Source organism: Pseudomonas gebzensis (assembly GCF_034427815.1).
Taxonomy (GTDB): domain Bacteria; phylum Pseudomonadota; class Gammaproteobacteria; order Pseudomonadales; family Pseudomonadaceae; genus Aquipseudomonas.
This window is the reverse complement of the sequence record NZ_JAXQNS010000005.1, coordinates 286192-343323: the sequence shown is the minus strand read 5'-3', so window position 1 is coordinate 343323 and position 57132 is coordinate 286192. Positions and strand designations below refer to the sequence as shown.

Genomic DNA, 57132 nt, shown 5'->3' with positions numbered 1-57132 from the left:
CAATGCGCTTCGTGCTGCCGCACCGTCCGCACCTGCGTCCGGCCTGGATGATCCGTGCCGGCTTGTTTCTCTACGATCACCTGGGCAAGCGCAAACGCCTTGGCGCCTCGCGTAGCCTGCGCTTTGGCCCGGGCTACCCGCTCAAGCCGGCAATCACACGCGGTTTCGAATATGCCGACTGCTGGGTCGATGACGCCCGCCTGGTCGCGCTCAATGCCATGGCCGCACGCGAACAGGGCGCAGACATTCGCACCCGCACCCGGTGCCTGAGCGCCAAGCGCGTCGACGGGCTGTGGCAGGTCGAGTTGCAGCAGGCTGACGGCAGCCGTGTGTCGATCAAGGCACGCGCACTGGTCAACGCGGCCGGCCCTTGGGTCGCCAGCTTCATCAAGGACGACCTGCAGCTCAGCGCACCGTACGGCATCCGCCTGATCCAGGGCAGCCACCTGATCGTGCCGCGCCTTTACGAAGGGGAGCAGGCCTACATCCTGCAGAACGAAGACCAGCGCATCGTGTTCTGCATTCCCTACCTGGATCGCTTCACCCTGGTCGGCACCACCGACCGTGAATACAGCGGCGATCCGGCCAAGGTGGCGATCACCGAGGCCGAGACCGACTATCTGCTGAACGTGGTCAATGCGCATTTCAATCATCAATTGAGCCGCGACGATATCAAGCACACGTTCTCGGGTGTGCGACCACTGTGCAACGACGAGTCCGACAACCCGTCGGCGGTGACCCGGGACTACACGCTGGCACTCTCGGCAGAGGCCGGAAAAGCGCCGCTGCTGTCGGTGTTCGGCGGCAAGCTGACCACTTACCGCAAGCTGGCCGAATCGGCCATGGGCCAGCTCAAGCCGTTCTTCGCGCAGATGCGTGGCAGCTGGACGGCCACCGCGCCCCTGCCAGGTGGCGAACAGATGAGCACCGTTCAAGCGCTGGTGGATCAGGTGCTGGCCACGCACACCTGGTTGTCTGCCGATATCGCCCGCCGCTGGGTGCTGACCTACGGCAGCCGCGTGTGGCAACTGCTCGAGGGCGTCAACGGCCCCGACGAACTTGGCCAGCGCATCGGCGCCGGCTTGTTCGCCAGGGAAGTCGACTACCTGTGCGACCACGAATGGGCGGTGGACGCTGAAGACATTCTCTGGCGCCGCACCAAGCTTGGCCTGCTGACTACGCCTGCCGAGCAGCAGGTGCTGCGCGAGTACCTGGCGCGCCGGAGTGCCTTGTCAGTCAGCGGTCACGCCGCCTGATCATTGCGCAACGGCTGGCAGGTCAGCCGCCGCACGCGCATACGCTTCATCTGCCAAGGTACGGACCAGCGCTTGCTCGGCATGTTCGAGCTCTGCTTTGAGCTGGTTACTGGCTTCCACCAGCTGGCCCGAGGTCACGGTGTCCGACTCCAGGGCCTCGAGGCGTTCGTAGAAGGGCTCGGCAAGCGCTTCGAAGCGCTGACGGTCACGCGTGCGCACGTAGCTCTGCCAGAACGGACGTTGCGCAAGCGATGCGGCAAGGGCCTGTGGGTTTTCCGCTGCCAGTATCGTCTGCGCCGCATGGCGCAGATCCGCTTCAGTGACCTGTGCGAACAATTCGTAATGCATGGTATCTGGCGTGGCAGGCAAGCCAAGCACTTGCTTGAGCTTGACCCGGTAGTAGAGCCGGATCTCGATTTCATCGATGCCCAGCAAGTCGGCCTCGCGCATGCGCGCGATATGCTCGGAGGCAATGCCATCGAGTATGTCGATCCTGAACAGCGAGCGTTCCAGCCCAAGCAGGCGTGCCTCCACGTATTGCGCAGGGCCGTCGATCATGGCCCGCTCGACCAGAACACTCAGCTCCAGTTGGCCCATGATCAGCAGCAGACGATCCTCACAGGTTCTCGGCCCGCCAGCGGTCTCGAACAGCCGAGTGCGCAGGGCTTCATGCCCATGCGCAGCTTCGAGCATGGACCAGACGCGGCGCTCATAGTGTTCTGGGTTGAGCTCGAAATCCTCGGTTTCGGCGAAATCCGCCAGGAACCGGAAAAGATCGCTTGAGCCTTCTTGTTCGCGCAGTGCATCCCACCACTGAGTGCGCTGCACACGCTCAGCCTCGGTCGCGGCGCCCATCCAGTGCTCGCGCGACGCATCGTCCGACGCGCCCTGCGCATGCGCCTCAGCGAATCTGGAGCCCGAGGCGCCTGCGCCGGTCAGCCTGTGGAGAGCCTGGGCGCTCTGCGCCTCCAGCGGGTTGTCGTGCAGCCTTACGCGCTGCAGGTCATGCCACAGGCCGAGGGCATCCTCACGCAGTTGCCTGATACGGTTTTGGCGCAGGTCCAGCTGGGCGCGCCATGGCAGTGTCTGGGCCAGATCGGGCAGAGATTCCAACCCGGTATCACGCAAGTTCACATGCAGCAGGCGATCCAGACCGCCGAGCGCTGGTGCTTGGCCCAGCGGGTTGTGGCTGAGGTCGATCAACAGCAAGTGCGACAGCCTGGACAGTTGCCGGCTGCCCTCAGCCGACATGACAATCTGGTTGTTTGCCAGCTGAAGCTGACGCAATCGAGTGAGGTGCCTGAGACCATCAGGTAGGCGAGTGAGTCGATTGCCACGTAGATCCAGTTCCGTGATCTGGCTGAAACGACTGAGGAAATCTTCGTCGATACTCGGCAGGCCCATGTTGCGCAGCACCAGTCGTTTGACGTGCGAAAAATCCACGCGGGGCGGCAATTGCGGCAGGCTGGCGACTCGCTCGCCATCGATTGCCAAGACATAGTCGCCTGCGTAGTCCATCAACTTTCGCCGCCAGCAGCGGCGCAGTTGCGTGGCGACCCGCCTGCGCCGCAAGCTGCTGATCAGATCCACCTCACCTCGCCACTGCTCAAGCGCCTGGTTCAGGCTGAGCAAGGTTTGGTTCAAGTCGTGATAGTGCTCCCAGATGTCCACGTGACGATCGAGCAGGTCGAGGACGTAGGCATCCATCTGCGCGCTGTCGAGCATCGGATAGATACGGTGAATGCCGCTGCGGATCGCCTGGCGACCACCCGACAGCCTGCCGCTGAGCGGGTAGCCCAGCCGTCCATCGCTCAACCGCCTCGGCGGCCGCAGGCCCATGCCGACAGGTGCCATGCCGAGCACCTCGGCGCAGCGTTGGCGATCCATGCCAGCCTGTTCGGCCAGCCACTGGCGCAACTGCTCCTCAGTCAGCTCGGAACGGCCCAACCGGCTCTTTTGCGCAGGCTCCAGGTTCGCCAGCAGGGCCTCCCAGAGCGTGGTACTCGGGGCAGCCTGGGCTGCGGAGGGGGCACGCTCGGTCCGGTAGCCCTGCGCCGTGCGCACGATCACCCGCACCTGACTCATCTGCGTGCTGTCGGTCGCTGCGAGCAGCGGCCCCTGAGCCGTACCCTCGCGCAGTTCCAGGCGCAGATGAGTCGGCCAAGGCGCTGATCGTTGTACGAGCCCGATTGCCAGGCGTTCTGTGTCAGCGTTCACCGCTTGCGGCAATTGCAAGCCGAGGCAGGCCTGATCCAGACGTGCATCGCGTATCGCCCAGCGCGCCTGCTCGGCCATCGCCAGAGGAAGGCGGCCGGTCGTTCGCAGGTGCTCGAGCTGGTCACTGCTGGCGTGTTCGAGAATCTCGCCCGCTTGGCGGACCGACAGACGGGGAAAGACGCGCCTCAAACGCCGCTGATCTGCCGATTCGGCCAGCTGGCGGTGTGCAAACTCGCCCTCGAACGCACTACCGCGCAGGCTGGGCAACTGGTTGTGGAGTTCCAGGCGCTCATGAGCGTCGTGTAGCCGAGCCAGAGGGTGGGCGCCTTCCACGTGCAGCCGGCGCAGTCGATCGGCGGTCAGGCCCGTCGCCTGCTCGATCGCCTGGGCTTGCCAATCGGGCGTCTCGGCGAACGGCCCATCAAAGCGTCTGATCAGATCGCCCGTGTCGGCGACCGTTTGAATCGGGGCCCTGGCGTTACTCAGACGCAAGGAGCCACCAATGTCCGACACCGGGGTCAGGCCATCGACGAATGCGACCCGCTTCAAGCTGCTCACCGCCGCCGACCCAATGGCCCCTGCGGCCGCCCCCAACACCACCGTTTCGGCAACCCCGAACACGTGGTCAAGCGCCCCTTGCCGGTCGCCAAGGCTCCAGTCTTCGTAGCCTTCATACACCTGCTGGGCAATCTGCACGGCCGCCACCACAAGCATGATCTCACCCAGTACTGGCACAAACAGCGCAGCGAGGTTCAGCAGATCGAGCCCGCCAGCGATCGCCGCTTGCAAGCGCAGGTGGCGGCTGGTCAGGTCTTCGTCTGCAGTGGGCACCGCGAGCAGTCGCGCATCGTCCAGCATCTTGCGGGTTTGCCCTTGCCGCAGGTATTCGATCAGTGGGGCAGGCAAGGGAAAGTGTCGTCCATCGAGCTGCAGCGGTGTGCCCTCGGCTGTGGCGTGGCGCAGTCGACCCAACGCCGTGGCAAAGTCTGGCCGGTCACGGACACTGATGAAACGGCTGAAGAAATCCTCGTACCGTTCATCACGCAAACGCTCGCCGAACCAGTGGTACAGCGCCTCCCACGAGGCGTGCTCGGTGACTGCGGCTGACGGGTCCTGAGGAATCCAGACGGTGATCCCCTGCAGTGCGCCCTGGCGCGTCTGACGTTGCTCCAGCGTGACCACCCCTTGAACACATTTACCCAACAGATACAGCTGCTGCGGCGTTGCGCTGCCTGGCACGGGGTCAACGATCGGCGCACTCACCCAGAACGGCAACAGCCGATAGAAGGCAAACTCATCGAGTTGGCCTTTGAGCCGGGCGAGGCGCATGGCCACTTCCATCTGCGCGCGCAGGTTGCTCTCCAACATCCGCTCGACTGCTTTGGCGGGCGCGCTGGTGGGCGTGGTCGGGCGTGTCTTTGGCGACAACAGGCTGTTTAGCAGCTGCTGATATCGCCCCCCCAGATCAAGCTGCCTGCAACCGCTGGCGAAGGCTTCGAAACTCAACTCCAGCCGTTTCCCGTCGACCCCGACCAGCCAGGCATCGCGCTGCTCGGAGGGGCTGAGCTCTTCTGCGGAAAAATTATGCAGCGCCGCACTCAGCAGGCTGCGCCGCGACTGATAAGTCACGCGATTGGTCAGCAACAAGGGCGACATACTCGGCAGTTCGATGATCTGGTCGATCACTACCGCCATCTTGCGAACATCGGGTGAGACCACCCCCGCTGTACGCAGCGCCTGTTCGAGCAGCGCGGCAGCGAATGTGTCGAGCGACGGCAGCCCTTTGAAGTGGGCCGCCACTTGGGCGGCCATCTGCTGTTGGCGGCGCAGGGCCTGGTGCAGCGCGCGCAGCTGATCGACATCGGCAGAGGCCAGCCATGGCGGCAATTGGCGAGCGATCAAACGATCGATCGAATCACGGGGGGTGAACTCGGTAGGCATGAACGGGCTTCCTGTGGCAAAAGCACAGGAAAAACCGTTACGCCCTCGACTGGGCTTGACCCTGATACCGCTTTGACCGGCAAAAACCGGGATTCGAGCCCACTCCGTTCGGGATTCCGAATATTTACTGGTTCTGCATTCGGAATTTCGTACGAACGAGCGTCTCAGTGCGCGGCGGGTAGCGCATCAAATGCTCTGCCACAAAGGTTTCGACGCTACAGGTGCCCTTTGGCACGACTCATGCTCTACACTTGCCAACCGAATGCAGCGAGTTCATGTATTCGTTGAAACGAAAGAGTCCGCCAACGGCTCCATAAAAAAAACAAACATGTCGAGGAAAATTTGATGCGAATCGTTCGTCAATTGCTGGGCGCAGCCATCGCCGCTGCGGTAATCGCCTCTCCGGTCATGGCTGAAGAGCTGACCGGTACCCTGAAGAAGATCAAGGATTCCGGCACCATCACCCTGGGCCACCGTGACTCGTCCATCCCCTTTTCCTACCTGGCCGGCAAGCCTGAGCCTGTGGGCTACTCCCACGACATCCAGCTCGCCGTGGTTGATGCCCTGCAAAAGCAGCTGGGCACCGACATCAAGGTCAAGTACAACCTGGTGACCTCCCAGACCCGCATCCCTTTGGTGCAAAACGGCACCGTTGACCTGGAATGTGGCTCTACGACCAACAACGTCGAGCGCCAACAGCAAGTGGGCTTTACCGTCGGCATCTTCGAAGTGGGCACGCGCCTGCTGACCAAGGTCAAGGACGGTCTACCGGCCTACAAGGACTTCCCGGACCTGGCTGGCAAGAACGTGGTGACCACCGCCGGCACCACCTCCGAGCGCCTGCTAAAGGCCATGAACGCCGACAAGCAGATGAAGATGAACGTCATCTCGGCCAAAGACCACGGCGAAGCCTTCAACATGCTCGAAAGCGGTCGCGCCGTTGCGTTCATGATGGACGACGCCCTGCTGGCGGGCGAAATGGCCAAGGCCCGCAAACCGGCGGACTGGGTGATCACCGGCACTCCGCAATCCTACGAAATCTATGGCTGCATGGTCCGCAAGGAAGACGTCCAGTTCAAGAAAGCCGTGGATGAAGCGATCGTGGCCTACTTCAAATCGGGCGATGTCAACAAGAGCTACGACAAGTGGTTCCAGCAGCCCATCCCACCGAAAGGTCTGAACCTGCAGTTCAAGATGAGCGACGAGCTGAAAAAGCTGATCGCCGAGCCCACCGACAAAGCGGCTGACGACAAGCAATCCTGACCCCCACTCCAGGCCTGCAGTGCGTTACACACGCCAAATAACCCGGCAGGCCTTCCGTTAGTGTCTAACCTTTCATCCGAGGGCGCCCGCGCCCCCGGATGTTCAAAGGTGCCCGTGAAACAACCGTCTGAAGGGAAATCCCGATGAATTACAACTGGGACTGGGGCGTTTTCTTCAAGTCCACCGGCGTCGGTAGCGAAACCTACCTTGACTGGTACATCACAGGTCTGGGCTGGACCATCGCCATCGCCATTTCCGCCTGGATCATTGCCCTGCTTCTGGGTTCGGTGCTCGGCGTCATGCGCACCGTGCCGAATCGCCTGGTATCGGGAATCGCCACTGCCTACGTAGAGCTGTTCCGTAACGTGCCGCTGCTGGTGCAACTGTTCATCTGGTACTTCCTGGTGCCGGACCTGCTACCTGAAGGGCTGCAGGAGTGGTTCAAGCAAGACCTCAACCCGACCACCTCCGCACTGATCAGCGTGATCATCTGCCTGGGCCTGTTTACCGCCGCGCGCGTCTGCGAACAGGTGCGTACCGGCATCCAGGCGTTGCCGCGGGGTCAGGAATCGGCCGCGCGCGCCATGGGGTTCAGCCTGTCGCAGATCTACACTAACGTGCTGCTGCCGCAGGCCTACCGGATCATCATTCCGCCGCTTACCTCCGAGTTCCTCAACGTCTTCAAGAACTCCTCGGTGGCTTCGCTGATCGGCCTGATGGAACTGCTCGCGCAGACCAAACAAACCGCCGAGTTCTCCGCCAACCTCTTCGAAGCCTTCACCCTGGCGACGCTGATCTACTTCACCCTGAACATGGGCCTGATGCTGCTCATGCGCGTGGTCGAGAAGAAAGTGGCAGTACCGGGTCTGATTTCCGTAGGAGGCAAGTAAATGGAACTGGATTTCAGCGAAATCATTCCCGCCCTGCCCGCGCTGTGGGGCGGCATGCTGCTGACCCTGGAGCTGATGGTGATGGGCATCATCGGCGGCATTGCACTGGGTACGGTGCTGGCACTGATGCGCCTGTCGTCGAGCAAGCTGCTGTCGCGGTTGGCCGGCGCCTACGTCAACTACTTCCGCTCCATCCCGCTGCTGCTGGTGATCACCTGGTTCTACCTGGCGGTGCCGTTCGTGCTGCGCTGGATCACCGGTGAAGATACCCCCATCGGCGCGTTCACCTCGTGCGTCGTGGCCTTCATGATGTTCGAAGCGGCGTACTTCTGCGAAATCGTCCGGGCTGGCGTGCAGGCGATCTCCAAAGGCCAGATGGGCGCCGCTCAGGCACTGGGCATGACCTATGGCCAGACCATGCGCCTGATCATCCTGCCCCAGGCGTTTCGCAAGATGACCCCGCTGCTGCTGCAACAGAGCATCATCCTGTTCCAGGACACCTCGCTGGTGTACACCGTGGGCCTGGTGGACTTCCTCAACGCTTCGCGCGCCAACGGCGACATCATCGGACGCTCCCACGAGTTCCTGATCTTCGCCGGTGTCGTGTACTTCATCATCAGCTTCTCCGCTTCCTGGCTGGTCAAGCGTCTGCAAAAAAGGATCGCCGTATGATTTCCATCAAGAACGTCAACAAGTGGTACGGGGACTTCCAGGTACTGACCGACTGCAACACCGAGGTGAAGAAAGGTGAAGTGGTGGTGGTCTGCGGCCCCTCGGGCTCGGGCAAGTCGACCCTGATCAAGTGCGTGAACGCCCTGGAGCCGTTCCAGAAAGGCGACATCGTGGTCGACGGCACCTCGATCGCCGACGCCAAGACCAACCTGCCCAAGCTGCGCTCGCGGGTGGGCATGGTGTTCCAGCACTTCGAGCTGTTCCCGCACCTGACCATCACCGAAAACCTCACCATCGCCCAACGCAAGGTGCTTGGCCGCAGCGAAGCCGAGGCCACCAAGAAAGGCCTGGCGCTGCTCGACCGCGTGGGCCTCAGCGCACATGCCAAGAAGCACCCGGGGCAGTTGTCCGGCGGTCAGCAGCAGCGCGTGGCGATCGCCCGTGCCCTGTCGATGGACCCGATCGTCATGCTGTTCGACGAACCCACTTCGGCGCTGGACCCGGAGATGGTCAACGAAGTGCTCGATGTCATGGTCGAACTCGCCCACGAGGGCATGACCATGATGTGCGTGACTCACGAGATGGGCTTCGCCCGCAAAGTGGCCAACCGCGTGATCTTCATGGACAAGGGCCACATCATCGAGGACTGCCAGAAAGACGCCTTCTTCGGCGACCCGACTGCCCGTCACGAACGCACCCAGCACTTCCTCAGCAAGATCCTGCAGCACTGAGTGTCGTCGGCCTGCGCCGCTTCGGTGGCGCAGGCTGGCGATGACAAGGCCACTGTGATGAAATGCAACCCCGCGCTTCTTCGCCTCACCAAGCCTGCCGTGAAATCCCGCCTGCTCCGCCAACTGCTCATTCCACCCCTGATCATCCTGCTGATGCTCGGCTTTGGCGTGGTCGCCTATCTGATCAGCGAAAACAACGGTATCCGTACCCTCAGCGAAAACGGCGAGCGTCAGTTGGAGCTGCATGCGCGTACTGTCGAAAGCGAGATCAGCAAGTACACCTACCTGCCCAGCCTGCTGGAACTGGAAGGCTCGGTGTCGAAATTGCTGCTGCAGCCGGACGGCGCCGACCGGCAGTTCGTCAACGAATACCTCGAAGGCATGAAGCGGCGCAGCCGTAGCCGGGCGATCTACATTCTCGACACCAGCGGCCGTGTACAAGCCACCAGCAACTGGCGCGATGCCGATTCCTTCCTGGGCGAAGACCTGTCGTTCCGCCCCTATTTTCAGGATGCGGTGCGCGGCAAACCCGGGCGTTTCTACGGCATCGGCAGCACCACCGGCGAAGCGGGCTACTACTTGTCCCACGGCCTGGAAGAGCACGGCAAGATCATCGGCGTGGCCGTGATCAAGGTGCGTCTGGACACCCTGGAAGAGCGCTGGCAGCGCGCGCGCCTGGAGGCCTTCGTCAGTGACGAGAATGGCATCATCATTCTCTCCAGCGATCCCGAGCGCCGGCTCAAGTCGCTGCAGCCGCTGACGCCGCAGGTCAAGGAGCGGCTGGCCCGCAGCCTGCAGTATTACTGGTGGCCACTCAATGAGCTGCAGCCGCTGGCGCGCGAGCCGTTGGGCGATGGGGTAGAGAAGCTCACCTTTGCGGTCAACAGCGAAACCGAGCCGACCGAGCAGAAGGACGTGACCTACCTGTCGCAGACCCGTCGCCTGGCCGACACACCGTGGAACTTCACCCTGCTCACCCCGCTGCAGGACTTGCGCCGGGAGTCGATGGTACAGGGCGCTCTGGTCGCCTTCGCCTTTGCCCTGTTGACGATCCTTGGCATCGCCTGGAACGAACGGCGCAAGGTGCTCGCCACGCGCCTGGCTGCCCGTGAAGCCCTGGAAGAAGCCAACAGCCAGCTGGAACGGCGCATCACCGAACGCACGGTCGACCTGCGCGCCAGCAATGAACGCCTCAAGGGCCAGATCCGCGAGCGCCGGCACGCCGAACAAACCTTGCGCCAGGCCCAGGACGAGCTGGTTCAGGCCGGCAAGCTGGCGGCCATCGGCCAGATGTCCACCAGCATCGCCCATGAGCTGAACCAGCCGTTGGCCGCGCTGCGCACGCTGTCGGGCAACACCGTGCGGTTTCTCGAACGAGGCGCGATCGATGTCGCCTCGACCAACTTGCGCACCATGAACGAACTGATCGACCGCATGGGCCGCATCACCGCCAGTCTGCGTTCCTTTGCCCGGCGCGGCGACGACGGCGGCCAGGCCTCGCTGTGCAAGGCCGTCGACGCCTGTCAGCAGCTGCTCGCCGCGCGCCTGGCCAGCAGTGGTCTGCGCGTGCACCGCGACTTCGATGAACAGCGCCTGGCCATCGACCAGACCCGGCTCGAACAGATCCTCGCCAACCTGATCAGCAATGCCCTGGACGCCACCCGCGATCAGGAACGCCCTACGTTGTGGCTGGAGGGCGAACTGCTGGGCGACAAGTACCGCCTGCAAGTGCGTGACAACGGCCATGGCATCGACGACGAAACGCGCAAGCACCTGTTCGAGCCCTTCTTCACCACCAAACCCGGCGAGCAGGGCCTCGGCCTGGGCCTGACCCTCTCGGCCAGCCTCGCGGCGGCCGCCAAGGGCAGCCTCAACGTCGAGCACCCGGTCGCTGGCGGCAGTGCCTTCGTGCTGTTGCTGCCACTGGTCACACCTCCTACTGACACGGCCCCGCTACCATGACCCAAGCCCCCCTCACCGTCCTGATCGTCGAAGACGACCCCCATGTGCTGCTCGGCTGCCAGCAGGCCCTGGCCCTCGAGGACATTGCCTGCGAAGGCGTGGGCAGCGCCGAGCTGGCGCTCGAGCGCATCGGTGACGACTTCGCCGGCATCGTGGTCAGCGATATTCGCCTGCCAGGTATCGATGGCCTGGAGCTGCTGTCCAGGCTCAAGGCTCGCGACCGCAGCCTGCCCGTGGTGCTGATCACCGGGCATGGCGATATCGACATGGCGGTCGGCGCGATGCGCAACGGCGCCTACGACTTCATGGAAAAACCCTTTTCCCCCGAGCGCTTGGTGGACGTGGTACGCCGCGCGCTGGAACAGCGCGGCCTGTCGCGCGAGGTCAGCGCACTGCGCAAGCAACTGGCCGGGCACGGCTCACTGCAAGCGCGGATCATCGGGCGCTCGCCGGCGATGCACCACTTGCGTGAGTTGATCAGCAATGTCGGCGACACGTCAGCCAACGTGCTGATCGAAGGTGAAACCGGCAGCGGCAAGGAACTGGTTGCGCGGTGTCTGCACGAGTTCAGCCGTCGCCACAGCCAGCCATTCGTGGCCATCAACTGTGGCGGGCTGCCGGAAAACCTCTTCGAAAGCGAGATCTTCGGCCACGAGGCCAATGCCTTCACCGGCGCGGGCAAGCGGCGCATCGGCAAGATCGAGCATGCCAACGGCGGTACGTTGTTCCTCGATGAAGTGGAGAGCATGCCGATCAACCTGCAGATCAAGCTGCTGCGCGTGTTGCAGGAGCGGACCCTGGAGCGGCTCGGCTCGAACCAGAGCATCCCGGTGGACTGCCGGGTCATCGCGGCGACCAAGTCCGACCTGCAGGCTCTCGGCCAGCGCGGCGAATTCCGCAGCGACCTGTACTACCGCCTGAACGTGATCACTCTGGAATTGCCGCCGCTGCGCGAGCGGCGCGAAGACATCCTGCAATTGTTCGAGCACTTCCTGGAACAGGCCGCGTTGCGCTTTGACCGCGAACTGCCGCAAATCGACAGCCAGACCCTGTCTCAGATCATGGCCCATGAGTGGCTGGGCAACGTGCGCGAACTGCGCAACGTGGCCGAACGCTTCGCCCTCGGCCTGCCGGCCTTCAAGAAGAGCGCCGCCGGCGCCAGCCAGGGGCTGGGTTTTGCAGAGGCCGTCGAAGCCTTCGAGCGCAACCTGCTCAGCGAAGCGTTGCTGCGCACCGGCGGCAACCTCAGCCAGGCCAGCCAAGAGTTGGGCATGGCCAAGACCACGCTGTTCGACAAGGTGAAAAAATACGGGCTGGGCTGAGGCCGTTCACCGAATCACCTACAGCCCCGCCAAGCGCGCCGTTTCCTGCTGCGCTCGCAAGTAAGGCAGGATGGCGCCCAGCAATGCCTCTTTGAACGGTGCCTGGAAACGGTGAGCCAGGCCTGGGATCAAGCGCAGTTGGCTACCACGAAGGTGCGCGGCCAGGTGCACGCCATGCATCACCGGCAGCAGCGGATCGGCGGTGCCGTGCACCACCAGCGCCGGTACGCGTAACTGATCGAGCAACGGCACCCGACTGGGTTCGGCCAGAATCGCCATGATCTGCCGCCGCCCGCCCTCAGGCTGATAGGCGCGGTCGTAGGCGGTAGCGGCCTGGCGTAGCAGCTCGGCGCGGTCGTCACTCACCTGCGGGCTGCCCAGGGCGGCCAGCAGATCGACCTGTTGCTGCAAGGCGTCTTCGCGGCCCGTGGCGCGCGGCCGGGCAAACAGCTGCACCAGCGCCGCACTCGGCGCAGGCAGGCCCGGGGCGCCGGAACTGCTCATCACCAAGGTCAGGCTGCGCACCCGCTGCGGGGCTCGCGCCGCCAGGTGCTGGGCGATCATGCCGCCCATGCTGACCCCCAGTACGTGAAACCGCTCGATGCCCAGTCGATCCATCAAGCCCAGGCCATCGTCGGCCATGTCGGTCAGGCTGTAGGGCGCGTTCACCGTCATGCCCAGCTTGAAGCGCAACAAGCCCAAGGTGAGGCTGGGCGAGGCAGGCGGCTGGCGCCAACGGCTCAGGCCGGCGTCGCGATTGTCGTAGCGGATGACCCGAAAGCCTTGTAGACAGAGCGCTTCAACCACCTCGTCGGGCCAGTCGATCAACTGCCCGCCCAGGCCCATGACCAGCAACAAGGCCGGGTCATGCGCGGCGCCCACGCTCTGGTACGCCAGGCTCACATCGTTCAGTTCGACGCGCTGCAACGGCGCCTGCACATCACAACGCGACGCCGCCACCCCACAAGGCACTGCCAACCACCACCACACCATCACCATGAACACACGCATCAGCCCAGCACCTGCTTCCCGATTCCCAGAAGCGCGCGAGTCTGCGCAAAGCGGCGACAGCGCGCTGCCACACTTGGATGACAGTTTGATGAAGCCGGCTGAACGGTCGGCCCAGCGCCTGTCGACACCGGTTGCAACATGAGCGAAACTCATCCCCCCTCAAGATGCCGATGGCGTTTACCCCGGAGCTGCGTGTGCTGGAAATTCGTCACCTGAAAACCCTTCAGGCCCTGCGCGAGGCCGATAGCCTGGTCGAGGCTGCGGAACGTCTGCACCTGACCCAATCCGCACTTTCGCATCAGTTCAAGGAGCTTGAAGAGCGCCTGGGCCTGCCGCTGTTCGTGCGCAAGAGCAAACCGCTGCGCTTCACCAGCGCCGGGTTGCGCCTGCTGCAACTGGCCGATGCCACCCTACCGCTGCTGCGCGGCGCCGAGCGGGACATCGCGCGCCTGGCCGGCGGCACCGCTGGGCGGCTGCACATGGCCATCGAATGCCACAGTTGTTTCCAATGGCTGATGCCGACCATCGATCAGTTCCGCGATTGCTGGCCGGAAGTGGAGCTGGACCTGGCCTCGGGCTTTGCCTTCGCACCGCTACCGGCACTGGCCCGTGGCGACCTGGATCTGGTGGTCACCTCCGACCCGCTGGACCTGGCCGGCATCACCTACGTGCCGCTGTTCACCTATGAAGCGATGCTGGCCGTGGCCAATCAACATGCGCTGGCCAGCAAACCGTACATCGTGCCCCAGGACCTGATCGACCAGACCCTGATCACCTACCCGGTCGAACGCGATCGGCTGGACATCTTCACCCGCTTCCTGGAGCCGGCCGACATCGAGCCGGCGGCCGTGCGCACCTCGGAACTGACGGTGATGATGATGCAGCTGGTGGCCAGCGGCCGTGGCGTGTGCGGCATGCCGCACTGGGCGCTGCACGAGTACAGCGCCCGTGGCTACGTGAAAGGCAAGCGGCTGGGCGAGAAAGGCCTGTTCGCCACGCTCTATGCGGCGGTGCGCACCGACATGCTCGATGCGCCGTACATGCGCGATTTTCTGCTGACCGCCAAGGACACCTCGTTCGCCACCCTCGAGGGCGTCAGCGCGGCGCGTTGAGGCGCGCGCGGTACAGCGGCAGGATCTGTTCGCCGGTCAGCGGCGCCAGGGCCACGTCCGCGGTGTCGTCGGCGCTCACCCAGCGGATTTCTTCGATTTCAGCCGCCGGGGTCACGCTCTCGGCGGTGAGCACCTCGAACAACTCAGCCTGCACCTCATGGCCGGGCTCGTTCGCAGCCGGCGCGCTGAAGCGGCCCAAGGGCACGGCCTGGGCCGGATCGATGCGCAAGCCCAGCTCCTCGAACAGCTCGCGGGCCAACGCCTGTTGCGCGGTCTCACCGGCGTCGATCTTGCCGCCGGGCTGCATGAAGGCGGCGGTGCCGCGTTTGCGCACCAGCAGGGTGCGCTGGTGCGGATCGATCAGCAGTGCGGCGGCAACACGGATAACGCTCGACATTGATAACCTGCCTGGAAATGGGCGGGCGAGCTTCCCACGCCCACCCACCTCAGGCAACCCTCCCTTGGCAGGGTCGACAACCTCACACGCTGCGCGGGCTGGAGAAGCCGGCAAAGCGTTTGTTGAAGCCAGCCACTCGGCCCTCGACCGTGGTCTTGCGCTGCTGACCGGTGTAGACCGGGTGCGAGGCACTGGAGACATCCAATGCCACATAGGGGTAGGTCTGGCCATCGGTGTGCTGCTGGGTACGGTCGGTGTCGACGGTCGAACCAATGAGGAAATAGGTGTCTGCCGCCGTGTCATGGAACAGCACGGGGCGATAGGAAGGATGGATACCGGGTTTCATGGGACTCGCCTGTTTAGGTTATTGATACTGTATAACATATTACTTAAGAATCACTCTCGACAACCCCTGCGCTGCATTTCACCACCGATCAGGCCGCACGCCTTGTGCGGAACCGCCACCGCTCGCCGATGATCCTCTGCTCATGCCCTCCCTACCAGGCCGTGCCCATGAACACCCAACGCGATCTGCGCATCGACTTCTTCCGGGGCCTGGCACTGGTGTTCATCTTCTGGGACCACGTCCCTGACAACCCCCTGGCCAACCTGACGATCCGCAACATCGGCTTCAGCGATGCCGCAGAGATCTTCGTGTTCCTGGCAGGCTTCGCCGCCGTCATGGCTTACGGCAAGATCGCCCGGCGCGATGGCTGGCTGGTGGCCTGCCTGCGCATGCTGCGCCGCGCCTGGGTGCTCTACGTGGCGCACATCTTCTTGCTGGTGGTGCTGATGGGCATGGTGTTCGTGGCCAACGACCAAGTACAGACCCGCGACATGGTCGATGCCATGGGCCTGACCTATTTCATCGACCACCCCCAGCAGGCGCTGGTTGATGAGCTGCTGCTGCGCTTCAAGCCCAACCTGATGGACCCGCTGCCGCTGTACATCCTGCTGCTGGCCGGGTTGCCGGCCATTCTGCCGCTGCTGATGCGGCGTACCGCGCTGACGGTCGGCGTGTCCCTTGCGCTGTATGGCCTGGTGCAGGTGTTCCACTGGAACCTGCCCGCGCAGCAGGGGCATTTCTGGTACTTCAACCCGCTGGCCTGGCAATTGCTGTTCGTCCTCGGCGGTGCGGTAGCGTTGCACGCGGGCCGGGCTCAAGCCGTGACAGCTGCGCCCGCCAGCCCCTGGCGACAACCGCTGTTCGTGCTCTCGGCGGCGCTGGTGCTGGGGTGCGCGGCGATCACCTTGCTCTGGCGCTGGCCCGCACTGCACGACGCGGTGATGCCAGCGGCCCTTGCCCAGTGGCTGTACCCGATCGACAAGACCGGCCTGGCCCCCGCGCGCTTGCTGCAGTTCCTGGCGTTGGCCTATTGCACCGCCCGACTGGTCCGCGCAGGCGCCTGGCTCAACGGCTGGCTGGCCCGGCAAAGCTGCCGCATGGGGCGATTCTCGCTGGAAGTGTTCTGCCTGGGCGTACTGCTGGCGCCCCTGGCTGACATGCTCAACGCCCTGGGCGGCGACCGCTGGCCGGTGCAGATAGCCACGGCCCTGGCCGGCGTGGCGGCAATGGCGCTGCTGGCCTTGTGGCTGGATTGGAGCCGGCAACTGGGGCATGCCCGGCAGGTGCGACCGGCGTCAGCGTAATGTGCCGGAAAATGCGCGCAACCTGAGCGGGGTAACGGGTGTCACAAGCAAGTCTGCGCTATCGTTGACAAAATTTTCACATCTTGCGCCCAACGTCTAGACTTCAGCGAGCAGGTGAAAACTACTCGGTCGGATTTTGAACTATGGGCGCCCCGCGGCACACGGAACCTCCTCGAATGGAAGCACGCGATACCGAACACGCCCCCGCCCCTCAGCCTGAAACCCGCCGGCGGCGCAGACCATGGTGGCGCCTGCTGGTCCTCATCGTGCTGCTGGGCCTGATCGCCTTGGGCATCGCCGTGTATGACGAAACGCAGACCTCCAAGCTGCAATCGCGCACCTTCAGCCGCCTGGCCAGCACCCTCACCTACTCGCTGCAGCCCGGCGCCAGTGACGCCGTGGTGTACCCGGGCGAGGGCCCGTTCGACAAACGCCTGGGTTACAGCAGCATTGGCGAATTTCTGCCACGCCTGCTCAAGCGTGATTATGTGATCAGCGAACAGACCCGCTTTTCCCCAGCGCTGGTGGATTACGTCGGCCATGGCCTGTTCGTGCCCTTCGAGGAAAAGAGCCAGGCCGGCCTGTCGATCACCGATTGCCGTGGCGACACGCTGTACCAGTACACCTACCCCCAGCACCTCTACCCAACCTTCGCCGACATCCCGCCGGTGATGGTCAACAGCCTGCTGTTCATCGAAAACCGTGACCTGCTCAATCCGCAAACCGTGCAGAACAACCCGGCCGTCGACTGGCCCCGCTTTGCCAAGGCGGCGTACAGCCAGGTCGCCAAATACCTCGCCCTGCCCGGCCAGTCCGCCGGCGGGAGCACGTTGGCGACGCAGCTGGAAAAGTACCGCCACTCGCCCGATGGCCTGACAGTGTCAGGCGCCGAAAAGCTGCGGCAGATGTTCTCGGCCAGCGTGCGCGCCTACCAAGGTGGCCCGGACACCACCCTGGCGCGCCAACGCATCGTGCGTGACTACCTCAACAGCGTGCCGCTCTCGGCAGTACCCGGGCACGGCGAGGTGCATGGCATGGCCGAGGGTCTACGGGTCTGGTATGGCGCTGATTTCGACCAGATCAACGCCGCGCTGACCAGCACCGCCCTCGATCAGAAAAGCCTGGCAGAGCGCGGCCTGGCGCTGCGCGAGGTGCTGTCGCTGATCATTGCCCAGCGCCGGCCTTCCCATTACCTGTCCAAGGGCCGCATCGAGCTGGCCGAGCTGACCGATTCGCACCTGCGCGTACTGGCCGCCAACGGCATCATCGAGCAGCCATTGGCGGACGCCGCACTGGCCAGCAAGGCGGTGTACCGCGACTGGGTAGCCCAGCCGACCATCGTGCCGATCGTCACCAACAAGGGCATCAGCCTGGCGCGCAACCGCCTGGCGGCGATGTTCGCCCGCCCCTTGTACGACCTCGACCGCCTTGACCTGTCAGCCACCAGCACCCTGCAGGCTGGCTTGCAGTTGCAGGCCAGCCAGTACCTGAAGAACCTCGCCGACCCCGTCTTCGCCGGGCAGATCGGCCTGATCGGCCAGCGCCTGCTGACCGCCAAGACCACCGACCAGGTGAGCTACAGCTTCACCCTCTTCGAGCGCACCGCCGACGGCTCGCGGGTGCGGGTACAGACCGACAGCACCAACCAGCCCTTCGACATCAACGAGGGCAGCAAGCTGGAACTGGGCTCCACCGCCAAGCTGCGGGTACTGACCACCTACCTCGAGATCATCGCCGAGCTGCACGAGCGCTACGCCGGCAAGCCGGTAGCCGAGCTGCGCAAGGTCGAGGTGGCCGACCTCGACGCCATCAGCCGCTGGTCCCTGAACTGGCTGATGCAGAACAGCAAGGACCCCAACCTCGACGCCATGCTCGACGCTGCGCTGGAACGCAACTATTCGGCCAGCACCGGCGAGTCGTTCTTCACCGGTGGCGGCATGCACGTGTTCAACAACTTCCGCCGCGAAGACAACGGCCGCAATCCAAGCCTCAAAGACGCCCTGCGCGAATCGATCAACCTGCCGTTCATTCGTCTGATGCGTGACGTGGTGCGCTACGTCACCTACCAGCAGCCCTACAACCGCGAGCCGCTGCTCAAAGACGATGCCGACCCCCGCCGCCAGGAATACCTGGCACGTTTCGCCGACCGCGAGGGCACCAACTACCTGATGCGCTTCTGGAAAAAGTACCAGCGCAAGACCTCTCAGCAGCGCCTGGACACCTTCCTCGACAGCCTGCGCACCACGCCGCAACGGCTCGCCGCAGTGCACCGCTACCTGTTCCCCGAAGCGCGCCAGGAAACCTTCAACGCTTTCGTGCGTGCCCACAGCCAGGACAACAAAGCCGTGCTGGCCAAGCTGAGTGACAGCCGCCTGGTGGAGATGTACGCCGCCTACGGTCCGGGCAAGTACGACCTGCCCGACCAGGGCTATATCGCCAAGGTCCACCCGCTGGACCTGTGGTTGCTCGGCTACTTGCTGAAAAACCCTGGCGCCAGCCAGCGCGAGGCGATCAACGCCAGTCGCTTCGAGCGCCAGGAGGTGTACAGCTGGCTGTTCAAGAGCCGCCACCAGGGCGCGCGCGACAGCCGCATCCGTACCATGGTCGAGATCGAGGCGTTCCTCGACATCCACCAACGCTGGAAACGCGTGGGCTACCCGTTCGATCACCTGGTGCCGTCGCTGGCCACCGCCATCGGCAGCTCGGGTGATCGCCCAGCGGCGCTGTCCGAGCTGGTAGGCATCATTCAGAACGATGGCGTGCGCTTGCCCACCTTGCGCATCGACACCCTGCACCTGGCGGCCGACACGCCCTACGAAGTGAAACTGGTCAGCGACCCGGACCGCGGCCAGCGCATCTTGCCGGTCGAGGTGGCGCGGGCGCTCAAAGGCGCGATGTCGCAAGTGGTCGACGCCGGTACCGCGCGGCGCATCGCCGGCAGCTTCGTCCTGCGTGACGGCACTCCACTGGTGATGGGCGGCAAGACCGGAACCGGCGACAACCGCATCGAAAGCTTCGGCGCCGGTGGGCGGCTGATCGGCTCACGCTCGCTGAACCGCACCGCCACCTTCGTGTTCTTCCTCGGCGAGCATCACTTCGGTACCTTGACGGCCTTCGTCCCGGGCCGTTCGGCAGAAACCTTCACCTTCACTTCGGCACTGCCGGTGCAGGTGCTCAAGGGCATGGCACCGATTCTAATGCCGTACCTGGAACCGGGCAGCGCTACCGAATGCAAGGCCCCGGGGACGGTCGGCAAGGCTGACCAGCAGCCGGCCGTAGCAGGGCTGCCAGACAATCCATCGATTTAGTCGATGAGAACGAGGCGCATTTAAGATTGGTCTTAAGATATATCTTGAGTAAGCTCTCAAGCGTTATCCGAAGCCTGGACATCCTTCGATGCGCAATCCTCTTGCTCAAGATCCGTTCGAGCGCCGGGGCGGCCGTGGCCCCCGGGTGTTCGCACCGGGTGACCTGAAACTGCTGCTGTTGTCGATGCTCGCCGAGCACCCCGGCCATGGCTACGACCTGATCCGCCAGATCGAAAGCCTGTTCGACGCCCAGTACAGCCCCAGCCCTGGGGTGATCTACCCCACCCTGAATTTTCTTGAAGAAGCCGAGCTGATCCAGGGCCAAAGCCAGGGCAGCAAGCGCCTCTACGCCATCACCGCGCTTGGCCGGCACAGCCTGCTGGAACAGGCGGCGGCGCTGGACGGTGTGCGCATGCGCATCGAGGTCAGCAAGCGCGCCCTCGTCGGCCATGAGCGCCCGGAACCCATTCATCAGGCGGTCGGCAATCTGCGCCACGCCCTGCACCTGCACAGCGGCCAGTGGAGCGCCGAGGAAATCGAGCGCGTCAGCCGCCTGCTGAACGATACCGCCAAGGCCATCGCCGCTGGCCCCACGCCCCTTGCTGAGGGAAAAGCCCCATGAACGACACCGTCTACCGCGTCAACCATACCCTGCGCCAACGCGCCCTGCAGGTGCTGCGGGTCAGCGACCTGACCCCGCGCATGCGCCGCATCACCCTCGGCGGCCCGGCGCTGGAAGGCTTCACCAGCCTGGGCAGCGATGACCACGTCAAGCTGCTGTTCGCTGCCGATGCCCAGCAGCAGGCCGCGCTGGAGGCGGGCGAAATGAGCCGTGAGGGCAGCGCCCGCCCGGTGATGCGCGAATACACGCCGCGGCGCATCGACCTGGATGCCTTGCAGCTGGACATCGACTTCGTGCTACACGGCGACGGCCCTGCATCCACGTGGGCGGCCCAGGCGGCGGTCGGGCAAACCCTGCACATCGCCGGCCCGCGGGCGTCGCTGGTGGTCACCGATGTGTTCGACAGCTACCTGTTGATTGGCGACGAAACCGCCATTCCGGCCATCGCCCGGCGCTTGCACGAGCTACCCGCCGGGCGCCGGGCCGTGGTGCTCATCCAGGTGGAAGACGCGCAGGAACGCCAGCCCTTGGCGAGCCAGGCCGACGTTGAGGTGACGTGGGTGTTGCGTCATGCAGACGACCTGGTCGAGCGGGTCCGCAGGCTGAGCGTGCCGGCTGGCACCTTGTACAGCTGGGTAGCCTTGGAAAAGCGCTTGAGCCGCGAAATCAAAGGCCTGCTGCTGGAAAAAGGCGTTGACGAGCAGGCCCTCAAAGCAGTCGCCTACTGGCGCGCTGATGACACCCCAGACGACTGAGACGCTCAGCGCCCCGCCGCGGCGCGTGCACCCTGCCAGCGGTCCACAGCGATGAAGACCAGGCCGGTGACCCAGAAACCGGCCAGGACGGCCAAGGCATTGAGCATGACCTGTGCATAACCGAGCTTGGCCACATCGATGAACGGATACGGGTACAGACCGATCTCGAAGCCGCGCCACAGCGCATAGGCGAAGTACCCGGCCGGGTACAGGCTCCATGGCACCAGGTGCCACACCCGCAAGCGGCCCTTGGGCACCGCGCGCCACCAATACACCACGAACAACAGCGGCATCACGTTGTGCAGCAGCACGTCTGCCAGCCACTGCCAACCTTCCGGCTGCCACAGGTTGCGCAGCAGCAAGGTGTAGACCATTGCCACCATCACGATACTCACACCCACAGCGGTCGTTACCGCCGGTGAGAGAAACCAGCGCCGTACCGCACCCGCTTGCCCCCAGGCGGCATAGCTGAACACGGTGGCCACCAGGGTGTTGGTCAACACCGTGAAATAGGTGAACACGCTGACCAGCCCGCCCATCAGGCTGGCGTCGGCCTGCCAGCGGGCCAGCAGTACCAGCCAGACCTGCACGGCAAGGCCGGCCCAGCCCAGCGCTGCGGCCCATGACAAAAAGGGGTGAGGCCGCATCAACGGCCGCGCTGCAAGGCGACGTACAGCTGCTCGACCTTGGTGCGCGCCCACGGCGTTTTGCGCAGAAACGTCAGGCTCGACTTGATGCTCGGGTCGCTCTTGAAACAACGCACGTCCACACGCTCGGCCAAGCCGGACCATTGGTAGTGGGCCACCAGTTCGGTGAGGATCTGTTCGAGTGTCTTACCGTGCAGGACGTTGTGCTCAGGCATGCTCATGGGCGGCTCCGATGGGAAAGGGCGCACTTTACACCGCTCGCGTGAGGCGAGGGGGAATGACACCTCAAGGCGTGATCACCCCTTGCCATGAAGATTGAGTACAGCACCTGCAACCGACAAAAAACTGCTGGCCAGATGACACACGCCCATGCTGCAATGGCAACGTTATATTATAACGATACCGCTCTTTGCCAAGGAACGTCACCGCTCATGCGCCGCTCTCCCTCTACCCTCTCCCCCCTGGCTGCCGCCCTGTGCCTGGCCTCGCTTTCAAGTCACGCCGTGGAACTGCCGACCCAGGTCATCACTGCCAACCCGCTGGGCAATGCGCAACTCGCCGCACCCACCACGGTGCTCGACGGCGATGACCTGCTGCAGCACCAGCACGCCAGCCTGGGCGAAACCCTCAACGGCCAACCCGGGGTTGCCTCCACCTGGTTCGGGCCCGGCGCCAGCCGCCCGGTGATTCGTGGCCTGGACGGTGACCGCATCCGCATCCTGCGCAACGGCGTCGGTGCGCTGGATGCCTCATCGCTGTCCTACGACCACGCCGTGCCGCTCGACCCCAGCAGCGTCGAGCGCATCGAGATCGTCCGCGGGCCGGCCGCCCTGCTCTACGGCGGCAACGCCATTGGCGGGGTGGTCAACACCTTCGACAACCGTATCCCGGACGCGCCCATCGATGGCCTGCACGGCGGCGGTGAGCTGCGTTACGGCGGCGCCGACACCACCCGCAGCAGCGCCGGCAAGCTCGAGGCCGGCGACGGCACCTTTGCCCTGCACCTGGACGCCAACAGCCGCCAGTTCAACGACCTGCGCATTCCCGGCTACGCCCGCAGCAGCAAGGTGCGCGAGGCCGATGAACCGGGCAGCCATGGCCGCCTGGAGAACAGCGACGGCCGTCAGGATGGCGGCGCCATCGGCGGCTCGTACCAGTGGGAACACGGCTACAGCGGCCTGTCCTACAGCCGTTACGACAGCAACTACGGCTCGGTGGCCGAACCCGGCGTGCGCCTGGACATGCAACAGGACCACTACGCTTTCGCTTCGCAACTGCGCGACTTGGACGGCCCCTTCACCTCGGTGAAGTTCGACGCCGGCTACACCGACTACCAGCACCGCGAGATCGAAAGCGACGAGGTGCACACCACCTTCAAGAACAAGGGCTTCGACGCCCGCGTCGAGGCGCGGCACCAGCCATTGGGGCCGGTCGAAGGAGTGATCGGTGCGCAGGTCAGTCGCAATCAGTTCTCGGCCCTGGGTGAAGAAGCCTTCGTGCCGCACACCGATACCGACACCCTGGCGCTGTTCATGCTCGAACAGTGGCAGGCCACCGAGCGCCTGGACCTGAGCGTCGGCGCACGCCTGGATCACACCCGCGTCGAGCCCGATGCGAAGGGCAACGAAACCTTCGCCAACGTCGGCAACACCCGCCAGTTCAATGCCCTGAGCCTGTCCTCAGGTGCGCTGTACCAGCTTGATCCTGTCTGGGCGCTGGCGGCCAACCTTGGCTATACCGAACGCGCGCCCACGTTCTACGAGCTGTACGCCGACGGCGCCCACGTCGCCACCGGTGCCTATGAAGTGGGCGACGCCGGGCTGAACAAAGAAAAGGCCGCCTCAGCCGATCTGGCCCTGCGCTTTGACAACGGCACGCACAAGGGCAGCGTTGGCGTGTTCTACAGCCACTTTCGCAACTACATCGGTCTGATCGGCAGCGGCAACCTGCGCGAAGGCCACGACCATGGCGATGAGGATGACCACGACCACGACCACGATCATGATCACGGCGGTATCCCGGAGTACCTTTACCAGGGCGTGCGCGCACGCTTCTACGGCCTCGAAGCACAGGACCGCTGGCAGTTGCTGGAGAACCGCTATGGCCGCTTTGCCCTGGAGCTGGCCGGCGACTACACCCGCGCCAAGAACCTCGACAACGGCCAGCCGTTGCCACGCATCGCCCCGCTGCGCTTGAGCAGCGGCCTGCTGTGGGAGCTGGACCGCTGGCAAGCGCGGGTCGATGTGCAGCACGCCGCCGCCCAGCGCCGTACGCCCAGCAATGAAACCCACACCGCCGGCTACACCACGCTCGGCGCCAGCATGGGTTATCGCTTCGACATCGGTGACAGCCAGTGGCTGGCCTTCGTGCGCGGCGAGAACCTGAGCAACGAAACCGTGCGTTACGCCAGCTCCATCCTGCGCGACATCGCCCCGGCACCGGGCCGTAGCGTGCAGGTGGGCTTGCGCACCACGTTCTGAGCCAGGAACCTTGCCCATGAGGCGCTGCCGAGCCTGACGCCAGCCAGGCAGGGGCCAAGCCGTCTGGAGCAGCGGGCCGCCGCTCCGGACGCTTACCCAAACGCCCTGGCGCCGGCCCGCCTAGCCGGCCCTCGCGTCAGCACTGTTACAAACCGGGCAACAAACCCCTGCGACATTTTGTCTTTTTTTTCCGCACGTTCCTCTATATCCTCGCCGCCTCGCTGAACCGCTTCAGCCCCCACACTCCCTGTTTCCCATCGACGGTGGCCGCCACCCTCGGTGCTTTTGGCATTCGTTCTGACCATGACAAGACAGCGCTACCTTTCGAGCCCCGTGCCTCGCCCTCTTGCTGTACCCATTGCCCTTGCCGCCCTGCTGGCCGGGCTTGCGCCGGCCGCCAACGGGCAGTCGGCGTTCAGCAGCGACTCCCCCTGGATGCTCGGCGACTGGAACGGCACGCGCAGCGCGTTGCAAGCGCAGGGCTATGACTTCACCTTCGGCTACACCGGCGAGATGGGCAGCAACCTGCAGGGCGGCTACGACCACGATCGCACGGCGCGCTACAGCGACCAGTTCACCATTGGCAGCCACCTGGACTTGGAAAAGATCCTCGGCTGGCACGCCACCGACGTGCAGTTCACCGTCACCGAGCGCAGCGGCCAGAACATCAGCAACGACCGCATCAATGACCCCCGGGTCGGTGGCTTCACCTCGGCGCAGGAGGTCTGGGGCCGTGGCCAGACCTGGCGTCTGACCCAGCTGTGGATTCGTCAGCAATACCTCGACGGCGCCCTGGACATGAAGTTCGGCCGCTTCGGTGAAGGCGAAGACTTCAACAGCTTTCCCTGCGACTTCCAGAACCTGGCGTTCTGCGGCTCGCAGGTGGGCAACTGGGTGGGTGGCATCTGGTACAACTGGCCGGTGAGCCAGTGGGCGCTGCGCGCGCGCTATCACCTCAACGACACGCTGTACGCGCAGGTCGGGGTGTTCGAGCAGAACCCGTCGAACCTGGAAACCGGCAACGGCTTCAAGCTCAGTGGCAGCGGCACGCAAGGCGCGGTGATGCCCATCGAACTGGTGTGGAGCCCGATGGTCAATGGGCTTAAGGGGGAATACCGCGCCGGCTACTACTACAGCAGTGCCAGCGCCAAGGATGTGCTCAAGGATGAGCACGGACAGCCCGCCGCACTCAGTGGCGCCGCCTACCGCAGCAGTGCCAGCAAGCATGGCCTGTGGTTGGGCGTGCAGCAGCAAGTGAGCGCGCAGGCCAGCGATCATTCTCGCGGCTTGACGCTGTTCGCCAATGCCACGCTGCACGACAAGAAGACCAACGCCATTGACCATTATCTGCAAGCCGGCCTGGTGTACCGAGGCCCCCTCGATGCGCGCCCCAAGGACGATGTCGGCTTCGCCGTCGCGGGCGTGCACGTCAACCCTGCCTACCGCAAGAACGCCCGCCTGGCCAACCAGGCGAGCGGCATCGACGACTACCAGAACCCAGGCTTTGTGCCGGTGCAAGACACCGAGTACAGCGCTGAGCTCTATTACGGCATTCACCTGGCCAATTGGCTCACCGTGCGCCCCAACCTGCAGTACATTCGCCATCCGGGCGGGGTCAGCCAGGTCGACGACGCGCTGGTGGCTGGCCTGAAACTGCAGAGCAGCTTTTGAACATTTTTCACTTTGACATGACGGAGAACCTGCAATGAGCACTGACAGTGCCAAACACGCCTCGCCCTGGCTGCCTCGGCTGATGGGCGTGCTGCTGTTGCTGATGGGCCTGGGCCTGGTGGTCGGGGGTCTGCAACTGATCTCGGCCCACGGCTCGTGGTACTACCTGATCGCCGGGGCCGCCCTGGTGCTGTCGGGCATCCTGCTGCTGGCGCGCCGGCGCCTGGGCCTTGGTCTGTACGGCCTGATGTTGCTGGGCAGCACCGTCTGGGCGCTGCTGGAGGTCGGCCTGGACTGGTGGCAGCTGGTGCCGCGCCTGTCGCTGTGGTTCGCCCTCGGCGTGGTGCTGTTGCTGCCCTGGGCACGCCGCCCGCTGATCGGTTCGCAAGCGGGTGCCAATACCGCGCTGCTGAGCATCGCCGTCATCGCCTCCGGTGCCTGCGCCGTGGGCAGCCAGTTCACCCACCCGGGTGAGATCCGCGGCGAACTGGGCCGCGACAGCAGTGAGATGGCCAGCGCCGCGCCGGCCATGCCCGAGGGCGACTGGCAGGCCTATGGCCGCACCGAATATGGCGACCGCTACTCGCCGCTGCGCCAGATCACTGCGCAGAACGTGCACGGCCTGGAAGAGGCTTGGCGCATTCAGACCGGCGACCTGCCCAGCGGTGACGATCCGGTCGAGCTGACCAACGAAAACACCCCACTCAAGGCCAACGGCATGCTCTATGCCTGCACCGCACACAGCAAGGTGCTGGCGTTGAACCCGGACACCGGTGCCGAAATCTGGCGCTTCGACCCGCAGATCACCAGCCCGACGAAATCGTTCAAGGGCTTTGCCCACATGACCTGCCGCGGCGTGTCGTACTATGACGAGAACCAGTACGTCAGCCGTGACGGCAGCCCTGCACCGAAAATCTCCGACGCCGGCAAAGTGGTGGCCCAGGCCTGCCCACGTCGCCTGTACCTGCCCACTGCCGACGCACGCCTGATCGCCATCAACGCCGACACCGGCAAGGTCTGCGAAGGTTTCGCCAACCAGGGCGCGATCGACCTCACCCGCGGCATCGGCCCGTTCAGCGCCGGCGGCTACTATTCCACCTCGCCAGTGGCCGTGACCCGCGACCTGGTGATCATCGGCGGCCACGTCACCGATAACGAGTCGACCAACGAGCCGTCGGGCGTGATCCGCGCCTATGACGTGCACGACGGGCGCCTGGTGTGGAACTGGGACAGCAACCGCCCCGAAGACACCAAGCCCCTGGCTGACGGCCAGATGTACAGCCGCAATTCGGCCAACATGTGGTCGTTGGCCAGCGTCGACGAATCGCTGGGCATGGTCTACCTGCCGCTGGGCAACCAGACGCCTGACCAATGGGGTGCCGACCGCACGCCAGGTGCCGAAAAATACAGCGCCGGCATCGTCGCGCTGGACCTGGCCACCGGCAAGGTGCGCTGGAACTACCAGTTCACCCACCACGACCTGTGGGACATGGACCTGGGCAGCCAGCCGACCCTGACGCACCTGAAGACCGATGACGGCGTCAAGCCTGCGGTGATCGTGCCAAGCAAACAGGGCAGCCTGTACGTACTGGATCGCCGCGACGGCACCCCGATCGTGCCGATTCGCGAGATTCCGGTGCCACAAGGCGCGGTCAAAGGTGACCACACCGCGCCGACCCAGGCCCGCTCGGACCTCAACCTGCTGGGCCCGGAACTGACCGAAGAGGCCATGTGGGGTGCCACCCCGTTCGACCAGTTGATGTGCCGCATCCAGTTCCGCAACCTGCGCTACGAAGGCCAGTACACCCCGCCGTCCGAGCAGGGCTCGCTGATCTACCCTGGTAACGTCGGTGTGTTCAACTGGGGCGGTGTGTCGATCGATCCGGTGCGCCAGCTGCTGTTCACCTCGCCGAACTACATGGCCTTCGTGTCGAAGATGATTCCGCGCGAGCAGGTCGATGCTGGCAGCAAGCGCGAGAGCGAAACCAGCGGCGTGCAACCCAACGCCGGCGCGCCGTATGCCGTGACCATGCACCCGTTCCTCTCGCCGCTCGGCCTGCCGTGCCAGGCACCGGCCTGGGGCTATGTGGCCGCTATCGATCTGTTCACCCACAAAGTGGTGTGGAAGCACAAGAACGGCACCACCCGGGACAGCACCCCGGTGCCGATCGGCCTGCCGGTCGGTGTGCCCAGCATGGGCGGCTCGATGGTCACCGCCGGTGGCGTCGGTTTCCTCAGCGGCACACTCGACCAGTACCTGCGCGCCTATGACGTGAACAACGGCAAGGAGCTGTGGAAAGGTCGCCTGCCAGCGGGTGGCCAGGCCACACCGATGACCTACACCGGCAAGGACGGCCAGCAGTACGTGCTGGTCACCGCCGGCGGTCATGGCTCGCTGGGCACCCACATGGGCGACTACATCATCGCTTACAAACTGCCCAACTGATCCACCGCGCCCCGCCTGCGGGGCGCCTCTGCCAACCCGCGCGCCCAGCGCGCGGCGTAGGCTGGCCCCTTCCCCGCTCCTGTCCATTGAAACCACTTCCCCCGCGCCCCATCTAAGCACCATTGCCCATCACGCAGGTGCCCCATGAGCGACCAGCAGGATCATCCGGACGCGCACGACGAAAGCAGCGAAGTCGAGCACATCGAAGCCGACAAAGACACCGGCCGCTACCTGGCCTTGCCCGGCCAGCAGTTGCCCGACAAGGTGTATGTCATCCCTATCCACAACCGTCCGTTCTTTCCGGCCCAGGTCTTGCCGGTCATCGTCAACGAAGAGCCGTGGGCGGAAACCCTCGACCTGGTCGAGAAAACCCCACACCACTCCCTGGCGCTGTTCTTCATGGACACCCCGGCCGAGGACCACCGGCACTTCGATACCAAGGCGTTGCCCGAGTACGGCACCCTGGTCAAGGTGCACCACGCCACCCGCGAGAACGGCAAGCTGCAGTTCGTCGCCCAGGGCCTGACCCGCGTGCGTATCCGCACCTGGCTCAAGCACCATCGCCCACCGTACCTGGTGGAAGTGGAATACCCGCGCCAGTTGTCCGAACCCACCGATGAGGTGAAGGCCTACGGCATGGCGCTGATCAATGCGATCAAGGAACTGCTGCCGCTCAACCCGCTGTACAGCGAAGAGCTGAAGAATTACCTCAACCGCTTCAGCCCCAACGACCCTTCCCCGCTGACCGACTTCGCCGCCGCCCTCACCTCCGCCACCGGCAGCCAGCTGCAAGAAGTGCTCGACTGCGTGCCGATGCTCAAGCGCATGGAAAAAGTGCTGCCGATGCTGCGCAAGGAAGTGGAAGTTGCGCGGTTGCAGAACGAGATCTCCGCCGAGGTCAATCGCCAGGTTGGCGAGCACCAACGGCAGTTCTTCCTCAAGGAACAGCTCAAGGTCATCCAGCAAGAGCTGGGGCTGAGCAAGGACGACCGCAGCGCCGATATCGAACAGTTCAAGCAGCGCCTGGAAGGCAAGACCTTGCCCGAGCAGGCACAAAAGCGCATCGACGAGGAGATGGGCAAGCTGGCGATCCTCGAAACCGGCTCGCCTGAATACGCCGTTACCCGCAACTACCTCGACTGGGCCAGTGCCCTGCCATGGGGCGTTTACGGCAAGGACAAGCTCGACCTCAAGCACGCACGCAAAGTGCTCGACCAGCACCATGCCGGGCTCGATGACATCAAGGAACGCATCCTCGAGTTCCTGGCGGTCGGTGCCTGGAAAGGCGAGATCAGTGGCTCGATCGTGCTGCTGGTCGGCCCGCCGGGCGTGGGCAAGACCAGCGTCGGCAAGTCGATCGCCGAATCCCTGGGCCGGCCGTTCTACCGCTTCAGCCTGGGCGGCATGCGCGACGAAGCCGAGATCAAGGGGCACCGGCGCACCTACATTGGCGCCCAGCCCGGCAAGCTGGTGCAGGCGCTCAAAGATGTCGAAGTGATGAACCCGGTGATCATGCTCGATGAGATCGACAAGATGGGCCAGAGCTTCCAGGGCGACCCGGCCTCGGCGCTGCTGGAAACCCTTGATCCCGAGCAGAACGTCGACTTCCTCGACCATTACCTGGACCTGCGCCTGGACCTGTCCAAGGTGCTGTTCATCTGCACCGCGAACACATTGGACTCGATCCCCGGGCCGCTGCTGGACCGCATGGAAGTGATTCGCCTGTCGGGCTACATCACCGAAGAAAAACTGGCCATCGCCAAGCGCCACCTGTGGCCCAAGCAACTGGCCAAGGCCGGTGTGGCCAAGACCAGCCTGAGCATCAGCGACAGCGCCCTGCGCCTGGTGATCGAAGGCTATGCCCGCGAAGCCGGCGTGCGCCAGCTGGAGAAACAACTGGGCAAGCTGGTGCGTAAATCCGTGCTCAAGCTGCTGGAAGACCCGCAGGCCAAACTCAAGATCGGTCCGAAGGACCTGGAGCCTGCGCTGGGGGTTGCGGTCTTCCGCAGCGAACAGGTGCTGTCGGGCAAGGGCATCATCACCGGGCTTGCCTGGACCAGCATGGGCGGCGCCACGCTGCCGATCGAGGCCACGCGCATCCACACCCTGAACCGCGGCTTCAAGCTGACTGGCAAGCTGGGCGATGTGATGAAAGAATCGGCTGACATCGCGCTGAGTTATGTCAGCTCCAACCTCAAGCAGTTTGGCGGCGATCCGACGTTCTTCGACGAAGCGTTCATCCACGTGCACGTCCCGGAAGGCGCAACGCCCAAGGATGGCCCCAGCGCGGGTGTGACGATGGCCAGCGCGCTGCTGTCGCTGGCGCGCGATCAGGCACCGAAAAAAGGTGTGGCGATGACCGGCGAACTGACCTTGACCGGGCAGGTGCTGCCGATCGGCGGGGTGCGCGAGAAGGTGATTGCGGCGCGGCGGCAGAAGATCTTCGAGCTGATTCTGCCCGAGGCGAATCGGGGTGATTACGAGGAGCTGCCGGATTACCTGCGCGAAGGGGTCACGGTGCACTTCGCGCGGCGTTATGCCGATGTGGCGAAAGTGTTGTTCGGTTAAGGTGCAGTTTGCTTGATGGACCGCTCGCACCGCGGACCTCGGCCACCTGCCGAGCCATCCCAGGACCGTTAGCGTAGTGGGTCTTGACCGTCCAGTCCCGTCGCTAACGGCCCCGGGTCTGCGCTGACACACTGACACCGCCTAATGGCGGTGTCGGTGTGTCAGCCAGATGTCAGGAGAGGATCTGTTTGACGATGTCCAGTTCCAGGTTCAGCAGGCGGTTGAACGCTGTGTCGAGCGTATTCACGTCGGCTGCCTCCTCGAAGCCGATGGAGCCAACGGCGGCGCGGTGATGCTCCAATGTCTGAATCAAGTGCGCAGCGGCGGCCTGCCACTGTTCACGGTGCTGTTTCAGCGCGGGAAGCGTTTCGAGCAGGGCAATGTTGCTGGTCAGCCATTTCTGCTTTTGCCCGGCGTTGCGTATCCCTTCGTCAGCCTCGCTGGCGCGGTCACGCAGCAACTGTGCCTGGCGCTGAAGCTCGGAATAGCGCATGCCGATTACGATATCGCCGAGCAACGTCTGCAGGTCTTTGATTGCCTGGCTGATCACCTCGACGGCCACCACGGCCTCGCCACCCGGTGTCGCCAACGCGCTCAGGGTTTCCAGCGAAGGCACAGTGCCACCAAAGCGGGTCTGCAGCCCGTTGGCCTGCAGAATGTCGATCGCCTTCTGCACCACGTCCAGCTCAGCCTTGAAACGTGCCGAGTCACCAGCCGCGCCCTTGGCCAGCGACTCGGCATTGGCCAGTTCATCGATCAGGCGTTCTTTGTCAGCCGCGCCTTCGACCAACGGCAGGCCGTCAACGGCTCGGCTTTCACGCGTGAGCAGCGCAACTTGCCTATCGAGCGAGGCGACGACAGCCTGGGCTTCTTCCTCGGCCAACGCGAGTAGCTCGGAACTCGGCTCCTCGGCCAAGGCCTCAACGATATGGACCAGTCCAGAGGGCTGAAGCTGTGCGATCACTCCTTGAGCCATGCTGAGCGTCTGGTCCTGACACTCGCCGAAGACTGCCTTGTGGCGTTGCAGGTTTTCTTGCAAGAGCGACAGAAACTTGAAATTGCCTTCCTGCCAGACCCGCAGATACGTCCGGGTAGCCTGGACCATCTCCAGGATGTTGGCCGTTTGAGCATGGGTATCGAGTTGCGAAACAGGGTTGGTCATGATCTTTTCCTTCACTCAGGCCACGGAGGCTTCATCGAAAATTTGAGTCAGTTGCTCGGCTTTGTTTTTGATTTGCGCCCACTGCGCCAGGAACTGTTTGAAATAGATCGAGAACAACGCTAATTGGCGTCTGTTTGAAATGGAGTCGAGCTTGCGAATTGATTCGGCGACATACGCGTCGACGCTTTCCCATGCGGTGTGCAGATGGGAAGAGGCCACCACGACTTCGTCCAAGCGAGACTTGAGCTCGTCTACGAACGTCGTCAGCTCCTCAAGCGAGCCTTCGAGTTTGATGCGGCGCTTGAGCTGCTCACTGACGCTGCGGCGTTCTTCTTGAGCCTGGTTACGGCGCTTGCGTACCTGCTCGGCCATGCTGCCGTAGATACCGCCGGTGATGGCCACGCCAATCGGGCCGGCTGCCAGACCACTCAGGGCGGCCTGGACATACTGGTCGTATTGGCTGTTCATCGCCTTGATGTCATTGTCCAGCTCGACGAGCCTTTGGCGCAGGCTCTCGACCTCGTCACTGGAGCGTTCGCGTAATACCGAGCGGCGCTTGTCATACACCGCCGGAATCAGTGTCTGGGCAGCGGTGTCGCGAAATGCCTTGGTCTGATCGCTGACCGCATCCACGCTCAGCCCATAGTTGCGCACATCTTCCAGGAGAATCGGGAAAATCTCGCTGAGCGTGGTGAGCTCAGCTTTATCGGAGGTGTCCAGGGCAACGGGCTCGCTCAAGACGATGGCCTCCCAGCCCCTCTCGTCGGGACCCAAGGCAGCGGTGGCGCCACAGGCCTCTAGAATGGCGGCGCCCGCCACTGCGATTGAGCTGGCGGTCGTACTCAGCTGGCTCGCAAGCTTCCTGCTGTTGTCGGAAAGCGGCCGCCAGCTCAGCCCATGGGCACGCAGCTGGACGAACAGCTCAGCCATGCTGCTGGGCATCAGCGTGGGTTCGCTGATGGTGCTGTAGCCTAGCCAGTTCTCCACAGCCTCTGCCTCGGTAGGCAGGGTCAACACATGGTTGGCGTAGCGGTTGAGGGTGATGATGTGCTCTCGGCTCAGCGTCAGCCCACCTTGATTGACCCCGTCCAACTCGGCCAACGCATTGACGACCTTGCCGGGCTGCTTGGCAGCAGCCTCTTGTAAAGCAAGGTACTCGGGACTTTCTACACTCATGGTTGTGTTCCTCTACTCAGGCCAGAATGGCCCGGGAGCGCTACGCTAAGGCCACCCGCTGCCAGCAGGCAGTCGGTACACCTTCCCGCTCCCCCGCCAGTGCCCAAGAGGTCGATCCACACCATGAGCGTATGCCGCCTGCTGTTTCCCTTGGGCATGGCCCTGCTCAGCGCCTGCACCTTCTCGCCCCACGACAACGCGCTGATCGTCAGTGACGCCGACGACTGTCCGCTGCACCTGTCGGTGGGCCAAACCCTGACCTTGCAACTGTCCAGCAATCCAACCACCGGGTACCGCTGGCGCCTGGCGCAACCTGGCGCAGAGGTGCTGCGCCTGCTTGGCCCACAGGTGTATACGGCGCCCGAAGACATCGGCCTGGTGGGCAGTGCCGGCGTGACGCAGTGGCGCTTTCAGGCGCAGCATCCGGGCAAGCGCCAGCTGACGCTGGTCTACCAGCAGCCCTGGGCGCCGGAGGTCAAACCCGTGGAAACCTTCTCCTGCACGATCAACGTGCGCTGAGCCATGCCCAGCGGCCATGCACGGCGCACTCAGTTTGGCTAGAATGCGTGCCCTTTCAACGTCACCTGCAGTGGATTCGCCGTGAGCAAAACCCCCGACCGCCTGTTCGCCCAGCCTTTGGAGCAGGTCCCTGACTTTGTCTTCAACGAAGACGTGGTGCAGGTCTTTCCTGACATGATCAAGCGCTCGGTGCCCGGCTACCCGACCATCGTCGAGAACCTTGGTGTGCTCGCCGCGCGCTTTGCGCAGCCCAACAGTGCACTGTATGACTTGGGCGCCTCGCTGGGTGCGGTCAGCCAGGCCCTGCGCCGCCATGTGCGCACCGAGGGCTGCCGGGTCATCGCCGTGGACAATTCTGCGGCCATGGTCGAGCGCTGCCGGCAGTACCTGACCGCCCAGGACTCGATGTTCCAGGAGCTGTTGCCGGTGCAGGTGCTCGAGGCCGATATCCTCGAGCTGCCACTGCAACAGGCCTCGGTGGTGGCCATGAACTTCACCCTGCAGTTCATCGCGCCCGAGCAGCGCCTGGCGTTGCTCACGCGGATTCATCAGGCCTTGCTGCCGGGTGGCGCGTTGATTCTTTCCGAGAAACTGCTGATGGCCGATACGCACGCCCAACAGTTGCTCAACGACCTGCACCTGGACTTCAAGCGCGCCAACGGCTACAGCGAACTGGAAATCGCCCAGAAACGCAGCGCCATCGAACACGTGATGAAACCCGACACCCTGGACACCCACGCCGAGCGCTTGCGCGCTGCGGGCTTCTCCCAGGTGGTGCCGTGGTTCCAGTGCCTCAACTTCGCCTCTTTGATAGCCCTGCCATGATCGATTTGTCTCCCCTCGTCCAGCGTCTGGCTGGCACCCCACTGGCGCGCTGGTCTCACGGCCTGCAAGCGCAACTCGACAGCAAGATGAGCAAGGGCCACGGCGACCTGGAGCGCTGGCGCGGTGCGCTCGCCGCCCTGCCGGATGTGCAGGCGACCGACATCGAGCTGCGCGACGGCCTGCGCCTTGACTGCGCCTGCGACGAGGCCACCCGCGCGCAGATGCGCGAGGCCTTGATGGGCCTGTCGCCGTGGCGCAAAGGTCCGTTCGAGCTGTTCGGCGTGCAGGTGGATACCGAATGGCGCTCGGACTGGAAATGGGCACGCATCGCCCCGCACCTGAACCTGCAAGGCAAGCGCGTGCTGGATGTGGGTTGCGGCAACGGTTACTACCAATGGCGCATGCTCGGCGCGGGCGCCGAAACGGTGATCGGCGTAGACCCCAACTGGCTGTTCTTCTGCCAGTTCCAGGCCGTGCAGCGCTACTTGCCCGAACACGCCGCCTGGCACCTGCCGTTCGCCCTGGAGGAGCTGCCGGCGCAGCTCGAAGGCTTCGACACGGTGTTTTCCATGGGCGTGTTCTACCACCGGCGCTCGCCAATCGAGCACCTGCTGGCGCTCAAAGACTGCCTGGTCAAGGGCGGTGAGCTGGTGCTGGAAACCCTGGTGATCGAAGGCGATGAACAGCAAGTGCTGGTGCCCGAGGACCGCTACGCGCAGATGCGCAACGTGTGGTTCCTGCCCTCGGTGCCGGCCCTGGAACGCTGGCTGCGCCGCGCCGGCTTCACCGACGTGCGCTGCGTGGACGTCAGCGTCACCAGTGTCGAGGAGCAGCGCAGCACCGAGTGGATGCGCTATCAGTCACTGGGCGACTTCCTCGACCCCAACGACCCTACGCGCACCGTCGAGGGCCTGCCCGCGCCGCGCCGCGCGACCTTGCTGGCGCGCAAGTAGCGCCCGCTCAAGGGTCAGGCTTTCAGGGTCTTCTTCGGGTAGATGTCGTAGCGGCTCGACTTGCCGTCGATGCTGTGGCTGGGCTTGGCGCCTTCGATGATCGGCGCCTTGCGCGGGCGCTTGACCACCACGCGGTGGGTGGCCAGCGCCAAGGCTGCAGCCAGCAGCGCCGGAGCATCCTGGTCATCGCCCACCAGCGGGCGGAACACGCGCATTTCCTTTTTCACCAGCGCGCTCTTGTCGCGGTGCGGAAACATCGGGTCAAGGTAGATCACCTGCGGTGCTTCGCCTTGCCAGTGCTGCATGTGCTCGATGGCGTTGCCGGTCAGCAAGCGCATGCGCTCGACGATGGGCGCTACCTCGGCCACCAGGCGAGCACGGCTCAGGCCGTCTTCCAGCAGGGCCGCGATCAAGGGCTGGCGCTCGATCAGGGTCATGCTGCAGCCCAGGCTGGCCAACACGAACGCATCCTTGCCAAGGCCCGCCGTGGCATCGAGCACCGTCGGCCGGATGCCTTGGGCAATCCCCACCGCCTTGGCGATCATCTGCCCGCTACCGCCACCGAACAGACGCCGGTGCGCCGCCTGGCCCTCGACGAAATCGACCCGTACCGGTCCCGGTGCCTGCGGCCCCAGTTGCTGGACCTGCAGCCCATCGCCGCTCACCTGCACGGCAAACCCCGCCTGGTCATCCTCCAGCGGCAAGCCCAGGCGCTGCGCCCAAGCCTGGGCCTGGACCTGAAGCGGGGCAGACAGCGCCTCGACCCGAATTGCGGTGCTTTGCTCTTGCTCGTCCATCACGTGCGTACCCAAAAATTAATGAAACTGCGGCCGGGGCCGATAAAAGCGGTAATCACCATTGTGCCAGAGCGCCTCATCCGCCACCGCCATGACTGACACCCTTCCCATCGGCTTGACCTACCTGTCGCCTGTTGGCCACTACGGCAAGCAGAACACCCAGGCATTGAGCGGCGTAAGCCAGCTCTGGCAGGATTTCTTTGCCCAGGCGGTGGCGGATCAGCAGGCGCTGCCGGTCGATGCCTTCAGCCAGTCGCTGGTGCAGCAAGACCCCGTCAGCGGCGAGCCCTTGGGCGGTGCGCGGGCCCTGCAACTGATCGACGCTCAACGCCATTGCGCGGTGGCTGATCACACCGTCGACCCGCCCGAGCCGCTGTTTCTGCCCAAGGCCGAGCTCGACGCCACGCTGTTGCCGCCGGCTGCTGAACCGTTCGACGCCGCCGAGCTGATCGCCCAGCAGCGTGACCTGGACCTGAGCAACAGCTGGCTGCGCCCGGTGGTGATGAGCCAGGGCCACCCGCTGGCCGAGTCCGGCCCCGGCCCTGCGCCACGGCCACTGCACCTGCCGATCGCCGAATTCGAGCTCGACCTGCTCGAACCGGCTGCCGAACCCTATACCGACGGCGCGCTGGCTGACCAGGAACATGCGCTGGCCTTCGATTTGCACTGGGCCCGCCCGGTGGTGCTGAACAACCTGCGCGCCTACGCCTGAGGTCAACGGCAGGCCTGCCACAGGCCCATGTCGAGGTGAAAGTGGTTGGCATGTGCCGCGTTGTAGTCAGGCCCCAGCACCGTGCTGAAGGCTATGCACCCGGCCTGTTGCACTTCGCGCAGGAACTGCGCCTTCTGCCCCTCGCCCGACCAGTCGCGCGCCAGCGTGATGCGTTGCCCGTCCTTGAGCCGGAAACCGCTGATGTCCAGGGCGTTGGCCGTGGCGTGCTGGCTGAGCCGGCCCTGCTTGCGGTGGTACACGTTGCGACAGGCGAAGCTGCCCAGGTGATCGACCTGCACCACCGGCTGGCCGAACCGCCGCTGTGCGGCGGGCTGCAGGCCGTGGCGCTCGAACACGGCGTAGGCCACGGCCAGCGGGCAACTGGCGAGAAAACTGCTGCTCAGTTGCGCCTGCCCGCCGTCGATCCGCCACACATTGCTCAGCGGACAATTCGCCGTCGCCGGGCTGTCGGCCTGAGGGCGATACCGCAGGCCCGAGGTCTGCAGCGCTTGGCGGCACAGGTCAGGATCGTTGCGCAGGCGGGAGAGTTTATAGGGCGTCAGCCAGTTCGGCGGCTGGCTGACATCCAGCGCAGCCCAGGGATTCAAAGCCGCGGGCGGGCGCCAGCCCAGGTACCAGGCCTGGCCGGCGATCAGCGCCAGGCAGAACAGCACAATCCCCAGCACGCGCATGGCCCGTCATCCTCTCGCTACAGCAAAGCGTTCAAAGCAGCCCAAGTTGTTCTACCTCAGGCTCACGGGGAAGCACCGGCAGGGGCGCCAGGCCCGGCAGGCGCTCGCTCAGACGCTCGTGAAAGCGCAAAGCCAACGCTGCGGCCAGGTGATTGTCGGCGGTGTGCAGGAATACATACGGGCACTTGCCCTGCTCGATCCAGCTCGCCACCTTGTCGATCCACGGCGTCATGAACGGCTCGTTTTCAGCCAGTTGCGGATGGCCGATGAAACGTACCTGCGGATGGTCGGTGAAGGCCGCAGGGCGCGGGGGCACCCGTGGTTTCTTGCTTTGCGCGTGGAGTATGGCGGGTTCACGCGAGGTGCAACTGAACAAGGCGCGCGGGTCCAGGCAAATGCGCTCCACGTGCAGGCCATGCAACAGGCGGTTGAGCTGTCGCTCCTCTTCACCCTTGGCGAAGAAGGCCTGATTGCGGACCTCCACCGCCACCGGCACGCCGATCTCGCGCAAGAAGTGCTCCAGCTCAGCCAGCCGCTGCGGGCCGAAGCTGGCAGGCAGTTGCAGCCAGTACGGCGAGACCCGCTGACCCAAAGGGGCCAGCAGGCGGGTGAAGTCCAGGGCCGCGTCGAGGGTGTTGCGCAGGTCGCCCTCATGGCTGACCTCGCGGGGGAACTTGGCGGTGAAGCGAAACGTTTCCGGCATCGCCTGCGCCCAGCGTTGCAAGGTGTGCTGCGCAGGGCGCGCATAGAAGGTGGTATTGCCTTCGACCGCATTGAACACCTGGGTGTACAGCGCAAGGTAGTCGGTCGGGCGGGCATCGGCCGGATAAAGGTAATCGCGCCAGGCGTCATCGCCCCATGAGGGGCAGCCCAGGTGATAAGGCTGAAGTGCGGCGCTCATGCGTCAGATGTACAGGTCGAGCCCGAGCACATCCATGTCCCACTCGCTGTAGCCGGCCGTTGCCAGGTAGCTGGCCAGCGCACTGGCGGTGCGCCGATCACGGCTGCGGGGAAAGATGAGGTCTTGCTGGCGGGCCGGCAGGCCGCCGCGGCGGGGGCCTTTGGCCAAGGCGACGAGGTCGGCCTCTTCGAGGGTGTCTGCATCGTCCACGGTTTCATCGGCCGCAGGCGACTTGCGCGGCGGCGTACGTTTGACCGGATAGGACGGTGGAGAGAAACCATTGATACGCATGAAGACATACTCGGGACCAGTAATGGCAATCTAGCAGTATTCGATGACGCTGCGGTACTGCCTGCTGATAACTGGACCACAGTTCCGAGGGAAGGTTTATCGCCGCAGGTGATTAGCCGACGGGCGCCACGCTGACCGCGCACAAGCGCGCCCCACCCTGCGGCCTGCAGGCACGCGGCCCGGCTCAGCGGGCCTTGGGCGTGGCCACGTTGTCGCGCAGGTACACAGGCTGCGCCTGGTCAGCCGCGACCGCTTCGCCACGCGCCCAGGCGAAGCTGGCCAGGGCCAGTACATCGTGTGCGGTGGGCAGCAAGTGAGCATCGAAACTGCCGACCGACGCGGCCAGGCGCTCGGCATAGGCCCAGCCCGTGCCGGCGCCGAACCACTCGGCACCGGCCAGCTCCGGCAACACCACCCGTTCAGGCGCTAGCACCGCTTCCCGGCCGCGCACACGCATTTCGCCAGCCTCTGCCTGGTAGCACCCCCAATACACCTCGTCCATGCGGGCATCGATGGCCGCGGCCACGTGCTGTACGCCACGGGTGCGCAACGCACCTTGGGCCAGCGCGGCGAGGTTGGACACCGGCAGCACCGGCCGGTCGAGGGCAAAGCCCAGACCCTGGACCACGCCGATCGCGATGCGCACCCCGGTGAACGCGCCAGGGCCGCGGCCGAAGGCGATGGCATCCAGCGCGCTCAGGGGCAGGCCGGCGTCGGCCAGCAGTTGCTTGATCATCGGCAGCAGCTTCTGCGCGTGCTGGCGGGGAATCACCTCGTGGTGGCTGGTGACCTTGCCCTCATGCAGCAGCGCAACGGAACAGGCTTCGGTAGCGGTATCCAGGGCCAGCAAGGTGGTCATCGAACGGGGTATCCAGGCAGGAAAAAAAGGAGCGGCAGTATAAACGACAACGGCCCGCAAGCGGGCCGTGGCGAGACAGCAGGTGGATCAGTCGAGCACAGCGAGCACTTTGGCGGTGATCGCTTCTACCGAGCCGACGCCAGGCACGTGGCTGCACTTGGGCTTGCCATCGACAGCCGAGAGCTTCTGGTAGAACTCCACCAGCGGCTTGGTCTGGGAGTGGTAGACCGCCAGGCGGTCACGAACGGTTTCTTCGCTATCGTCGTCGCGCTGAATCAGGTCTTCACCGGTGACGTCGTCTTTGCCTTCGACCTTCGGCGGGTTGTGTTGAATGTGGTACGTACGCCCCGACGCCGGGTGCACACGGCGACCAATCACACGGCCGACGATCTCTTCGTCGTCAACGGCAATCTCGATCACGTGATCAATTTCAACGCCCGAGGCCTTCATGGCTTCGGCCTGAGGGATGGTGCGCGGGAAACCGTCGAACAGGCAGCCGTTTTTGCAGTCAGGTTGGGTCAGGCGCTCTTTCACCAGGTTGATGATCAGCTCGTCGGAGACCAGTTGCCCGAGGTCCATGACCTTCTTCAGTTCCAGGCCCAGCGGGGTGCCGGCCTTCACCGCAGCACGCAGCATGTCGCCGGTGGAGATCTGCGGAATACCGAACTTTTCGGTGATGAATTTTGCCTGAGTACCTTTACCGGCCCCGGGAGCTCCCAGCAGAATTACGCGCATCTCGTGCTCCTCATAATTTTTATGTAAATCAATGGATTCGGCTGAACGGGCCAACTCCGGAAAATCGGTCTCGACCGAAAATCGGTCAAAAGGCTGCTCAAGATACACAGCGCCTGTCAGCCAGACAAGCATCCCAAAGTGGCAGGAATACACCCCTTGCGACCGTAGGACGCAGGGGTTGCGATGAGCGCAACCCCGCACTGGATGTGCGCACCTGCCCCAGTGTGGGGCAGACGCTGATCACTGCACGGTCACCTCAACCGGTATTGCGCAAGCCGGCGGCGATTCCCGCCACGGTGACCAGCAGGGCCTGCTCCAGCGGGCTGTCCAGGGCCGCCTCACGGCCCCGCGTGCGGGCCAGCAGCTCGGCTTGCAAGCGGTGCAGCGGGTCCAGATAGGTGTTGCGCAGGCGGATGAACTCCAGGGTATCCGGGCTGTGCGCCAGTAGCACCGACTGCCCTGTCAGGCCCAGTACCACCTGGCACGACTGCGACAATAGGTCGCGCAGATGAACCCCCAACGGCAGCAGTTCGGGTTGCACCAGACGTTGGTCGTAGGCCTCGGCGATCTGCGCGTCGGCCTTGGCCAGGACCATTTCGAGCATGTCGATGCGGGTGCGGAAGAACGGCCACTGTTCACGCATCTGCCCCAGCAGCTCGCCCTGGCCACGCTCCAGGGCATTGCTCAGTGCGGTTTCCCAGCCCAGCCAGGCGGGCAGCATCAGGCGCGTCTGGGTCCAGCCAAAGATCCACGGAATGGCCCGCAGGCTTTCGATGCCACCGGCGCGGCGCTTGGCCGGCCGACTGCCCAGCGGCAGCCGGCCCAGCTCCTGCTCCGGGGTGGACTGGCGGAAATATTCGACGAAATCGGCGTGCTCGCGCACCACGCCGCGATAGGCCGCCACGCCATCTGCCGCCAGCTGGTCCATGACGTCGCGCCAGGCCGGCTGCGGCAGCGGTGGCGGCAGCAAGGTTGCCTCCAGCACAGCGGCCAGATACAGGTTGAGGTTCTGTTCGGCGATGCCCGGCAGGCCGAACTTGAAACGGATCATTTCGCCCTGCTCCGTGGTACGGAAACGCCCCGCTACCGAGCCCGGCGGCTGCGACAGGATAGCCGCATGGGCCGGACCGCCGCCGCGCCCCACGGTGCCGCCGCGGCCGTGGAACAGCAGCAGCTCGACCGCATGTGTCTTGCAGATCGCCACCAGGCTTTCCTGCGCGCGGTACTGCGCCCAGGCCGCTGCCGTGGTACCAGCGTCCTTGGCCGAGTCGGAGTAGCCGATCATCACTTCCTGCGGGCCTTGCAGGCTGGCGCGGTAGCTCGGTAGCTGCAGCAGTTGCTCGATGACCGGGCCGGCGTTGTCCAGGTCTGCCAGGGTCTCGAACAGCGGCACCACACGCATGTGCCGGGTCAACCCGGCTTCTTTCAGCAGCAACTGCACAGCCAGCACGTCGGAGGCCGCACCGGCCATGGAAATCACATAAGAGCCCAGGGAGGCAGCAGGGGCGGCCGCGATTTCGCGGCAGGTCGCCAGCACTTCGGCGGTGTCGTCTTCGGCGCGAAAATGCGCGGGCAGCAGCGGGCGCGGATTGTCCAGCTCGGCCTGGAGGAATTTCACGCGCTGCGCCTCATCCCACTCGGCATAGTCACCCAAGCCCAGGTAGCGGGTGATTTCTGCCAGGGCATCGCGGTGCCGGGTGGCGTCCTGGCGCACGTCCAGGCGCACCAGGAACAGGCCGAAGGTCACCGCCCGGCGCAGGCAATCGAGCAACGGCCCTTCGGCGATCACGCCCATGCCGCAGGCGTGCAACGACTGGTAGCAGAGCTGCAGCGGGGCGACCAGGTCCTGGTTGTCGACCAGCACATCGGCCGCCACCGGCTGAGGCTGGCTCAACGACGCCTGGGCCCAGGCACGGGTGGCACGCAGGCGCTCACGCAATTGCTTCAACAAGGCGCGATAGGGCTCGGCGCTGTCGCCGACCTTTTCACGTAGCGCAGCGCTGGCCTGCTGCATCGATAGCTCGGCGGCCAGTGCATCGATGTCGCGCAGAAACAGGTCGGCGGCCATCCAGCGCGCCAGCAGCAACACTTCACGGGTCACAGGCGCGGTGACATTGGGGTTGCCGTCGCGGTCGCCGCCCATCCACGAGGCGAAGCGCACGGGCGCGGCGTCTAGCGGCAGGCGCTGGCCGGTGGCCGCGCGCAGAGCGCCATCGACTTGGCGCAGGTGGTTGGGAATGGCCTGCCAGAGCGAATGTTCGATGACCGCAAAACCCCACTTGGCTTCATCCACCGGGGTCGGTCGCGTGCGGCGGATCTCTTCGGTGTGCCAGGCCTCGGCGATCAGCCGCTGCAGGCGCTCGCGCACCTGTTGGCGTTCGGCCTCGGTGAGGTCACGGTGGTCCTGCGCGGCCAACTGCGCGGCGATGGCGTCGTATTTCTGGATGAGGGTGCGACGGGCCACCTCGGTGGGGTGCGCGGTGAGCACCAGTTCGATGTCCAGTGCGCCGACGTGCCGCGCCAAGGTATGTTCATCGTGACCTTCGGCTTTGAGCCGGTCGAGCAGGTCGGGCAGGACCCGCGCCTCGAAAGCCGGTGGCTGGTCGTCGCGGCGGCGGTGGATCAACTGATACTGCTCAGCGATGTTGGCCAGGTTGAGGAACTGGTTGAACGCGCGCGCCACTGGCAGCAGCTCGTCATCTTCGAGGCTGTCGAGCGTGCTGCTCAGTTGCTCGCCGGCGCCGCTGCGGTCGGCCTTGGCGCTGTGGCGGATGGCTTCGATCTTGTGCAAAAAAGCTTCGCCGTGCTGCTGACGAATCGTTTCACCCAAGAGTTCTCCCAACACATGGACATCTTCACGCAGGCGCACATCGATATCAGTCATCGGCCCTTCTCCACTCCAGGAAACAGCTCCTGCCCAAGAGTGCACACGCCGCCACGGCCAAGGCAAGCGGCGCGCCGCGCAACTAAGCTGCGTTGCGCGCCTCTGACACTAGGTGATACCTGACCGATGGAGACAACCATGAAAATCCGCGAACTGGCCCAACATTGGGAACACAGCGCAAAAGGCCGCATGAGCCCGACCTCGCACGTGCTGCACCTGGACCTGGAAGCTGAAGCGCGCCTGGCCGCGCTGATCGACATGTACCCCAAGCGCACCGCGCAGGAACTGCTCGGTGAGCTGGTCGGGGCGGCCTTGGAAGAGCTGGAAGCAAGCTTTCCGTATGTGCGCGGGCCGCAGGTGATCGCCACTGACGAAGAGGGTGATCCCTTGTATGAGGACGTCGGCCCGACGCCGCGATTCCTGGCGTTGGCCAAGGAGCATCTGCACAAGCTCGATGGCCCAGAAGACGACCCGCAGCGCTGAGTGCGTGCACAGCGCTGGGCCACGGTCGGGCGGCCTCCGGTTGCCTGTGAGTGCGGCTGGGAAAGGGGTGGCTGTGGGGGCCGCATTACCCCATCGAAGACGGTAAGTTCCCCGGAAAAAACGCTGACCGAGCAGTCAGTCAAAAAGATCGTTAGCGCGCGAATTTATCGGAACTATTCAAAAATCGCCCCGGTCACACCCAGTAGCCATCACGGCAGAACCCTGTAAGCACGGGCGTTGCGGCGCTCGATAACATCAGGGAAACAGCGATGGCCATCTTAAGGCCATCGTCGTTATCAGGAGTGACCAATGGAGTTGACCACCATGAAGACCCGCATCGCAAAACCCTCTTCCTTCAACGTGCGCGGGCTCAAGCTGGCGGCACTGGCCCTGGGCAGCAGCCTGGTCCTGGCCGGTTGCGCAGGCAAGCCCCCGACCGAGCAGTATGCCGTGACCCAGTCGGCGGTGAACTCTGCGGTCAGCGCTGGCGGCACCGAGTTCGCAGCAGTCGAAATGAAGGCTGCTCAGGACAAGTTCAAGAAAGCCGAAATTGCCATGCACGACAAGAAGTACGAAGACGCCAAGGTCCTCGCCGAGCAGGCCGAATGGGATGCCCGCGTAGCCGAGCGTAAGGCTCAGGCCGCCAAAGCCCAGAAAGCTGTACAGGACGCTCGCCAAGGGGTCCAGGACGTACGTGAAGAAGGTCTGCGCGCCGCTGAATAAGCGCCGCCCCACCCTCTCCAGACTTCGTTAACGATCAAAGGAAGAACACTATGCGCAAACACGTCATGATCCCTGCCCTCCTCGCCATGAGCGTCGGTCTTGCAGCTTGCTCGCACGATCCGAACCCTAACCTGGAATCGGCTCGCACCAACTTCTCGGCGCTGCAAAGCGATCCGCAGTCGAGCAAAGTCGCCGCCCTGGAAACCAAGGACGCGCAAGACTTCCTGAACAAGGCCGACAAAGCCTACATGGACCGCGAAGACGACAACAAGGTTGACCAACTGGCCTACCTGACCAACCAGCGTGTTGAAGTCGCCAAGCAGACCATCGCCCTGCGCACCGCCGAAGGCGAGCTCAAAGGCGCTGCCGCCGAACGTGCCAAGGCCCGTCTGGACGCCCGTGACGCGCAGATCAAGAAACTGCAGAACGAGCTGAACGCCAAGCAGACCGAACGCGGCACCCTGGTGACCTTCGGTGACGTGCTGTTCGACTTCAACAAGGCTCAGCTGAAAAGCAGCGCCCTGCCGAACATCACCAAGCTGGCGCAGTTCCTCGCCGAAAACCCAGAGCGTAAAGTCATCGTAGAGGGCTACACCGACAGCGTCGGTTCGGCCAGCTACAACCTGTCGCTGTCCGATCGCCGTGCCGGCGCCGTGAGCACCGCCCTGGTGCGTGCCGGTGTCGACCCAGCGCGTATCGTCTCGCAGGGTTATGGCAAGGAATACCCAGTTGCCGACAACACCAGCAACTCGGGCCGTGCGCAGAACCGTCGTGTGGAAGTGACCATTTCCAACGACAACCAGCCTGTGAAAGCGCGTTCGACCATGCGCTAAGCGCACCGTCTGATGCACAAAAAACCCGCCTTCATGGCGGGTTTTTTATGCCTGACACCTGCGCCTACCGAGGCGATCGCCCTGCCGGAGCTACCCTTCAGGGCTGGGCCGGCGCTACCGCGCAGCGCACTGCGCGCTTGCGGTTGTCGACCAGCACGCCGGTCAGGCCTTTCTGCTGGGTATCGAACAGCACCAGCACGCCATCGATGCACTGCGCCACCTGCTCGGCCGGGGTCAGCGAGACTTTGTAGTCTTCGCCAGGCACGGTCTTGAGCATAGTGTAGTCCTGCAGCAACAGGGCGTCTTCGGGCTTGGCGAAGTGCAGGTAGCCGTAGTACCAGAGCGCGCCCACGGTGACGATGATGGTGCCCACTGCCGTCAGGATCAGCGGGATGGCGTTGCGTTCTTCACTCATTGCGGGGTTTCTCGTCAGGGGCGTTGGGCGCTTCAGCTGGGGGCATCTGAGTCAGGGGCACTTCGGCCAAACGCCGCAGGCCGTCGAAGCGGTTCGGATCGTCAAGAAAGCGCAGCATCACCTCACGCCAGTTAGGGTCGGCGAAGGTCTGCACATGGCCACCTCGGGTCAGTTGCAGCACCCTCGGGGGCGGTGCGTGCTGGTACAGGCGAATGCCGTTGTCCAGCGGCACGAGGTTGTCGTCGATGCTGTGGAAGAACAGCTTGGGCGGGCTGTCGAGCTGGGCGATGGAGTGGATTGCGCTGTCGCCGTCGGGCACCAGCCAGGCCAGCGGCACTTGCAGCGGCCAGGTCAGCCATGAGGTGCCGAGTGCGTAGCGGCCGACGTCGCGGTAGCTGGCGGGTACACCGTCGAAGACCAACGCGGTGAAGCGCCGGCGCTGCTCGGGATGGGCCGCGAGGTAGTGGATGGCGATCGCACCACCCAAGCTCTGGCCCAGCAGGTAGCGCGGCGTGCCCTGGACCTCGGGAGCGTGGTCGAGCCAGTCCAGCGCGGCGGCGATGTCCTGGTAGACCGCCGGCAGGCTGGGCGTGCCTTCGGACAGGCCATAGCCGCGGTAGTCGAGCATCAGCACCTGATAGCCCTGCGCAGGCAGCCAGTAGCTGCCGCCCAGATGGCCCGGCAAGTTGCCGCCGTTGCCATGCAGGTGCAACACCGTACCCTTGACCTTCACCCCAGCCTTGGCCGGCAGCCACCAGGCATGCAGGCGCACGCCGTCGGCGGTGGTCAGGGTCAGGTCGTTCCAGGCGATCTGCGCGCGCGCGGGGGTGAACGCCTGGCCGGGCTCGGGGTAGAACAGCAGGCTGCTGCAACCGCTGGCCAGCATCAGGGCCGACGCCATGGCCAGGCTGCGCAAGCGCTTAGAGAATGTTCGCGTAGTCGGCTTCAATGCGGTCGAGGCTCAAGTGGTTGAGGAAGTTGGAGAAGCACATCCAGGCTGCCAGCGCGTTGATGTCACGGAACTGCTCGGGCAGGTACTTCGGCGGCTCCACCAGGCCTTCTTCGACCAGTTGGCGCAGGGTACGCATGTCTTCGAGGGTGGTCTTGCCGCAGAACAGCAGCGGAATCTGTTCCAGCTTGCCCTTCTTCACGGCCAACTGAATGTAGTTGTAAACCATGATGAAGCCTTTGAGGTAGGACAAGTCTTTGGTAAACGGCAGGCCATCGGGCACCGAGCCGCGGAACACACGGCTGGCGTTGCTGTAGCTCTGGCCCAGGTCGAACCCTTGCTCGCGGAAGAAGGCGTAGACCTGCATGAAGTCGGCGCCCTCTTCGACCATGTGGATGGCGCGGGTGCGGTTGGCCAGCTTGCGCAGGCGGCTGGGGTAGGATGCGAAGGCAATCACCTCCATCAGAATCGCCAGCCCTTCCTGGGTCACGGTCGATGAGGGCGGGCCCTTGGCCAGAAAGGTGCAGATCGGCTGGTTCAGCCCGTTCAGCGTGGTGCCGACGTGCACCAGCCCTTCGTGGACTTCCAAAGCGCGCACGTCACGGCTGTTGAACATCGCATCGGCGCGAACCTTGATGTAGTCGGCGCCGGCGGCGGCATCGGCGACGATGCCATCGGACTCGAACACGCGGATGGTGCTTTCCGCCTCGCCGAACACCTTGTTCAGGCGCTGCTGGAGAATCTCCACGGCTTGCTTGGCCGTAAGGGTCTTGGGCTCGTCCTTGAGGTCGCCACGACCGTCGATGTTGTCGAGGTAGTTCGACAGCATCAGGCCCAGGTCTGCGAGGGTCGGGTCGCCGGCGTGGAAGGCATCGGACGCGGCGCCATACAGCTCCTGGGAGATCAGGCCGAAGTCCTCGGTGCCACGCGCTTCGAGCATGCGCACCACCATGCGGTATTCCTTGCACATGCGCCGCATGATCTGCCCGACCGGGTTGAACTGGCCCAGGCGCCGGGTGATGTCGCGCTCGATGCTCTGGAACTCGGCCTTGACTGCCGCGGAGTCGAAGCCCAGGGGGCGGTTCTGGTAATAGGCGCGGTCGACAGCGGGCGCGATCTTGCCTTTGCCGTCGAGAAACGCCTGTTTGATGCTGTCGTCCCATTTCACCGCATCGAGCACGCGAATCGGGGTTTGCGCGGCAACGATACGGTCTGACAGCGCGCGAATGGTTTGTTGGTACTCGTCCACGGCGGACTCCTTGAGGCGCTTACGGGCGAGCGCGCTGCAAGCGCGCGGTTTCCACGAAGACGTCGGAATTGGCAGGGTCGTCGAGGTAGGCCAGCACGCGCTCGGCAGGGCTGTCGATGTGCAGTCCCTGGCCGTTGTCGCTGCTGTCGTTGCTGTCGGCCACGCTGCGCCCGCTCAGTTCCTGCTGGCGCACGGCCTGGCGCAGTTGCTCACGGTCCAGGGTGTAGAGCAGCAATTGATGCTCGTCGTTCAGCTCGAAGCCGCCGATGACGAAGCCATGGCCACTGGCCGCCGGCGCGGCGCCCGACACGTACCAGCGGTTGCCATGCCGAGTCACGCTGAAGCGATAGGTGTGTACCGATCTGTCTTTGCCGCGAGCCACAGCCTGGTAGGTGGTGCCCTTGGCCTGGGTGATGGTCAACGTCAGCGGCTCGCCCCAGGCGTCCTTGCTGCGCCACTGGCCGAGCAACGCCTTGGGCGCGGCCTGAGCGCCGGGCAAGGGGGTTTCGAAGGTGTCCAGACAACCACCCAACAGCAGGAATGACAACGTCAACAGCACTTGCCAGGGTTTCATCGAGAGCTCCTTGAATGACGGGTTCGCGCATCGGTTGTATCTGTGGAATGTGTGGCTCGCTCTTGCGGTGTCGACAGCAGGCAGTAGTTGGGCGCAATGTCGCTCACATGCGCTCAATGGCGGGTATGTGAGGCTGCTTTGCAGCCCACCGCGACCCACGTTGCTCCTCAACGACTGACGTATCGCCTGAAATGCACACGGTCCTGCAGGAGCGGCCGGTCCGGCGCTGCGGTCGGCCGCGATGGATCGCGCAGCGGCGCCAATCGCTTGACCGAACGTCCGTCGCCCCCTGAGCGGGATCTGCGCGTGCGTGGGCATCATCAGATCGCCGTGCAAACCTGGCCTACCCCGCCGCCAGCACCAGGTGCAGAAAGCGCGTGAGCAACGCGAGCATCCGGGTTTCGGCCTGTGCATCGGCGTTGTTGAGCAGGCCCTGATATTCCATCTGCTCGATGAGGGCCGTCAACATCAGCGCGTCCTGCTCGGGCTGCGGCGAGCCGATCACCTGCAGCAGCTGGTGCGCACCGTGCAGGAGGATCTGCTCATGGGCCCTGACCAGTTCGGCCAGGCGCGGACACAGCAGCGCCTCCTGGCGAAACGCCTGCTCGGCGATGAGGTAGTCGCGGCGGGTGTGCAGTTGCCGGATGACATAGTCCACCGCCATGCGCGCCACTTCATCGGCCAGCTGCGCCCGCGCCGCTGGGCTGCCATCGCCGCGGGCGATCAATTCGAGCAGCACCCCTTCGGTGGCCGCCCAGCGTGTGGCCATGTAGTCGGCGCTGCGCGCGACGTACTGGGCGAAGGTGTCGGTCAGCAGGTCTTCGATGTCTTTGAAATAGTAGGTGGTGGCCGACAGCGGCACCTGCGCCTGCGCCGCCACTGCGCGATGACGCACGCCGCGCACGCCGTCGCGCACGACAATGCGCATGGCCGCATCGAGTATCTGCTGGCGGCGCTGCTCGCTGCCTTGGCGGGCGGTCTTGCGACCCTGGTACTGCACGCTTTCGGCGACGGCGCTGGCGATGCCGGCGGCGCCTTGTGGAGGGGTGGCTGCGGTCAATCAGAGCACCTCATGGCAGGCTTGGCCGCAGAGAGGCCAGTGCAGCCAAACAGTAGAATCAGACAATAAAAAGCCGCCTCGAAAGGCGGCTCGTTCATTCAGCTCAGGCCTGTGGACGCATGTGCGGGAACAGGATCACGTCGCGAATCGACGGGGAGTTGGTGAGCAGCATCACCAGGCGGTCGATACCGATGCCCTCGCCGGCCGTAGGCGGCATGCCGTATTCGAGCGCGCGCACGAAGTCGGCGTCATAGTGCATGGCTTCGTCGTCGCCGGCGTCCTTCTCGGCCACCTGGGCCAGGAAGCGTTCGGCCTGGTCTTCGGCGTCATTGAGCTCGGAGTAGGCGTTGGCGATTTCGCGGCCACCGATGAACAGCTCGAAGCGGTCGGTCACGGCAGGGTTGTCGTCGTTGCGACGTGCCAGCGGCGAGACCTCGAACGGGTACTCGGTAATGAAGTGCGGCTGCTCCAGCTTGTGCTCGACCAACTCTTCGAAAATCATCACCTGCAGCTTGCCCAGGCCTTCGTGGCCGAGCACCTTGGCGCCGGCCTGCTTGGCGATGGCGCGGGCGCGATCGACGTCCTGCAGGTCAGCGGCGGTGAGCTCGGGGTTGTACTTGAGGATCGAATCGAACACCGACAGGCGCACGAACGGCTCGCCGAAGTGGAACAGCTTGTCGCCGTACGGCACGTCGGTGCTGCCCAGGACCTTCTGCGCCAGCTCGCGGAACAGTTCCTCGGTGAGGTCCATGTTGTCGCGGTAGTCGGCGTAGGCCTGGTAGAACTCGAGCATGGTGAACTCGGGGTTGTGCCGGGTCGAGACGCCTTCGTTACGGAAGTTGCGGTTGATCTCGAAGACCTTTTCAAAGCCGCCAACCACCAGGCGCTTCAAGTACAGCTCCGGGGCGATGCGCAGGAACATGGCCATGTCCAAGGCATTGTGGTGCGTCTCGAACGGCTTGGCCGCGGCGCCGCCGGGGATGGTCTGCAGCATCGGCGTCTCGACTTCGAGGAAGTCGCGCTCGATGAGGAACTGGCGAATGTGCGAAATCACCTGCGAGCGCACACGGAAGGTGTGGCGGGTGTCTTCGTTGACCATCAGGTCGACGTAGCGCTGGCGGTAGCGCTGCTCGGTGTCGGTCAGGCCGTGGTGTTTGTCTGGCAGCGGGCGCAGGGACTTGGTCAGCAGGCGCACCTGGGTCATCTCGACGTACAGGTCACCTTTGCCGGAACGGGCCAGGGTGCCTTCGGCGCTGATGATGTCGCCCAGGTCCCAGGTTTTCACCTCGGCCAGGGTTTCGGCTGGCAGGGTCTTGCGGTTGACGTAGACCTGGATGCGCCCGGTCATGTCCTGAATGACCATGAACGAGCCACGGTTGAGCATGATGCGCCCAGCGACCTTGACCGGAATCGCTGCAGCTTCCAGGGCTTCCTTGGTCTGATCGACATACTGCTTCTGCAGGTCATTGCAGTAGCTGTCGCGGCGGAAGTCGTTGGGGAAGGCCTGGCCCTTGGCGCGCTCGGCTGCCAGCTTTTCCTTGCGCAGGGCGATCAGGGTGTTTTCTTCCTGTTGCAGGTCTTGCGCTTCGGTCTTGAGGTCGCTCATTTCGTCATTCTTTCCATCAGTGTTCGATGCCCCTGTCGGGCAGGCGCGCGGTACGGCTCAGGGGCCGGCACCGCGACGGAGGTGTGCGGCTTACAGCCCCTGCTTGAGGCTCGCTTCGAGGTACTGGTCGATGTCGCCGTCCAGCACCTTGTTGCAGTCGCTGCGCTCGACGCCGGTGCGCAGGTCTTTGATGCGCGAGTCATCGAGCACGTAGGAGCGGATCTGATGACCCCAGCCGATGTCCGACTTGGTGTCTTCCAGGGCCTGGGACGCGGCATTGCGCTTCTGCATTTCCAGCTCGTACAACTTGGCCCGCAGCATTTTCATGGCGGTGTCCTTGTTCGCGTGCTGGGAGCGTTCGTTCTGGCACGCCACCACGGTGTTGGTCGGCACGTGGGTAATCCGCACCGCCGAGTCGGTGGTGTTGACGTGCTGGCCGCCGGCGCCGGAGGAGCGGTAGGTGTCGATGCGCAGGTCGGACGGGTTGATGTCGATCTCGACCTTGTCGTCGATTTCGGGCGACACGAACACGGCCGAGAACGAGGTGTGGCGGCGCGCGCCGGAGTCGAACGGGCTCTTGCGCACCAAGCGGTGCACACCGATTTCGGTACGCAGCCAGCCGAAGGCGTATTCACCTTTGATGTGCACGGTGGCGCCTTTGATGCCGGCCACTTCACCTTCGGACAGCTCGATGATGGTGGCGTCGAAACCGCGTTTGTCCGCCCAGCGCAGGTACATGCGCAGGAGGATGTTGGCCCAGTCCTGCGCTTCGGTGCCGCCAGAGCCGGCCTGGATGTCGACGTAGGCGTTGTTCATGTCCATCTCGCCGCTGAACATGCGGCGGAACTCGAGCTTGGCCAGGGCCTCTTCGAGGGCCTGCAGCTCGGTCTCGACGTCGTTGGCGGTGCCTTCGTCATCTTCCTCGACCGCCATCTCGAGCAAGGCTTCGCAGTCGGCCAGGCCGTTGGCGAGGGTGTCGAGGGTATTGACGACCTGTTCGAGCATGGCGCGCTCGCGGCCCAGGGCCTGGGCGTATTCAGGCTTGTTCCAGACGTTGGGGTCTTCCAGCTCGCGGTTAACTTCGGTCAGACGATCATGCTTGTGATCGTAGTCAAAGATACCCCCGAATCGACTGGGACCGCTCGGTGAGGTCCTTGATGGTGTTACGGATCGGTTGGATTTCCATGGTCGGGGACTCTCGCGCAGGATTCGGTGAAAAGCCGACGAGTATAAACCAGTCTGCCGGTCGACGGCAGGCCGTCTGACGGTGCGTGTCAACCGCAATCACTGCCCGCAAGCCGCGCGCACCCTCCTGCCTGCCTCAAGCCACCACCACCCGGTTACGCCCCTCGTTCTTGGCCGTATACAGCCCCTTGTCCGCCGCCGAAATCAGTTGCCGGCATGGGCTGCCGATGGCGGGTGTGTGGGTGGCCAGGCCGATGCTCACGGTCAGGCGCGAATCGGCCTGCGGCGTGGTGTGGGCGATGTCCAGCGCCAGTACGGTCTGGCGCAGTTTTTCAGCCACCAGGCGCGCGCCGCCGGGCGAGGTGTTGGGCAGCACCAAGGCGAACTCTTCGCCGCCATAACGCGCTGGCAGGTCGCTGGGGCGGGCACAGGAGCGGCGGATGGCGTCGGCCACCTGGCGCAGCGCTTCGTCGCCGGCCAGGTGGCCGAAGGTGTCGTTGAACGCCTTGAAATAGTCGACATCGATCATCAGCAGCGACAGTTGGTTCTGCTCGCGCATGGCGCGGCGCCATTCCAGCTCCAGGTACTCGTCGAAGTGGCGGCGGTTGGACAGCCCGGTCAGGCCGTCGGAGTTCATCAGCCGCTGCAGCATCAGGTTGGTGTCGAGCAACTGCTGCTGGCTCACGCGCAGGGCGCGGTAGGCCTCGTCGCGCTGCAGCAGGGTCATGTACGAGCGCGAGTGATAACGGATGCGCGCCACCAGCTCGATGTTGTCGGGCAGCTTGACCAGGTAGTCGTTGGCCCCGGCGGCGAAGGCCGCGCTCTTGACCAGCGGGTCTTCCTTGGTCGACAGGACGATGATCGGAATGTCCTGGGTCGCCGGGTTGTTGCGGTACTCGCGCACCAGAGTCAGGCCGTCAAGGCCAGGCATGATCAGATCCTGCAGGATGACCGTCGGCTTGATGCGGATGGCCTGGGCCACCGCCTGGTGCGGGTCGGCGCAGAAATGGAAGTCGATGTTGTCTTCATTGGCCAGCCCGCGGCGCACCGCTTCACCAATCATTGCCTGGTCGTCGACCAGCAGGACCATCGCCGAATTTTCATCGGCCGCGTTGAAGCCCTCCAGCAGTAAATCATTCATGCCTGTTCACCTGGCCACTGCCGATCACACGGCAAGACTCAACTATCGTCATTTCGAAAAAATTTCCGTCAGGCGCCCGGCGATACGTTCCAGCGGGCGGATTTCCACGGCAGCGTCGATCGCCGCCGCAGCCTTGGGCATGCCATACACCGCGCTGCTCTGCTGGTCCTGGGCGAGGGTCAGAAAACCTTGCTCGCGCATCAGCTTCAGCCCTTGGGCGCCGTCGCGGCCCATGCCGGTGAGCAGCACCCCGACCGCGTCACCGTCCCAGTAGCGCGCCACGCTTTCAAAGAACACATCAATCGAGGGTCGGTAGATTTCGTTGACCGGCTCGGGCGTGTAGGCCAGCGTGCCGTTCTGCAACAGCCGCAGGTGGTGGTTGGTCCCGGCCAGCAATACCTGCCCCGGCTGCGGCGCTTCGCCCTCCTGGGCGAGGCGCACCGGCAGGCCCGAGGCACTGGCCAGCCAGTCGGCCATGCCGCTGGCAAACACCTGGTCGACGTGCTGGACCAGCACGATGGCGGCCGGAAAATCCTTGGGCAGCCCTTTGAGCAGCACTTCCAGCGCCGCCGGCCCACCGGCCGAGGAGCCGATCGCCACCAGCGCACGGCGCTGTGTGCCCTGGCGCAACGGCGCCGGCATGCTGCGCGGCGCGCTGGGGCGCTGCTGGCCGATCAGCCAGCCGATGTTGAAGATCTTGCGCAGCAAGGGCGCGGCGGCTTCGCGGGCATCTCCCGCCCCCAGCGCGGGGGTGTCGACCACATCCAGCGCGCCGTGGCCCATGGCCTCGAACACGCGGTGCACGTTCTGCTTGCGGTCGACAGTCACGATAACGATGGCGCACGGCGTCTCGGCCATGATCAGGCGGGTGGCTTCGACGCCATCCATGACCGGCATGATCAAGTCCATCAGCAGCACATCCGGGGTCTGTTCCTTGCAGCGACTGACCGCTTCGGCGCCGTTGCTCGCCACCCAGATCACCTGGTGCGCCGGTTCGAAGGCAATGGCGCGGCGCAAGGCCTCCACGGCCATTGGCATGTCGTTGACGATGGCGATCTTCATCCCTGTGCCCCTCCAATGAGCTCGACCACCGCATCCAGCAAGGCATCATCATGGAAGCTGGCCTTGGCCAGGTAGTAATCGGCGCCAGCGTCCAGACCGCGGCGGCGGTCCTCTTCGCGGTCTTTGTAGGACACCACCATCACGGGCAATGACTGCAACCGATTGTCGCGCCGCACCAGCGTCACCAGCTCGATACCGTCCATGCGCGGCATGTCGATGTCGGTGATCAGCAGATCGAAGTCTTCGCTGCGCAGGGCATTCCAGCCGTCCATGCCGTCGACCGCGACCGCGACCTCGTAGCCGCGATTGCCGAGCAGCTTGCGCTGCAGCTCGCGCACGGTCAGCGAGTCATCGACCACCAGCACGCGTTTGCGTACCAGGCCGCGGCCTGCCTGCGGGCTACGCTCGATGCGCTCCAGACGCCCGGTGGTGAGCAGTTTTTCCACCGAACGCAGCAGGTCTTCGACGTCGATGATCAGCACCACCGAGCCGTCGTCGAGCAAAGCGCCCGAGGAGATGTCCTGCACCTTGCCCAGGCGCGGGTCGAGCGGCATCACCACCAACACCCGCTCACCGACCAGGCGCTCCACGGCCACCCCGTACAATTGTTCACGCTCACGTATGACCACCACCCGCAAGCTGGCCTGTTCGCCTTGGGCGGCCGGCCGGTTGAGCAGCTGGCTGGCGGCCACCAGGCCAATGTGTCGACTTTCATGCCAGAAATGCTGGCGCCCCTCGATCTGCACGATGTCTTCGGCGGGCACATCGAGGGTGCGCTCGATATGCGCGAGCGGGAACGCGTACGCCTCACCGCCCACCTCAACCACCAGGCTGCGCACCACTGACAGGGTCAGCGGCACTTCGACGTGGAAACGGCAGCCCTGCCCTGGCGTGTGGCTCAGCGTGATCGAGCCGCGCAGGTTGCGCACCATGTGCTGCACGGCATCCAGCCCGACGCCCCGCCCGGACACCTCGGTGACGGTGTCACGCAGGCTGAAACCGGGCAGGAAGAGGAAGCTCAGCAGCTCATCCTCGCTCATCTGCGCCACCGTTTCGGCGGGCGACAAGCCGCGCGCTACGATGCTCTGGCCCAGGCGCGCGAGGTCGATGCCGGCGCCGTCGTCGGTCAGCTCCAGCACCAGCAAGCCGGCCTGGTGCGAGGCGCGCAGACGAATCACCCCAGCCTCCGGCTTGCCTGCGAGCAGGCGCTGCTCCGGCAGCTCGATGCCGTGGTCCACGGCATTGCGCAGCAGGTGGGTCAACGGCGCGTCGAGCTTCTCCAGCACGTCGCGGTCGACCTGGGTCTTTTCACCCTCGATCTGCAACGTCACCTGCTTGTCCAATGAACGGCCAAGGTCACGCACCATTCGGCTCTGCCCGGTGAGCACGTCGGCGAAGGGGCGCATGCGGCAGGCCAGCGCGGTGTCATACAGCAGTTGCGCGCGCTGGCTGGCCTGCCAGCCGAACTCGTCGAGGTCGGCGGCTTGCTGGGCAAGAATCTGCTGGGTCTCGACCAGCATGCGCTGGGTCTGCGCCAAGGCTTCAAGCACCTCAAGGCTCTGCCCGCCACGTTCCAGCTGCGCGCGCAGACCATCGAGGGCGCGCATGCCTTGGCCGTGCATGCGTTTGAGGCGCTGCAAGGTGGCCAGGTAGGGTTTGAGGCGCTGGGTCTCGACCAGGGATTTGCTCGACAGGTCGAGCAGGCTGTTGAGGCGGTCGGCGGTCACCCGCAACACCCGCTCGCCACCCTCGCCCGCCGTGCGCCGGGGTACGGGCTCGGCCGGCTCGGGCATGCTGGGTTCAGCCGCCGCCAGGGCCGGCCTCGATGGCGCCGCTGGCACCGTCGCAGCCCGCTGCGTAGCAAGGGGCGGTGCCAGGCGGCCGGCAGGCGCCAGCGCAGCGGGGTCAAGGAGGTTGGCCATCAGTGCCAGGAACGGCGCCACGCCGGCAGCGCTGGCGGTGTCGCTGGGCGTGGCGATGCGCATCAGCAGGTCGGTGCCCTGCAACAGCGCATCGATGTGCTCCGGGCGCAGCAGCAAGCGACCCTCCTGCGCCGCCACCAGGCAGTCTTCCATCACATGGGCGACGCTGACCCCGGCATCGACGCCAACGATCCGCGCCGCGCCCTTGAGCGAGTGCGCCGCACGCATGCAGGCTTCCAGCTGATCGGCCTGGGTCGGGCTGCGTTCCAGGGCCATCAGGCCGGCGCTGAGCACCTGGGTCTGCGCTTCGGCTTCCAGGCCGAACAGTTCGAGCAACGAGGCGTCGCGCATTTGCTCGGGGGTCATGACAGGCTCCGGTTGATGGCAGACAACAGCTGTCGTTCATCCAGTACCCGCACGCTGCGGCCGCGCCACTGCAACACCGCCTGGGTGAACTCGGCAGCCTCGTGGTCGTCGTCCAGGCGTGCCGGATCAAGGCGGTG

Annotated in this window: 49 protein-coding genes (2 of these 49 cut by a window edge); 23 read left to right on the top strand and 26 right to left on the bottom strand. The window is 64.6% G+C overall.

What is annotated here, in order from left to right; all coding sequences use genetic code 11:
• A protein-coding gene (gene glpD, locus SJI00_RS12365) for a glycerol-3-phosphate dehydrogenase (protein ID WP_322461993.1) crosses the window boundary here: on the top strand, positions 1–1256 show its 3' portion. Its footprint begins 283 nt before the window's first position; 1256 of the gene's 1539 nt are visible here — the last part of the coding sequence; its start codon lies beyond the left edge, outside the window; its stop codon occupies positions 1254–1256.
• Here the strand turns inward: glpD and SJI00_RS12360 are convergent, their stop codons facing one another.
• Positions 1257–5414 (bottom strand): NEL-type E3 ubiquitin ligase domain-containing protein, encoded by a 4158-nt coding sequence (locus tag SJI00_RS12360; protein WP_322461992.1) that lies wholly within the window; start codon positions 5412–5414, stop codon positions 1257–1259.
• 345 nt (positions 5415–5759) lie between these two features.
• Between SJI00_RS12360 and SJI00_RS12355 the strand changes: the two genes are divergently transcribed.
• The 6 genes from SJI00_RS12355 to aauR all read left to right on the top strand — a co-directional run bounded on the left by SJI00_RS12355 (position 5760) and on the right by aauR (position 12254).
• Positions 5760–6677: a glutamate/aspartate ABC transporter substrate-binding protein gene (locus SJI00_RS12355; protein WP_322461991.1), complete on the top strand. Its 918-nt coding sequence runs from the start codon at positions 5760–5762 to the stop codon at positions 6675–6677.
• 143 nt (positions 6678–6820) lie between these two features.
• Entirely contained in the window at positions 6821–7567 is a 747-nt protein-coding gene (locus tag SJI00_RS12350) for an amino acid ABC transporter permease (protein ID WP_322461990.1), read from the top strand.
• Positions 7568–8239 carry an amino acid ABC transporter permease gene (locus SJI00_RS12345; RefSeq protein WP_322461989.1) on the top strand — a complete coding sequence of 224 codons (672 nt, stop codon included), beginning with the start codon at positions 7568–7570 and terminating at the stop codon, positions 8237–8239.
• Entirely contained in the window at positions 8236–8970 is a 735-nt protein-coding gene (locus SJI00_RS12340; protein ID WP_322461988.1) for an amino acid ABC transporter ATP-binding protein, read from the top strand. Before SJI00_RS12345 ends, SJI00_RS12340 begins: the two co-directional genes overlap by 4 nt.
• Positions 8971–9027: 57 nt before the next feature.
• A complete protein-coding gene (gene aauS, locus SJI00_RS12335; RefSeq protein ID WP_322461987.1) occupies positions 9028–10932 on the top strand; it encodes a two-component sensor histidine kinase AauS in 1905 nt (634 codons plus the stop codon).
• Positions 10929–12254: a two-component response regulator AauR gene (gene aauR / locus SJI00_RS12330; RefSeq protein WP_322461986.1), complete on the top strand. Its 1326-nt coding sequence runs from the start codon at positions 10929–10931 to the stop codon at positions 12252–12254. The genes aauS and aauR overlap by 4 nt, the downstream gene beginning before the upstream one ends.
• Before the next feature lie 18 nt (positions 12255–12272).
• Here the strand turns inward: aauR and SJI00_RS12325 are convergent, their stop codons facing one another.
• On the bottom strand, positions 12273–13265 hold the full coding sequence (locus tag SJI00_RS12325) for an alpha/beta fold hydrolase (protein ID WP_322461985.1): 993 nt from the start codon (positions 13263–13265) through the stop codon (positions 12273–12275).
• 194 nt (positions 13266–13459) lie between these two features.
• Here SJI00_RS12325 and metR point away from each other — a divergent pair, with 194 nt between their 5' ends.
• Positions 13460–14377 carry a transcriptional regulator MetR gene (gene metR, locus SJI00_RS12320; RefSeq protein ID WP_322462056.1) on the top strand — a complete coding sequence of 306 codons (918 nt, stop codon included), beginning with the start codon at positions 13460–13462 and terminating at the stop codon, positions 14375–14377.
• Here the strand turns inward: metR and SJI00_RS12315 are convergent.
• Positions 14361–14774 (bottom strand): NUDIX hydrolase, encoded by a 414-nt coding sequence (locus SJI00_RS12315; RefSeq protein WP_322461984.1) that lies wholly within the window; start codon positions 14772–14774, stop codon positions 14361–14363. The genes metR and SJI00_RS12315 overlap by 17 nt on opposite strands.
• An 82-nt stretch (positions 14775–14856) precedes the next feature.
• Entirely contained in the window at positions 14857–15120 is a 264-nt protein-coding gene (locus SJI00_RS12310) for a type B 50S ribosomal protein L31 (protein ID WP_322461983.1), read from the bottom strand.
• A 167-nt stretch (positions 15121–15287) separates the two neighbouring features.
• On the opposite strand from SJI00_RS12310, the gene SJI00_RS12305 reads away from it, so the two are divergent.
• The 4 genes from SJI00_RS12305 to SJI00_RS12290 all read left to right on the top strand — a co-directional run bounded on the left by SJI00_RS12305 (position 15288) and on the right by SJI00_RS12290 (position 21109).
• On the top strand, positions 15288–16424 hold the full coding sequence (locus SJI00_RS12305) for an OpgC family protein (RefSeq protein WP_322461982.1): 1137 nt from the start codon (positions 15288–15290) through the stop codon (positions 16422–16424).
• Between the two features lie 143 nt (positions 16425–16567).
• Positions 16568–19732: a transglycosylase domain-containing protein gene (locus tag SJI00_RS12300; protein WP_322461981.1), complete on the top strand. Its 3165-nt coding sequence runs from the start codon at positions 16568–16570 to the stop codon at positions 19730–19732.
• 88 nt (positions 19733–19820) lie between these two features.
• The gene (locus SJI00_RS12295; RefSeq protein ID WP_322461980.1) at positions 19821–20354 is read left to right on the top strand and encodes a PadR family transcriptional regulator; all 534 of its coding nucleotides are present in this window, start codon (positions 19821–19823) and stop codon (positions 20352–20354) included.
• On the top strand, positions 20351–21109 hold the full coding sequence (locus SJI00_RS12290) for a siderophore-interacting protein (protein WP_322461979.1): 759 nt from the start codon (positions 20351–20353) through the stop codon (positions 21107–21109). The genes SJI00_RS12295 and SJI00_RS12290 overlap by 4 nt, the downstream gene beginning before the upstream one ends.
• Before the next feature lie 5 nt (positions 21110–21114).
• Here SJI00_RS12290 and SJI00_RS12285 read toward each other — a convergent pair whose 3' ends face one another.
• Positions 21115–21756 (bottom strand): Pr6Pr family membrane protein, encoded by a 642-nt coding sequence (locus tag SJI00_RS12285; RefSeq protein WP_322461978.1) that lies wholly within the window; start codon positions 21754–21756, stop codon positions 21115–21117.
• Positions 21756–21977, bottom strand: coding sequence for a VF530 family protein (locus SJI00_RS12280; protein WP_322461977.1), 222 nt, complete (start codon positions 21975–21977; stop codon positions 21756–21758). The genes SJI00_RS12285 and SJI00_RS12280 overlap by 1 nt, the downstream gene beginning before the upstream one ends.
• 210 nt (positions 21978–22187) lie before the next feature.
• Here SJI00_RS12280 and SJI00_RS12275 point away from each other — a divergent pair, with 210 nt between their 5' ends.
• From SJI00_RS12275 to lon, 4 genes are all read left to right on the top strand, one after another.
• Complete coding sequence (locus SJI00_RS12275; RefSeq protein ID WP_322461976.1) at positions 22188–24236, top strand: TonB-dependent receptor; 2049 nt, start codon at positions 22188–22190, stop codon at positions 24234–24236.
• 303 nt (positions 24237–24539) lie between these two features.
• Positions 24540–25907, top strand: coding sequence for a carbohydrate porin (locus SJI00_RS12270; RefSeq protein WP_416221024.1), 1368 nt, complete (start codon positions 24540–24542; stop codon positions 25905–25907).
• A 34-nt stretch (positions 25908–25941) separates the two neighbouring features.
• Complete coding sequence (locus SJI00_RS12265) at positions 25942–28353, top strand: glucose/quinate/shikimate family membrane-bound PQQ-dependent dehydrogenase (RefSeq protein WP_322461975.1); 2412 nt, start codon at positions 25942–25944, stop codon at positions 28351–28353.
• Between the two features lie 144 nt (positions 28354–28497).
• Positions 28498–30921 (top strand): endopeptidase La, encoded by a 2424-nt coding sequence (lon, locus tag SJI00_RS12260; RefSeq protein ID WP_322461974.1) that lies wholly within the window; start codon positions 28498–28500, stop codon positions 30919–30921.
• A gap of 172 nt (positions 30922–31093) precedes the next feature.
• Here lon and SJI00_RS12255 read toward each other — a convergent pair whose 3' ends face one another.
• Complete coding sequence (locus SJI00_RS12255; protein ID WP_322461973.1) at positions 31094–32083, bottom strand: alpha-xenorhabdolysin family binary toxin subunit B; 990 nt, start codon at positions 32081–32083, stop codon at positions 31094–31096.
• Positions 32084–32098: 15 nt separating this feature from the next.
• Entirely contained in the window at positions 32099–33184 is a 1086-nt protein-coding gene (locus SJI00_RS12250) for an alpha-xenorhabdolysin family binary toxin subunit A (RefSeq protein ID WP_322461972.1), read from the bottom strand.
• Positions 33185–33382: 198 nt separating this feature from the next.
• Between SJI00_RS12250 and SJI00_RS12245 the strand changes: the two genes are divergently transcribed.
• From SJI00_RS12245 to cmoB, 3 genes are all read left to right on the top strand, one after another.
• The gene (locus SJI00_RS12245) at positions 33383–33778 is read left to right on the top strand and encodes a protease inhibitor I42 family protein (RefSeq protein ID WP_322461971.1); all 396 of its coding nucleotides are present in this window, start codon (positions 33383–33385) and stop codon (positions 33776–33778) included.
• An 81-nt stretch (positions 33779–33859) separates the two neighbouring features.
• Complete coding sequence (gene cmoA, locus SJI00_RS12240; protein ID WP_322461970.1) at positions 33860–34603, top strand: carboxy-S-adenosyl-L-methionine synthase CmoA; 744 nt, start codon at positions 33860–33862, stop codon at positions 34601–34603.
• A complete protein-coding gene (gene cmoB, locus SJI00_RS12235; RefSeq protein WP_322461969.1) occupies positions 34600–35556 on the top strand; it encodes a tRNA 5-methoxyuridine(34)/uridine 5-oxyacetic acid(34) synthase CmoB in 957 nt (318 codons plus the stop codon). The genes cmoA and cmoB overlap by 4 nt, the downstream gene beginning before the upstream one ends.
• Before the next feature lie 14 nt (positions 35557–35570).
• Here cmoB and SJI00_RS12230 read toward each other — a convergent pair whose 3' ends face one another.
• Positions 35571–36353, bottom strand: a complete 783-nt coding sequence (locus tag SJI00_RS12230; RefSeq protein WP_322461968.1) for a class I SAM-dependent methyltransferase — start codon at positions 36351–36353, stop codon at positions 35571–35573.
• A 91-nt stretch (positions 36354–36444) separates the two neighbouring features.
• On the opposite strand from SJI00_RS12230, the gene SJI00_RS12225 reads away from it, so the two are divergent.
• Complete coding sequence (locus SJI00_RS12225; RefSeq protein ID WP_322461967.1) at positions 36445–37065, top strand: energy transducer TonB; 621 nt, start codon at positions 36445–36447, stop codon at positions 37063–37065.
• Between the two features lie 2 nt (positions 37066–37067).
• Here the strand turns inward: SJI00_RS12225 and SJI00_RS12220 are convergent, their stop codons facing one another.
• The 6 genes from SJI00_RS12220 to ppc all read right to left on the bottom strand — a co-directional run bounded on the left by SJI00_RS12220 (position 37068) and on the right by ppc (position 43427).
• On the bottom strand, positions 37068–37757 hold the full coding sequence (locus SJI00_RS12220) for an extensin-like domain-containing protein (protein ID WP_322461966.1): 690 nt from the start codon (positions 37755–37757) through the stop codon (positions 37068–37070).
• 31 nt (positions 37758–37788) lie between these two features.
• On the bottom strand, positions 37789–38658 hold the full coding sequence (locus SJI00_RS12215; protein WP_322461965.1) for a DUF72 domain-containing protein: 870 nt from the start codon (positions 38656–38658) through the stop codon (positions 37789–37791).
• A 3-nt stretch (positions 38659–38661) separates the two neighbouring features.
• Entirely contained in the window at positions 38662–38949 is a 288-nt protein-coding gene (locus tag SJI00_RS12210; RefSeq protein WP_322461964.1) for a hypothetical protein, read from the bottom strand.
• Positions 38950–39133: 184 nt separating this feature from the next.
• Positions 39134–39808, bottom strand: a complete 675-nt coding sequence (tsaB, locus tag SJI00_RS12205) for a tRNA (adenosine(37)-N6)-threonylcarbamoyltransferase complex dimerization subunit type 1 TsaB (RefSeq protein WP_322461963.1) — start codon at positions 39806–39808, stop codon at positions 39134–39136.
• An 87-nt stretch (positions 39809–39895) separates the two neighbouring features.
• Positions 39896–40543, bottom strand: coding sequence for an adenylate kinase (adk, locus tag SJI00_RS12200; protein ID WP_322461962.1), 648 nt, complete (start codon positions 40541–40543; stop codon positions 39896–39898).
• A 256-nt stretch (positions 40544–40799) separates the two neighbouring features.
• Positions 40800–43427 (bottom strand): phosphoenolpyruvate carboxylase, encoded by a 2628-nt coding sequence (gene ppc, locus SJI00_RS12195; protein WP_322461961.1) that lies wholly within the window; start codon positions 43425–43427, stop codon positions 40800–40802.
• Positions 43428–43565: 138 nt separating this feature from the next.
• Between ppc and SJI00_RS12190 the strand changes: the two genes are divergently transcribed.
• The 3 genes from SJI00_RS12190 (at position 43566) to lptF (ending at position 45466) form a co-directional block, all read left to right on the top strand.
• Complete coding sequence (locus SJI00_RS12190) at positions 43566–43910, top strand: pilin assembly protein (protein ID WP_322461960.1); 345 nt, start codon at positions 43566–43568, stop codon at positions 43908–43910.
• A gap of 309 nt (positions 43911–44219) precedes the next feature.
• On the top strand, positions 44220–44633 hold the full coding sequence (locus SJI00_RS12185; protein WP_312932496.1) for a DUF4398 domain-containing protein: 414 nt from the start codon (positions 44220–44222) through the stop codon (positions 44631–44633).
• Between the two features lie 50 nt (positions 44634–44683).
• Positions 44684–45466: a lipotoxin F family OmpA-related lipoprotein LptF gene (lptF, locus tag SJI00_RS12180; RefSeq protein WP_322461959.1), complete on the top strand. Its 783-nt coding sequence runs from the start codon at positions 44684–44686 to the stop codon at positions 45464–45466.
• A 97-nt stretch (positions 45467–45563) separates the two neighbouring features.
• On the opposite strand, the gene SJI00_RS12175 is transcribed toward lptF, so the two are convergent.
• From SJI00_RS12175 to SJI00_RS12125, 11 genes are all read right to left on the bottom strand, one after another.
• Positions 45564–45881, bottom strand: coding sequence for a PA3694 family proteiin (locus SJI00_RS12175; RefSeq protein ID WP_322461958.1), 318 nt, complete (start codon positions 45879–45881; stop codon positions 45564–45566).
• A complete protein-coding gene (locus tag SJI00_RS12170) occupies positions 45874–46830 on the bottom strand; it encodes an alpha/beta hydrolase (RefSeq protein WP_322461957.1) in 957 nt (318 codons plus the stop codon). The genes SJI00_RS12175 and SJI00_RS12170 overlap by 8 nt, the downstream gene beginning before the upstream one ends.
• Positions 46802–48079, bottom strand: a complete 1278-nt coding sequence (locus tag SJI00_RS12165; RefSeq protein ID WP_322461956.1) for a flavohemoglobin expression-modulating QEGLA motif protein — start codon at positions 48077–48079, stop codon at positions 46802–46804. The genes SJI00_RS12170 and SJI00_RS12165 overlap by 29 nt, the downstream gene beginning before the upstream one ends.
• A gap of 19 nt (positions 48080–48098) precedes the next feature.
• Positions 48099–48653 carry a hypothetical protein gene (locus SJI00_RS12160; protein ID WP_322461955.1) on the bottom strand — a complete coding sequence of 185 codons (555 nt, stop codon included), beginning with the start codon at positions 48651–48653 and terminating at the stop codon, positions 48099–48101.
• 343 nt (positions 48654–48996) lie between these two features.
• Positions 48997–49713: a TetR/AcrR family transcriptional regulator gene (locus tag SJI00_RS12155; RefSeq protein WP_322461954.1), complete on the bottom strand. Its 717-nt coding sequence runs from the start codon at positions 49711–49713 to the stop codon at positions 48997–48999.
• A gap of 103 nt (positions 49714–49816) precedes the next feature.
• Positions 49817–51319, bottom strand: coding sequence for a lysine--tRNA ligase (gene lysS, locus SJI00_RS12150; protein WP_322461953.1), 1503 nt, complete (start codon positions 51317–51319; stop codon positions 49817–49819).
• Between the two features lie 90 nt (positions 51320–51409).
• Positions 51410–52505 (bottom strand): peptide chain release factor 2 gene (gene prfB, locus SJI00_RS12145; protein WP_322461952.1). Its coding sequence is split into 2 segments (ribosomal slippage): positions 51410–52432 and positions 52434–52505, totalling 1095 coding nucleotides; the frame shifts between segments, so codons are not numbered across the junction.
• A gap of 135 nt (positions 52506–52640) precedes the next feature.
• Positions 52641–53645 carry a PleD family two-component system response regulator gene (locus SJI00_RS12140; protein ID WP_322461951.1) on the bottom strand — a complete coding sequence of 335 codons (1005 nt, stop codon included), beginning with the start codon at positions 53643–53645 and terminating at the stop codon, positions 52641–52643.
• Positions 53646–53693: 48 nt separating this feature from the next.
• The gene (locus SJI00_RS12135) at positions 53694–54707 is read right to left on the bottom strand and encodes a chemotaxis response regulator protein-glutamate methylesterase (protein ID WP_322461950.1); all 1014 of its coding nucleotides are present in this window, start codon (positions 54705–54707) and stop codon (positions 53694–53696) included.
• A complete protein-coding gene (locus SJI00_RS12130; RefSeq protein ID WP_322461949.1) occupies positions 54704–56995 on the bottom strand; it encodes a hybrid sensor histidine kinase/response regulator in 2292 nt (763 codons plus the stop codon). The genes SJI00_RS12135 and SJI00_RS12130 overlap by 4 nt, the downstream gene beginning before the upstream one ends.
• Positions 56992–57132 carry the 3' end of a chemotaxis protein CheW gene (locus SJI00_RS12125; RefSeq protein ID WP_322461948.1) on the bottom strand. The gene runs 525 nt beyond the window's last position, so the window shows 141 of its 666 coding nt (coding positions 526–666); its start codon lies beyond the right edge, outside the window; its stop codon occupies positions 56992–56994. The genes SJI00_RS12130 and SJI00_RS12125 overlap by 4 nt, the downstream gene beginning before the upstream one ends.

Coding starts and splice junctions, on each gene's coding strand:
- SJI00_RS12360 (WP_322461992.1), bottom strand. CDS start 5,414: ATGCCTACCGAGTTCACCCCCCGTGATTCGATCGATCGTTTGATCGCT.
- SJI00_RS12355 (WP_322461991.1), top strand. CDS start 5,760: ATGCGAATCGTTCGTCAATTGCTGGGCGCAGCCATCGCCGCTGCGGTA.
- SJI00_RS12350 (WP_322461990.1), top strand. CDS start 6,821: ATGAATTACAACTGGGACTGGGGCGTTTTCTTCAAGTCCACCGGCGTC.
- SJI00_RS12345 (WP_322461989.1), top strand. CDS start 7,568: ATGGAACTGGATTTCAGCGAAATCATTCCCGCCCTGCCCGCGCTGTGG.
- SJI00_RS12340 (WP_322461988.1), top strand. CDS start 8,236: ATGATTTCCATCAAGAACGTCAACAAGTGGTACGGGGACTTCCAGGTA.
- aauS (WP_322461987.1), top strand. CDS start 9,028: ATGAAATGCAACCCCGCGCTTCTTCGCCTCACCAAGCCTGCCGTGAAA.
- aauR (WP_322461986.1), top strand. CDS start 10,929: ATGACCCAAGCCCCCCTCACCGTCCTGATCGTCGAAGACGACCCCCAT.
- SJI00_RS12325 (WP_322461985.1), bottom strand. CDS start 13,265: ATGCGTGTGTTCATGGTGATGGTGTGGTGGTGGTTGGCAGTGCCTTGT.
- SJI00_RS12315 (WP_322461984.1), bottom strand. CDS start 14,774: ATGTCGAGCGTTATCCGTGTTGCCGCCGCACTGCTGATCGATCCGCAC.
- SJI00_RS12310 (WP_322461983.1), bottom strand. CDS start 15,120: ATGAAACCCGGTATCCATCCTTCCTATCGCCCCGTGCTGTTCCATGAC.
- SJI00_RS12305 (WP_322461982.1), top strand. CDS start 15,288: ATGAACACCCAACGCGATCTGCGCATCGACTTCTTCCGGGGCCTGGCA.
- SJI00_RS12300 (WP_322461981.1), top strand. CDS start 16,568: ATGGGCGCCCCGCGGCACACGGAACCTCCTCGAATGGAAGCACGCGAT.
- SJI00_RS12295 (WP_322461980.1), top strand. CDS start 19,821: ATGCGCAATCCTCTTGCTCAAGATCCGTTCGAGCGCCGGGGCGGCCGT.
- SJI00_RS12290 (WP_322461979.1), top strand. CDS start 20,351: ATGAACGACACCGTCTACCGCGTCAACCATACCCTGCGCCAACGCGCC.
- SJI00_RS12285 (WP_322461978.1), bottom strand. CDS start 21,756: ATGCGGCCTCACCCCTTTTTGTCATGGGCCGCAGCGCTGGGCTGGGCC.
- SJI00_RS12280 (WP_322461977.1), bottom strand. CDS start 21,977: ATGAGCATGCCTGAGCACAACGTCCTGCACGGTAAGACACTCGAACAG.
- SJI00_RS12275 (WP_322461976.1), top strand. CDS start 22,188: ATGCGCCGCTCTCCCTCTACCCTCTCCCCCCTGGCTGCCGCCCTGTGC.
- SJI00_RS12270 (WP_416221024.1), top strand. CDS start 24,540: ATGACAAGACAGCGCTACCTTTCGAGCCCCGTGCCTCGCCCTCTTGCT.
- SJI00_RS12265 (WP_322461975.1), top strand. CDS start 25,942: ATGAGCACTGACAGTGCCAAACACGCCTCGCCCTGGCTGCCTCGGCTG.
- lon (WP_322461974.1), top strand. CDS start 28,498: ATGAGCGACCAGCAGGATCATCCGGACGCGCACGACGAAAGCAGCGAA.
- SJI00_RS12255 (WP_322461973.1), bottom strand. CDS start 32,083: ATGACCAACCCTGTTTCGCAACTCGATACCCATGCTCAAACGGCCAAC.
- SJI00_RS12245 (WP_322461971.1), top strand. CDS start 33,383: ATGAGCGTATGCCGCCTGCTGTTTCCCTTGGGCATGGCCCTGCTCAGC.
- cmoB (WP_322461969.1), top strand. CDS start 34,600: ATGATCGATTTGTCTCCCCTCGTCCAGCGTCTGGCTGGCACCCCACTG.
- SJI00_RS12230 (WP_322461968.1), bottom strand. CDS start 36,353: ATGGACGAGCAAGAGCAAAGCACCGCAATTCGGGTCGAGGCGCTGTCT.
- SJI00_RS12225 (WP_322461967.1), top strand. CDS start 36,445: ATGACTGACACCCTTCCCATCGGCTTGACCTACCTGTCGCCTGTTGGC.
- SJI00_RS12220 (WP_322461966.1), bottom strand. CDS start 37,757: ATGCGCGTGCTGGGGATTGTGCTGTTCTGCCTGGCGCTGATCGCCGGC.
- SJI00_RS12215 (WP_322461965.1), bottom strand. CDS start 38,658: ATGAGCGCCGCACTTCAGCCTTATCACCTGGGCTGCCCCTCATGGGGC.
- SJI00_RS12210 (WP_322461964.1), bottom strand. CDS start 38,949: ATGCGTATCAATGGTTTCTCTCCACCGTCCTATCCGGTCAAACGTACG.
- tsaB (WP_322461963.1), bottom strand. CDS start 39,808: ATGACCACCTTGCTGGCCCTGGATACCGCTACCGAAGCCTGTTCCGTT.
- adk (WP_322461962.1), bottom strand. CDS start 40,543: ATGCGCGTAATTCTGCTGGGAGCTCCCGGGGCCGGTAAAGGTACTCAG.
- ppc (WP_322461961.1), bottom strand. CDS start 43,427: ATGACTGATATCGATGTGCGCCTGCGTGAAGATGTCCATGTGTTGGGA.
- SJI00_RS12190 (WP_322461960.1), top strand. CDS start 43,566: ATGAAAATCCGCGAACTGGCCCAACATTGGGAACACAGCGCAAAAGGC.
- SJI00_RS12185 (WP_312932496.1), top strand. CDS start 44,220: ATGGAGTTGACCACCATGAAGACCCGCATCGCAAAACCCTCTTCCTTC.
- lptF (WP_322461959.1), top strand. CDS start 44,684: ATGCGCAAACACGTCATGATCCCTGCCCTCCTCGCCATGAGCGTCGGT.
- SJI00_RS12175 (WP_322461958.1), bottom strand. CDS start 45,881: ATGAGTGAAGAACGCAACGCCATCCCGCTGATCCTGACGGCAGTGGGC.
- SJI00_RS12160 (WP_322461955.1), bottom strand. CDS start 48,653: ATGAAACCCTGGCAAGTGCTGTTGACGTTGTCATTCCTGCTGTTGGGT.
- lysS (WP_322461953.1), bottom strand. CDS start 51,319: ATGAGCGACCTCAAGACCGAAGCGCAAGACCTGCAACAGGAAGAAAAC.
- SJI00_RS12140 (WP_322461951.1), bottom strand. CDS start 53,645: ATGAATGATTTACTGCTGGAGGGCTTCAACGCGGCCGATGAAAATTCG.
- SJI00_RS12135 (WP_322461950.1), bottom strand. CDS start 54,707: ATGAAGATCGCCATCGTCAACGACATGCCAATGGCCGTGGAGGCCTTG.
- SJI00_RS12130 (WP_322461949.1), bottom strand. CDS start 56,995: ATGACCCCCGAGCAAATGCGCGACGCCTCGTTGCTCGAACTGTTCGGC.